Below are 54983 nucleotides of genomic sequence, written 5' to 3' on the forward strand. Positions count from 1 at the left end.
ACGTGCCGATGACCCAATCCGGTTCGATGCCGCCTTCGACAAGCGCCTGATAGACGCCGGCCTGATAGGCGCCGAGCGCGCCACCGCCTTGAAGGACAAGGACGGTCTGGCGTTTGGACTCACCCTGAGCACCGACCTGAAGTGCCGGCTCGGAGACGGGCGGATTTCGCGTGATCTTGTTCATGGCTTTCGCTCCTCTGCCGGACCTAGTGAGCCGTCCAGCCGCCTTCGATCGGCATGACGGCGCCGGTGATCGAGGCCGCCTCGTCCGAGGCCAGGAACAGGCAGAGCGCGGCGACCTGCTCAACCGTCACGAACTGCTTGGTCGGCTGCGCAGCCAGCAGCACATCCTTGATCACCTGCTGCTCGGTGATGCCGCGGGCCTTGGCCGTATCCGGAATCTGCTTCTCGACCAGCGGAGTGAGCACATAGCCGGGGCAAACCGCATTGACGGTGATGCCCTGTTCGGCGACTTCCAGCGCAACGGTCTTGGTCAGACCGGCGACACCGTGCTTGGCGGCGACATAGGCGGACTTGTAGGGCGAGGCGACCAAGGCGTGCGCCGAGGCGACGTTGATGATGCGGCCCCATTTGCGCGCCTTCATCGCCTGGAGGGCACGCCGGATCGTGTAGAACGATGACATCAGATCGATCGCCACGACCGCTTCCCATTTCTCGATCGGGAAGTCGTCGATCGGCGCGACGTGCTGGATGCCGGCATTGTTGACCAGGATGTCCACCGCGCCGAATTCAGCGATGGCCTTGTCCATCATGGCGGTGATCGCGCCGCCCTTGCTCATGTCGGCATTGTCGTAGCGGACGGCGACCCCATGGTCGGCGGCGAGCCTCGACCGCAGCAACTCGATCTCGCTGGCATCGCCGAAGCCGTTCAGAACGACGTTGCAGCCCTTGGCCGCGAAAGCCTCCGCAATGCCCTGGCCGATGCCGCTGGTGGAGCCTGTGATGAGTGCTGTCTTTCCTCTGAGCATCGCTATTTCCTTCGGTTTGACCCCTGCCGAATTGGCCGGTAAACGGTTGCGAACAACGGGCGTGGAAGCCCGGATCTGTATCTCCCGATCAGTATGGCGAGCCATCCGAAACTGCGGAAATGCCGTTGAGACATGGATTCGATAGCCGACAGTCTGACCGCCGCACCGGCGAGATAGATCTGCAGGCCGGGTTGTTTGACGCTGGGGCAGCTTGTAAGATCGCCCGTGCAACGCGGGTCGTGCGGCATGCACGCCAAGGGGAAGCGTGCAGTGGAGATCAGCCAGGTCAGATATTTCTTGGCCGTCGCCAAGGAGCTGAATTTCACCAGGGCGGCTGAGCAGTGCAATGTCACGCAGCCCGCGCTGTCGCGCGCCATCAAGCTCCTGGAAGACGAATTCGGCGGCGCGCTGTTCCATCGCGAGCGCCGCTTCACTCACCTTACCGAGCTCGGCCGCATGGTCGAGACCTATCTCGAGGGCGTTTTCGAGAACTCGCGCCAGGCAAAGCAGATCGCCGAGCGATATGTGAATTTGAAAAAGATGCCGCTCAGGGTCGGCATCATGAGCACGATTGCCCCGGACGAGATCATCGAGCTCATCGCGGCCGTGCGCGCGCATCACCCCGGTGTCGAGCTGCATCTTTGCGACGCCGATGCCATCAGCTTGAGGCGGAGGCTGCTTGAAGGCGACCTCGAGGCCGCCATCTATGCTTTGCCCTCTGACGTCCCCGACGAAGAGGTGCACTCCCTGCCGCTTTTTCAGGAGCAGATGGTGATGGCTGTCCACCTGGCCCATCGCCTCGCCAACCAGCGCGTGGTGCGGGTAAAGGACATGAGCAATGAAAGCTACATCCACCGCAACAATTGCGAGTTCGCAGGCTACGCGGACGCCATCCTCGCCGAGCAGGGCGTCACCGTCAGCCCCGTCTACTGGAGCGATCGCGACGACTGGACACTGGCGATGATCGCTGCAGGGCTCGGTTTCGGCTTCATGCCCGAGCATACCGCCAAGCACCCGGGCGTGGCGGCCTTGCCGATCACCGAGCCGGAATTCTGGCGCGAGGTCAATCTCGTCACCGTGCGCGGCCGCCGGCATTCTCCGGCGGTCGGCGCGCTGGTACGCGAGGCCACACAGAAGAAGTGGTTCGGCGAGCGGGCGAAGGCGCTGCCCGCCGCTGCCGCAGAGTAGTTTCGCCGCGCGAAGCACCCTGCCCCGCATGCCCAGGCCGGGATCTCCGGCAGACGTCCGCGCTCAGTTCTTCCTGACCGTCGAAGTCACGGACTGGATGACTTCGGTCGCCATCTTGAACTGCGCGGTGCGGTCGGTGATGCCATGCCGTTTGGCGATCCAGTCGAAATCGCTGTAGGCGGCGTAAACCGTGCCATCGGCAGTCTGGTAGACCAGAACGCGCACCGGCCAATCAAGCCCGGCTTCCGGATTGGACGTGATGAAGGTCGTTCCAAGTGCCGGATTGCCGAACATCACCAGCCGCGATGGCCTGACGTCGTTGCCGGCATTCTTGCCAAGCTGCGCCTGGTCGATGACGCCGAAGAACTTGATCCCCTTCTTGAGGACATCCCTCTTGATGCGGGCGACGGTCTCGGCGACGGAATAGTCGCTCTTTACGGTGACGACGCCGTCCGAGGCGGCGGCCGGGAGGGCAAGCGCCATCAGCACGGCGGCGCCGGCAATCATGGTTTTCACGTAGTTGGTCATGTCAGTCTCCTTGGTTTGGATGGCGAAGTTTTCCGGTATCGAAGTCTCAGGCTTTTGGCGTTTGCAGCACGCGCGCGATCGCGATCGCGCCGGCAAGAACCGCGGCGAGCAGGCCCACGCAGGCGGTCCACCCAATGCGGTCGTAGAGCTGTCCGACGACGAAGCTGCCGGCGAGCCCGCCCGCATAGTAGGACGCCAGGTAGATGCCGCTTGCGGCGGCGCGATCGCGCGAGGCGGTCCGGCTCACGTGCCCGGTGGCTATCGCCTGCGCCAGGAAGGTGCCGATGGCGACCAATGCCATCCCGGCAAGAACGATGGGAAGGCTAGCGGCGAGCAAGAAGAACAGTCCGCCGATCGCCAGCCCTAGCGTTGCTCCGATCCCTCCCCTCGGACCGAGACTTGCCGCGACGCGCCCGGCAAGCGGCGTGGTCAGCATCGAGGGCAGGAAGACGAAATAGACCGCGCCCAGAGCCATCGGCGACAGCGACAGCGGTGCTGCGACGAGTTGGAAATTCACGTAGGTGAAGGTGCCGATGAAGACGAAGAGGATCAGGAAGCCGATCGCGAAACAGGCGCGCAGCTCGACGTTTTGCAGCGGAGCCTTCCAGGCAGCACGGGCGGGCCCGCCCGCCGCGTCGGCGCGCATCATCGCCGAGGTTTTTTGCAGCGTGAACCAGACGAGAGCGGCGCCGAACAGGTTGAGGGCTGCGAAGGTCAGAAAATTGGTGGAAATGCCGAACGTGTCGGCGACGGCGGCCGACATCAGCCGGCCGAAGAAGTTGCTGGCGACGTTGCCAGTCACATAGGCCGCAAGCGCGCTTGTCGTCTGCCGCGCGGAAAAATGCTCGGCGAGATATGCCATCGTCAGCGTGAACGCGGTCGACATGCACAGGCCTTGCGCCACGCGCAACAGGGCGAAAACCACGATATTGTCGGTCTGCGAAAGCATCGTCGTGGGGATCGCCAAAATCGCCAGGCTGATCCAGATGCCGTTGCGGCGATCGATGCCGCGCCCGAAGAGCGCGACGGCGATACCGGCCACCGCCATGCCGAACGTGCTGGCATTGACGGCGAAGCCCATGGTCGCGCGGCTGACGCCGAATTTTTTAACCAGCGAGGGCAGGATGGCCTGGGTGGCGAACAGATCGACGAGCGTCAGAAACGCGATCAGCGCAATCAGGCCGAAGCGCCAGCTGTCCGCGGCGACCATGCGGAGCCGCGTCGGTTCGGTATGTTCACTGGTCGTCATCACAAGCTCCGTGGGGGGCGCGTCCTCAGGTGATCGCCCGAGGAGGCGCTTTTGGTTGCTGATGCTGGGATCCGCTCACCGCGAAAGGCGGCTCACATCATGTGATCGTCATGCATCGCCGGCGGCAGGACGTCGGCGGAATAGAGGACGGCGGGAACCTTGCCGTTGTTCTTCCACCAGTGGGCGAGCTGGCCGAACTCGGCCGTCGTGTCGCCGGCCGGATGCTCGATACCGACCTTGCAGGTGCTGGCATATTCAGTAATCGAGCCCTCGACGACGATGATGTTGGCCGGACGGACATTGTGCTCGTGCCACGGCACGACGCCGCCGGGCTGAACGACCAGCTTGCGCAGCCGCAGCATGTTGCCTTTCCAGGCTTCGCCCTTGCTGCTCAGATCGATCGCCGCAAGAACCGTGTCGGTGACGCCAACGGGCTTGCTGGGATGCTCCTGGATGTCGGTCGTGGCGGCCTGGCCGGCAGGACAGTCGCCGGCGAAAACCGGGGCCACGGAAAACGCAGCGGTCGCGGTAAGAAGTCCGAGCGTCAGCGCCAGCTTCAGCGGCACACGCAATGCAATAGTCTTGGAAGCCATGTCTATTTCTCCTTTGTCGGTGCCCAATCGCGGTGGCGGGGCATGAGAGGAGAGTGACGGGAGCCTCGAGGAAAGAGAAATGCTGACTGGCTCTTAAATCGATACCTGAAAACTATGGTGGACCGTCGTGCCTGCCGGATGCCCCTGCCGTGACAATTGCCACGGCATTAGGCTGTCGCTTCGATTTGCTATGCAGCGCTCTTCCTGGCCGACAGATCGATACCGCTTTCCGGCCAGCTGTGCGCCTTGACGCTGTTCACGAAGGTCGATGTCGCCGGCGAGAAGCGGCGCCCGGCCACCACGACGAGCGAGACTTCCCGCCAAACTTCAGGATCGACGACTGGCCTGATCTGCAATCCAGGGATGACGGCGCTGAATTCCGGGATGAAGCAGATTCCCAGCCCGCCGGAAACCATGTTCTGGATCCAGTCTTCGCGTTCGCTGGCGTAGGAGATCCTGAGCTTCACGCCACGTTCATTGCAGAGGCCGGCAAGATAATCCCGATACTCGCAATTCAGGCGTCTGAGATAATTCTCGCCGTCGAGTTCCGAGATGGCAACATTGTCGTTGCGGGCCAGTCGATGCCCATTGGGAAACGCGAGGACGAACCGTTCGCGATAAAGCGGGGTGACGTCGAAGCGCTCCGGGAAACTGTTGCTGGACGCCATGATAGCGACATCGATCTCGCCGGCTTCCAGCAGTTGTGAAAGGGAAGCTGGAACGCCCTCCACCAACTGCAATTGGATGCCCTGCTGGCGCCGGTTGAAATCGGTCAACAGCCCTGTGAACCGGCGCGGACCGATGGTGCACATCACCCCAACCTTCAGGTTGGCGTTCTCCAGGCATAGGAATTTGGATGCTTCCTGTCGAACGCCGCTCACTTCGTCGAGGATCTGCTGAAACCGCGGGCGGAGCAGTGCTCCCAAATCGGTGAGGTGTGTCAGATTCCGCTCGCGGCGAAACAAGAGGCCGCCGACCTCATCCTCCAGCTGCTGGATCGCGCGCGACAGCGCCGGCTGAGTGACGTTGCACTTTTCGCCGGCGCGCGTGAAGTTGCGGGTCTCGCAGACGGCCAGGAAGTAGCGGATGTGATGGATGTCCATGCGGGGCGTTCCTCATCTAGCATAGATGCACCCTGGAACCCTGCCGCATGGCATTCCATCACGCCAATGCACGAGCGCTATAAAGTCGATAGCGTTTCGTCATGCGACGATGGCGGGCCAAGGCCCGCCATCAAAACGTCCTGCGGTGCCAGGTGCCAAGAGCGTCAGCTGTGATGGCCCAAGGCGAAGAGCTGGGCGCAGAACTGAGCATGCGGCTTGCTCATGGCGGCGTCGTTGCATTCCTTCATCATCGCATCCTGGGTCGTCTTCGGGGTGGCTTTCCACGCGGTCTCGAAATCGGCGCTCGACTTCATCGCCTTCATGCCGGAATCGGTGAAGAATGGCTGCATGTTGGACGGTTCGTCGAGCGCGCCGGCGAATGCAACGCCGCCGAGCATGGAAAGCGCAAAAGCGCCGAGGCAGATAGCTTTGATATTCATAGTGATATCCTTCTGGAATTCGCGACCGCCCAATCGACGACCGCTCTGATGATCGGCAGCATTCTGGAACTCTGTTGTTCATCCCCGCCGCGATGGACTTTGCTTTACTTTCTAGACAACTTGCCAATGCCCTCTGCGAACGGAGTCTATGCCTGTTCTGCATCCTCGGAATGCATCGGCGGTGGCTGTTAGTTGGCTCCGCCCAAGGCCAGGACGTTGGCGCAGAAAGCGGCATGAGGCTTGCTCATCGCCGGGTCGTTGCACGCCTTGGTCATCTTGATGCGATCGTGCTTCGGCATGGCAAACCAGGCCTTCTTGAAGTCGGCCATCGGCTTCATCGTCTTCATGCTGGCGTCCGTATAGAATGTCGGCAATGCGGCGAGGTCGCTGAATGGGTCGGCGGCAGCCACCCCGGCCAGAAGACCAATGGCAATCGCTCCCAGGCAGACAGTTCGCGTTCTCACGAGATACTCCTCTCCAGGCTGAGCCAGACGCCGTCATGGCGCCGGAGGCGTAGCAACACCGCGTCGCTCCGCCTGACTGCGCCAAGCTTGCTGCGCGCGAGGAACTGCCGCCAATGCCATCTGCCTATGGACTTCATGCCACCTTGGCATTTCGCCCGTTGAGAAAGGTGCGGCAGTCTCTCTCCAGTCGCCTTGTCGACGATCTTGGGATGGAGACCAAACCATGCTTGCCCAGTCCCCAATAAGAACAGACCAAGCCACCATTTCAGTGGCGGATCTTGGTGCGGAAAACCGCAGGATCGACATCGTGCTGGCAAACGACGCACATGGCGCTTTCGTCTGGGGCGTGCTCGATCGCCTGCTAGACGAGCCGAGCTGCTGCGTCAGCGGCGTTACCGCATCGGGCTTCGCAGCGATGGAGGCAGCAGTCTTTGCCTATGGGCTGAGCGTCGGCGGCAGGCGCGGTGCGCGGATGGCACTCGCCAATTTCTGGCGGCGCGTCAGCCACGCTTCGGTTTTTGCGGATGACAGGACGAGCCTGCTTCGATCCATCCTGGAACAGTCAATCGACCTCGAGCAAATTCGTGACGAAGGCTGCCCGGTGAAACTGGGCGTCCTGGCCGTCAACGCGCGCACGGATGCGGCCAAGGTATTCACAGGGGACCAGTTGTCGATCAACGCGATCGTCGCGGCGGCCACGGTCCCTTTCCTGTCGCTGCCTGTCGAGATCAACGGCGATACCTATTGGGGTGACGGCGACGTCTTCCAGTCGCCGCCTGTTCTATCAACCGGAGCTCGTCATCGCCTGATTGTCGCCGGCCGACCTTCCGTCTTCACCACACCGTGTCCGGATCGCAGCCTCGCAGCCAGTCATTGCTCGACAAAATGCGCGCCGGTTCACACTATATTTGACGGTCGATACCGTGCAGGAGCTTCGCTGCTCCTGCGGCCCTGGATCGACTGGGGCGAACTGACCGACATGCGTGACAGGGGGCGGCAGCGGGCAGCAGACTGGCTTGCCGCTGATCCTTTCCGCACCGATGAAAGCTCGGCCACAAACTGCGAAAGACGATACATCTAGGCGCCTCCCTCCCGCCTAGCCGCACCTGCATCGCATACTCCCGAATGCAGGCGCCAAGCCCTCCGGTCTCCCCGCCGGAGGGCTTTTTCACGCCGAGCTCCAGAACATAGTGACCACGTATCAATTCCATGCCGAGACAGCATTTCAGCTCGGCGCCACGATCGGAGAGACTGATTTGCAGACGGGCCTCAAGGCCGGTCTTTCTCTCGAAACGCCAACCAGGAGACAAGTCTGTGATCAACACCAAGACCCTCATCGGATCGGCCCTCGCCGCCGCCACTACACTGGCCGCAACGGCCGCCTATAGCGGCCCCGCCGCCAAGCCCAGCTTCGCCTTCGAGAAGTGCTACGGCGTCGTCAAGGCGGGGCAGAACGACTGCCAGACCGCGACCCATTCCTGCGCCGGCACCGCCACCGCCGACAACCAGCCGGATTCCTGGCTCTACGTGCCGGCCGGCAGCTGCGCCAAGATCGCGGGCGGCAGCGCCATGCCCAAGGCCTGAGCAACCACCCCCCGACGCAACCCTCCAAAACGGAGCTAACCGATGTCCGCTGTATTTTTGCCCCTCGCGATCCCTGCGTCGGCGGGCATCGGTCTTCGCTCGCCTCACATCGCGGAGATGCTGACGAGGCGGCCGTCCGCCGGCTGGCTCGAGGTCCACGCCGAAAACTACATGGGCGACGGCGCCGGCGTCGAGGCGCTGGAGAAGCTGCGGGAAATCTACCCGCTGTCGGTCCATGGCGTCGGCCTTTCGCTGGGCAGCGCACGTGGCTTGGACCGCGATCATCTGGAAAGGCTGCGCAAGGTCTGCGACCGCTTCCAGCCCGATCTGGTCTCCGAGCATCTCGCCTGGAGCGTGGCGGACGGCGCCTATCTCAACGACCTGCTGCCGCTGCGCTATGACGAAGAGGCGCTCGCGATCGTTGCTCGCAATGTCGAGACCGTCCAGGACACGCTGAAGCGGCGCGTGCTCATCGAGAACCTGTCGGCCTATCTGGCCTTCGCCGACTCCTCGATGAATGAGGCCGAATTCCTGGCCGAACTCGTCGTGAAGACTGGCTGCGGCCTGTTGCTGGACATAAACAACGTCCAGGTCTCGGCTCACAATTTGCAATATGACGCCAAGGCATTCATCGACGCCCTGCCGGAACAGGCGATCGGCGAGATCCATCTTGCCGGCCACGCGACCAATCAGGTCGGGGCCGACACTGTGCTCATCGACGACCATGGCTCGCGCGTGCCGCCAGTCGTCTGGGCGCTCTACCAGCATGCCATAAACCGGCTCGGACCACGCCCAACCCTGATCGAATGGGACACTGACGTTCCCGTCCTCGACGTGCTGCTCGGTGAGGCGATGTGGGCCGACATGCTGACCGCCTCGATCATGTTCAACCGCAAGCAGGCTGCGAGACGCAACGAAACGACCGGAGTCCGATCGACGGCCATCTGCCTTTCCGTCGAAGGCGAGACGACGACCAGCATGCCAGTGCTTGCAGCGTTTGCCGCCGCCAGGGCCGCCCGACCGTCCATGTCCGCGGCGCTGCCTTCAATCGAGGAGGAATATCATGTTGCCGCTTGAACACCTGCAGACCACCATGGCGCGCTCGGTGCTTGCCATCGAACCAATGGTCTCCGCGAAAATGCTGACCGCCGGCAAGGCCGATCCACTGGCCCGCCTGCGCATCTACCAGAACAATACACGCAGTTCCCTTAGCGCAGTGCTGATGGCGGTCTTTCCGGTCACGGTTCGACTGGTGGATGAACGGTTCTTCCGTTACGTGGCGAGCGAGTTCATTCGACGCCACCCGCCGGTTGAATCGCGCCTTGCGCGCTATGGCGCCGGGTTCCCCCGCTTCCTCAAGACGATCGAGACGCTATCCGACATGCCGATCGTTGCCGAGACCGCGCGGCTCGAATGGGCCATCGCCGAAGCGCTCGATACGGCTTCGCTTCCACCTCGCGCCCTTGCGGACTATGACAAAACCGACCTGGGGCCTTCACCCGAAATACTGCTACAGCCATCGCTCAGGCTGATCGTTTCACACTGGTCGATCCTGTCGGTGTGGACGGCGCACCAGCAGGGCACAGCAGTCGAACAGCATTGCACTTGGACGAGACGCCCCGAACGCGTGGCGTTGTGGCGGGCCGGGAACAGCGTTCGCCTGGCCCTTCTCGACCGCGCAGACTTCGCCTTCCGCCATTCTCTCAAGCACGGCCTCGGCCTTGGACATGCTGCAAGCCGCGCGCATGCGCTCGAACCGAACTTCGACCTCGTGTCCGCGCTCGTGCGCCTGTTCGCCGACGGGCTCGTCACAAACGTGCGCATCACCGTGCCTCCCCTCTCAAACTGATGGAGACAGTCATGACCGCAATTTCAGAACATCCCTCGACGAGCCAAGCGGGTTTGGTCGGGTTCTATAGGCGTGTTATCAAACTGCCCGAACACATCCCATTCTCACTGGTTCAGCTCGCTACTCGTGTGGCGGTGGCCCATGTCTTCTGGCAATCGGCGCAGAGCAAGCTGGCGTCCTGGCCGGTGACGCTGCAGCTCTTCGCCAACGAATACAATTTGCCGTTCATCGATCCATCGATCGCAGCGCCACTGGCGACGACGGCCGAAATCACCGGCTCGGTTCTAATCTTCCTCGGACTATTCTCGCGCTTTGCAGCGTTGATGCTGCTCGGCGTCGTGTCCGTCATTCAGATTTTCGTTTATCCGGAAAACTGGGCAGAGCACCTTTTGTGGGCATCTTTGCTGCTGCTCGTGCTGACGCGTAGCGCTGGCTCGCTCTCGCTCGACCGCATCGCTGAACGGACCTTTTCGGCATCCAGAAAATGAACATTTCGAGTAGGCAAGCACGGTGCGCATCTTCATCGTTCATGCTCACCCCGAGCCCAACAGCTTCAATGGCGCCTTGACCCGCGCGGCGCAAGGGGCTCTGTCTGCTGCGGGGCACGAGGTCGTCATTTCCGATCTCTACGCCATGGGCTTCAATCCAGTATCGGATCGCCGCAACTTCTCGACCATCGGCGACGCGAATTACTACCGCCAGCAGGCTGAAGAGGCGAATGCGGTTGCGCATGATGGATTCGCTCCAGACATTCAGGCGGAGATGGACAAGCTCTTCTGGTGCGACGCCTTGATCCTGCAGTTTCCGCTCTGGTGGTTCGGGCTGCCGGCGATCCTGAAGGGCTGGGTTGACCGAGTGTTCGCGTCGGGTGGCCGCATCTATGGCGGCGGCAAATGGTATGATCGCGGCGTCTTCGCGGGAAAGCGCGCCATGTGTTCCGTCACAATCGGCGGACCGCCGCCGATCTATTCCGGCCACGGACTGAACGGCCCAATCGCTTCAATCCTGTTCCCGATCAATCACGGGATGCTCTACTTTGTCGGCTTCACGGTCATCGAGCCGTTCCTCGTTCACGCGCCAGCGCGCATCAGCGACGGCGAGCGCCAGATGTGCCTCGATCGTTATCGTGAACGCGTCCTCAGCCTCATGCATGCCCCCACCATCGCCTATCCGAAGCTCGCGGACTTCGACGACAACCATGTTTTGAAATCGGCGTGATATCTCCCAAATCTGCTCCTTGTTCTCCCGGCAGATAATCACGGTGAAGTGACTATCTCCTCGATAAATCCCATTCAGGTCGTTCAGCAGACCAACCTCCACTTCCGCACGTGGGAGATCGTCGCTGTGGCGTAGCGGCGACGGCTGAAAGCGTTCAAGCTTCTGGCTTCGCGCCGTTGGGGGCAACCGCAGGGAGAGATCGCAGTCGCTTCAGGCGATCCTTTGCTCGAGCTGTGCCACGTCCACGCTCTTCCGTAGGCCGGTGGCGACGACCGACACCCGGAACTTCCCGGCCAACGTTTGGTCGAAGATGGCGCCAACGATGATGTTGGCATCGGCGTCGACCTCTTCGCGTATCCGTGTCGCGGCCTCATCGACTTCGAACAGTGTCATGTCCATGCCGCCGCTGATCGATACAAGCACGCCCCTGGCGCCCGCCATGGAGGCCTCATCCAGCAGCGGATTGGCGATTGCGGCCTCGGCCGCCGTCTTTGCACGGCCCTCTCCGAAGGCCTCACCGGTTCCCATCATCGCTCGACCCATGTCCCGCATCACTGCCTTGACGTCAGCGAAGTCGAGATTGATCAGGCCTTCTTTCACAATGAGGTCGGTGATGCAGCCGACACCCGCGTAGAGAACACGGTCCGCCATCGCGAACGCGTCGGCAAACGTTGTCCTGGCGTCGGCAACCCTGAACAGGTTCTGGTTCGGAATGACGATCACGGTATCGGCGCTCTCGCGAAGGCGTTCTATGCCTTCCTCGGCGGCCTGGGTCCGGCGCTTGCCTTCGAACACGAAGGGCTTGGTGACGACGGCCACGGTCAAAATGCCAGCATCGCGTGCGGCACGCGCAATAACGGGTGCGGCGCCCGTTCCGGTGCCGCCTCCCATGCCCGCGGTGACGAAACACATATGCGTTCCCGCCAGGTGATCCATGATCTCGTCGATGGACTCTTCCGCGGCAGCGCGGCCGACGTCGGGCAACGACCCGGCGCCAAGGCCTTCGGTGACATGCGCACCCAACTGGATCAGTCGCGAAGACTTCGACATGGCGAGCGCCTGCGCGTCGGTATTGGCCACGACGAACTCCGCGCCCTGCAAGCCCTCGGTGATCATGTTGTTGATGGCGTTTCCGCCACCGCCGCCAACGCCGACCACGGTGATTTTAGGCCTCATCTCGAGGATTTCCGGCTTGTCGGTCATTGCGATCTCTCCACGGAAGCACCCGCCGCGCGAGCACGCGAATCAGGCGACCCCCACCAAGCCTACGGAATCAGACGGGATACCTCCCTGCAAGGGCTGCACGAGAGTTGACCGCAGCCGATGTTCGCCTGCGCGTTCATCAGGAACATGGGTGACCCGCCGGGAACTGGGCGACGGGGGGCGTAATCTGAAGCACGGCATGGGACCGATCGGCTGCTTTGCGCCCATGTCGGCCGTTGCGGTGAGCATTGCCGCCGCTTGAAAGCAGACATTGCCGGGGACCACGCGGCGCTCATGATCCAACCGGGCGCTATCGAGTTAACCCGGGCCCCGCTCGGAGCTCACAGCTAGCTCACCCGCCATGAGCCTTGTCGCCGGTTTCACCGCAATTCGAGATGCCGTAAGCCGAGAAAACAACGGGCGCGACCAGCCCTACGACAGACGAAATGGTGACGATGGCGAAGCCGGATCGCGGCATTGCCGTGATTGTCAGCCAGATCATCAAATCAGCGTGGCGAGGTTGTCCAGACGATGAAGGCAAGCTCGTCGTCCCGCACCACGTTCCGGGCTGAAGATCGGCGCCGCCGCGAAACCGACCTCATCCGCATTATTGCAGCTGTTCAACAAGAGCCCTTGCAACGACAAGGTCGCGTGTGCCGTGTCCTTCCGTGAACCACTCATAGACCGGCAAGAGCACGTCGCGCGCCTCCTGGCGCCGATCCTGCGCGCCATACAGCTGGGCGAGACTCGTTGCCGCGCGCAGTTCCGGTGATCGTGTCCGCTCCGACCGAGCCAGGTCTAGGGCCTTGCGAAAGCAGTCTTCCGCCAAGGGGTCGCGTGGATCGAGCTTCGACAGCAACTCGCCTCGTATGCGATGCAGTTCAGGGACATCACGTTTCGAGCCTGAGGCGGTCACGATCCGGAACCCCTCGTCGAGCAGCGACAGACCCTCCGGAATCCTGCCGCATTCGCCATGCGCTTCAGCGAGCGTGCACAGGTAGTGCTGCAGGTCGGCCACGGCTCCCGACGAGGCGAGAGCCTCCGTGCCCTCTCGCATGGCCTCGATTCCTTCCTGTGGGTGCCGGCCTTCGGCGAGCGCCCAACCAGTCTGGAATCGTGCCTCCGCCTGCAGATACGTCACCACCATTTCGTTTGCCGTTTCTCCCCACTCGCTGATGCACCGGCGTGCCTCGTCGACCTCGCCCCTCAGCAGATGTATCTCGCTCAACGTGCCGTGAACCAGCAGCAAGCTGTAGGTATGGGAGACTGTCTTTCCGAGAGCGACTCCCTCGCGGGCACATTGAAGGGCCTGATCCGGATAACCCCGAATCCAGAGCACTCTAGCCAGATGACTCCGACAACAGGTGCCGGGATCATGGCCGGTGAAGATATAGGTCAATCTGTGATGCCTGGCCGGGTCGTAGGCGCGGTATCCAAGGTCCAGATGCCGCTGGGCCGCGTCGAAATCCCCCATCCGAAACCTCGTTGCCCACTGGCGATGATGAGCCTCCAGCAGCAGCGATTCGTCGCCGTCGGCTTCGGCCAGTTCGAAACAACGGCGGCCAACTTCGTCCGCGGCGCGCAGATTGTTGGCAAACATATGGCAGAAGGCCTCGCCGTTGAGCGCGACGAATTGCTGCTGCTTGTCCCCCAAAAGTTCGCTGAGTACACGGGCCCTGCTGTACGCAGCAAGAACCTCCGGCGAACCGAAACCTTTGGTCGATGTCATGCTCGACCCGATCGCGCTCTGGAATTGAAGTTCCAGGCGCTGGCATTCCACGCTCTCGGGGAGTGATGCGATCAACTGGATCCCCCTGGTGAGGTGAGCAACGGCCTCGAGGTTCGCCGAACGCCGCATGGCTGCCTGCCCAGCCTTGAGCCAGTAGGGAATGGCCGGCGCCGCCATGCCCGCGGCGCTGTAGTGATGCGCAAGCGTTTCCGGTTCCGTGAGCACGATGTCCGGAAAATTGGCTTCGAGCTTCTCGGCGATCGCCGCGTGCAGCTTCTGCCGGCGGCTCTTGAGCAGGCTTTGATAAGCAGTGTCCTGAATCAGGGCATGCTTGAACGTGTAGATCGCCTCCGGCGCAGCTCCGCTGCGAAACGCTAGTTGCGACGAAAGAAGCTCCTGCAGCGCGTCTTCCAGGCTTTCGCCCTGGAGGTCGATAATCTCGGCCAGCAGCCGGTGGTGGAAGACGCGACCGATGCAGGCTCCGGCCTGCGCCACTTCCTTGGCGCGGCCGAGCCTGTCGAGGCGCGCCATCAATGAATCCTGCAGTGTCGACGGGACGGCAATAGAAGCCGCGTTGGCCGCGAGCATATGGCGATCTCCGGTGGCGTGCAGGGAGCCGGATTCGATGACGGCCCTGGTCAGCTCCTCGACGAACAGCGGCACGCCTTCGGCCCTGGAGAGCAGCCGCTGCTTGACCTCGGCGGGCAAGGCCTTGCCGCCGGCGATGTGATCGACGATCGCCGCGCTCGCATCGCGGCTGACAGGGCGCAGCGGCAGTTCGGTGACGTGCGGACGCCCAACCCAGCGCGGGTGGAACTCCGGCCGGAAGCTGACGATCAGTAGCACGGGCAGGGCCGGTATCCGGCCGACAAGGGCATCCAGCCAATCGCCGGTCGTCGGGTCGATCCAATGTGCGTCTTCGACAACGACAATTGCCGGTCGTAGCGACGCAGCCGCAGCGAACAGATCGACCAGCGCTTCTTCCGTCCGAATCTTATACCCTTGGGCGGTCAGCTTGAGCGGCGGGTAGCGGCCACCCGCATCGATCGACATGAGTTGCGCCAGCAACGGCGCGATATCCGCCGGATCGGCGCCTGCGTTTCCCAGCCAGAGTTCGAGCTTCCCAAGCTTGTCATCGTTACTGTCCTCGCGATGCATGCCGGTCGCGTGCTCGAGTTGCCTGATCACGGGATAGAAGGCGCTGTTCTGGTGATAGGCCGAGCAGAAATAGCGCAGGTCGGTGTGCGGCTCCGCGCCGAGCCGCTCGGCCAGCGCCGCGATCAGGCGCGACTTGCCGATGCCGGGTTCTCCAGACAGCAGCACCGCCTGCCCTCGACCGGTGCGAGCGCTCCGCCAGCGCTTGAGCAAAAGGTCGCTTTCCTCATTCCGGCCGACAAGCGCGGTCGAGCCGCCGCGCCGCGCGTCGAAGCGATCGAGCACCTCGGCATCGCCGACAATGCGGTGCGCGTGCACCGGGGAGGCGAATCCTTTGAGCTCGACATAGCCGAGGTCGGCAGCCTCGAACAATCCAGCCACCAGCTTCTGTGCGCTGTTCGAGACAACAACCGTATTCGGCTCGGCCAAGGCCTGCAGGCGAGCGGCCAGATTGGGGGCTTCGCCCACGACCGACTCCTCCTGCGCCGCCCCTTGGCCGATCAAGTCGCCGACGACCACCAGTCCGGTGGCGATGCCCACGCGGGCTGCGAGCGGCTCGCCGTGCTGGGTCTTCAGGCCGACGACCGCCGAGATCGCCGCCAGCCCCGCGCGAATGGCCCTCTCGGCATCGTCCTCATGCGCGAGCGGCCAGCCGAAATAGGCGAGCACGCCGTCGCCCATAAGCTTTGCGACGTGGCCATTGAAGCGTGCAATTTCGCGCGAAACCGCCGCCTGATAGGCGGCGATCAGGTCACGCATTTCCTCTGGATCGAGCTGCTGCGACAGCGCCGCGGAGCCGACCAGGTCGACAAACATCACGGTGAGCTGGCGCCGCTCGGCCTCGCCTCGCAGGGGTGTGTGGGTCGACCGCGCCGTCTCGGCTTGCGAACCTGCGTCGTCGAGCGCCATCGCGGCGGCCAGCACTTTCCGGCGCGGACCGAGCGGCAGACCAAGTTCCTTCAGGTCGTCGTCGCTCAGGTGCCGAACTGCGTCCAGGTCGATTTCGTTCTGTGCGAACACGTCCGCGTACTTGGCAAGCCCAAGGCGCGCCAACCAGGAGCCGACATCTAGCATGACCGTCCACCTTGCGAACGAGAGAGCCTAGCATCGTTCCACCGTGTGCAACACTCGTTTCGGCCACCCACGTGCCAATGGAAGCGGAGAACGAACATTTCACGCTTGCCGCCGCAGCAGTGACGTGTCCCGGCCAGAGGTCACGTCAGGACGATGCCCAGACCCAACCTGAACGTCCGCTTTTGAAGATTCGCAGACCGAAGCTGCCGGTCTGCTATCGGCCCCATTTCGGTCGTTGGAAAATCGGCCGAGAGTGATGGGTCTCGGCACTTATCGGGCTTTTCCGGCCACGATCGTTGCCCGCCGTTTAATCAGCCACAATATCAACCGTATGTGGCCACCGGCTTGCCGAACATGCCGGGTTCCGGTTTCACGCCGAGACCCGGCCGCTGCGGCACGGCGATGTGGCCCTTTTCGATAACGACCGGGTTCTTGGCGTCGAAATGCCCGTCGATATATTCCTGGGCGATCCAGGCGCCCTCCATGCGGCGCGGCTCGACCGTGGCAGCCAGATGGACACACGCCGCCGCGATGATGTCGCCGCCCCAGGCGTCGTCGCAGCTGTGCGGCAAGGAGCGGATGGCGCAAAGGTCGCGCACCGTCGTCATCTTGGTGAGACCACCGAGGCGCGTCACCTTGAAGCCGAAGCCGTCCGCAATCCCCAGCGAAATCGCCCTCAGCACCGCGTTCTGGTCCTCGGTGTTCTCGTCCAGATACACCGGATGCGTCACCCTGCCCTTCAGCGTGGCGACTTCATCCATGGTGTTGCAGGGCTGCTCGAAAACGAAGGGGATTGCCTGGCAAAGCCGGTCGAGATGGATGGCGGCGGCGACCGTCAGGCCCCTGTTGCCGTCCACCGCGATGCGCGCCTTGTGGCCGACCGCTTCCCAAACCTTGTGGACGGTCGCCACATCCTCTTGGAGGTTGCGGCCGCCGATCTTCACCTGAAGGCGTGGATAGCCCGCCTTGACCTTGTCGGCGGCGATGCGGGCGGTTTCCTCCGGCGAACCGACGATCAGCGAATAATAGGCAGGCACACGGTCGGTCAAAGCCCCGCCCAACAGCGTCGAGACCGGCACGCCCAGTCTCTGGCCGAGAAGGTCGAGAAATGCCATGTCGAATGCGGCTTTGGCGTAGCCATGTCCGTTCAGACGCTCGTCCATGCGTTTTGCCAAGAGCCTGATCGAGGCGATCTCGGACCCGATGAGCCCGGGCGAGATCTCGGCGATTGCGGCGCGAGCGCCCAATGCGTGATGAGGCTGGTAGACAGGCCCGACCGGACAGGTCTCGCCCCAGCCGGTCAGCCCGTCATCGGTCACGATCTCGACGAGGGTGCTGTCGAGCGACTCCACATTGTCGCTCGCCATACGGTAGACGCCGCCTTTGACGGGCAGCTCAGTCGTGTAGATGTTGATCTTTTCAATACGCATGACGTTGCTCAGTAGCCGATCGCGCTATTGCTTCACCGAGGTCGACGTGCCCCAGGTGTCCGACAGCACATAGCCTTGCGGATAAGGATCCGTCGGATCGAGGTAGTAGTTGTGTTCGCCCGTGATCCAGGCTCGGCCGGTAATCTGCGGGACGATCGCCTTGCGGCCGGCGATTTCAGTCAGTTCGAGAATTCTGCCGGTGAAGCGCGAGCCGATGATCGATTCATGGATCAGAATGTCGCCGACGCCCATCAGGCCGCGCGCCTGCAGCACGGCCATGCGGGCCGACGTGCCGGTTCCCGTCGGGCTGCGGTCGGAGCGTCCGGGCGAGACGATACAGGTGTTGCGCGTGACGTTGCCCGGCCCCTGGAACGGCATGGCGAACTGCACGATCGACACACCGCGCACGTGCTCGAATTCCGGATGCACGACATCGAGCTGTTCGCGCGCTGCGTGGCGAACCTTCTCACCGATGACGGCCAGCTCGCGCGCCTCGTCGGGAACGACCGAGAAGCCAAGCGCCTTGGCATCGACCATGGCGTAGAACATGCCGCCATAGGCGATGTCGACCTTCAGAGTGCCTACCCCTTCCACCTCGATATCGGCATCGAGGCGTTCAGCAAAGGCCGGCGCGTTGCGGAAAGTTATCGACAGGCATTTGCCGTCGCGGCATTCGGCGCGCACCTCGATGACGCCACCGGGCATGTCGAGCTTGAAGCGGGTCTCAGGCTCGTTCATCGGCACCATGCCGGTCTCAAGCAGCACAGTGGCGACGCAGATCGTGTTGGAGCCGGACATCGGCGGGTATTCCGTCGGCTCCATGATGATGGCGCCGGCGACACAATCCTCGCGCGTCGAGGGAACCAGGAGATTGACGTGCCGGGCAACGCTGCCGCGCGGCTCGCAGATCAGCATGCGCCGGATATGGTCGTGATCGCGTTCCATGGTGATCATCTTTTCCATCATCGTGCGGCCCGCCGGCGGCAGCACGCCGCCCACGATGACATCGCCGACCTCACCCTCTGCATGGCAGCCGACGACGCGAATGCTGGATCTGGTACGCATTGTTTCTCCCTGTCGAGCAAGACTATCCGCTTGGCAAGCGGTATCACTCCGGGACAAACTGACCAATCTGCGTGCCAGCCTCAAGGAGAATCCGAATGAACGCCAATGTCTTTTCCGGCTGCATGCCGGCGCTGATGACGCCTTGCACCAATGATCGCCTTCCCGACTTCGACGCGCTCGTGCGCAAGGGGCGCGAGCTGATCGCCGCCGGAATGTCGGCGGTCGTCTATTGCGGCTCCATGGGCGACTGGCCGCTACTGAGCGACGAGCAGCGCATGGAAGGCGTCGAGCGCCTGGTCAAAGCCGGCGTGCCGGTGATCGTCGGCACCGGCGCGGTCAACACTGCCAGCGCCGTGGCGCACGCCGCCCATGCGCAAAAGGTCGGCGCTCGAGGCCTGATGGTGATCCCACGCGTGCTGTCGCGCGGGCCTTCGGTGACGGCGCAGCGCCACCACTTCAAGGCGATCCTCGCCGCCGCGCCCGATCTGCCGGCCGTCATCTACAACAGCCCTTATTACGGCTTCGCCACGCGCGCCGATCTGTTCTTCGCGCTGCGCGCCGAGCATCCGAACCTGGTCGGCTTCAAGGAGTTCGGCGGGCCGTCGGATTTGCGCTATGCGGCGGAAAACATCACCAGCCGCGACGACGAGGTTGCGCTGATGATCGGCGTCGACACCGCCGTCTTCCACGGTTTCGTCAATTGCGGCGCCTCGGGCGCCATCACCGGCATCGGCAACGTGCTGCCCAAGGAAGTGCTGCATCTCGTGGGCCTCAGCCAGGCGGCGGCGAAGGGCGATGCCGAAGCGCGCCGGCTGGCGCTGGAGCTCGACGCCGCGCTCGCTGTGCTCTCCTCCTTCGACGAGGGTCCCGACCTGGTGCTCTATTTCAAGCACATGATGGTGCTCAAGGGTAACGCCGAATACAGGCTGCACTTCAACGAGACGGATGCGCTGAGCGACAGTCAGCGCGGCTATGCCGAGGCACAGCTCAGGCTTTTCGACGCCTGGTACGCCCAGTGGTCGAGGCAGCCCGCAATGGCGAGATACGCCGCCTGACCGGCCGGCATGGCGGGGGGCGTCCGGAATCATTAGCGCTCCTCCGCCATCATTTCGAGGCTGGCCAAACCTACCGGCTTTCGAGCAAACCCTCGAAAGCGCTCTCGAACACCTTGGCCATCTCGGCATAGCCATCGTCGGACGGATGCAGGCTGTCGCCGCAATCGAAAGCGCGGAGCAGCCTGGACGGGTTGGCGGGGTCGGCCAGCGCGCGCTCGAAATCGACGACAGCGTCAGCCTCGCCGGATGTCCTGATCCAGGCGTTTACCGCCTGCCGGTCACGCTCCTTGGACTGAGAGTAGAAGGTCTTTAGCGGCAGGCCTTCGAAGGCGCCGCCGAAGGGCGGCAGCGTGCCGAGCAGCACCTTGATGCCGTTGAGGCGGGCGCGTGCGATCAACTGCCGGTAGGCCGCGATCAGGTCTTCGACGGCGACCGCCTCTTCGCCCCCGGCAAGCATGGTCTCCGGCCAGCCGATGTCGTTGATGCCTTCCAGCACCGAGATCCATTTGACGTTGGGAAAGCTCAGCACATCGCGATCGAAGCGGGCGAGCGCGTTGGCGCCGCGGGCGCGGCTGGCGAGCATGCGGTTGCCGCCGATCCCCTGGTTGAGGACACCGATGCCTGACAGCCGGCCGCTTTTTGCAAGCCGATCCGCCAGCCGGTCCGGCCAGCGCGCATTGCCGTCGATGGTCGAGCCGAAACCGTCGGTGATGGAATCGCCGAGACAAACCAGCGAGCCGCTGCCCGGCCCGCTCTCGACCAGAACGGCGCCCAAGAAATAGCGGCTGGTCGAGGTCTGCTGTACCGGCAGTTCGGCTGCGCCGGCGAAATCCCCGAACTCCGAAATGTAGGCGGTCTGCTGCGCCTCGTAGTGGTAGGTCTCGATCGGCGCGAAGTCGGGGAAATAGAGGCTGATCGCGATCAGCCCGAGATCGGGAACCTCGAGCTCGATCGGGTCGCTGAGCAGTGGCGCGCCGGGTGCCAGAACCGTTTCCCGCATCCCCCCGAACGTGACCGACCGGATGCTGGCGGCGTCGATCGCGCCATCTTTCGCGGCAAGGGCCACGGTGGCGGCGCCGATCCGCACCGGCGAGGCGCCATATTCGTTGGACAGCCTCAATCGGAACCTCTCGCCGCCCGTGCTGACGCGCAGCACCTGGCGCACCGTCTGCTGGTGGAAGCCGTAGAGCACCGCGTCTCCCGGCCAGACATTCATCGGGCTGGCGCTCCAGGTTCCGATCCAGTGTTCCATTCTCTCCATCCCTTCGATTCCTGGCGCGCAGCCCCTCGCGAACACAGATAGCGGCAGCGTGCGCCGCGGGCTACCGGTTGCGCCTTCCACGACACATACATTTTTGACTTGGCCCAACCGCGAGCCGGCAGGCTGGCCGGAGTGGCCGGCTTCCTCTACACATCCTATCTCGGCGGCGTCAGCGTCACCGTCGGCAGCACGACGCTGCCCTATGCGGTGGCCGCACCGGTCATCGGCGGCGTTTCGCTGTTTGGTGGGCGCGGCCGCGTCATCGGCATGCTCGGCGGCACGCTGCTGATCACCGTCATCCAGACCGGCCTGCAGCTCATCAACGTCTCGGCCTACTACATCCAGATGATCGGCGGGGCGATGATCCTGCTCGCGATCGCCGTCGACGCCTTCCGCGTCCGAAGCGAGGAGCGCGGCGCCGTTTGAGACGCGGTCTGTGGAGGCTCAGAATAGTCAAAAAAGTACCAATGATCCGACAGGAACATAGTGGCGCCGGTTTTGTCGGCTCAGTAGTCTGGCTGGCATGAGGCCGATGGAGGAGGCGCGTCGACGAGGCGATCGCGCTGGCGGCCTTGTACGGGAGGAACTGCGATGAAACCTGATCTCGAGGTTGTGCAGATCAGGCCGGGCGAGTCGTTCACCGCCTGGTCGCACGGCTATCCGTTCCGCACGGTCCGCTGGCATTTCCATCCGGAATACGAGCTGCACCTCATCGTCGCCACCCGCGGACGCTATTTCGTCGGCGATTTCATCGGCGAGTTCGAGCCCGGCAATCTGGTGCTGACCGGCCCCAACCTGCCGCACAACTGGGTGAGCGATGTGCCGAAGGACGCGACGGTGCCGCTGCGCTGCCGCATCATCCAGTTCAACGAAGGCTTCATCGACGGCGCCATCAACACCTTCCCCGAGCTTGGCGCTCTGACGCCGGTGCTGGAAGCCTCGCGCCGTGGCGTGCTGTTCAGCCGGCAGACCAGCCGGCAGCTTGGCCCCCTGATGGAAGAGATCATGAATTCGCAAGGCGTGCGCCGCATCGAGTTGTTCATGATGATGATGGGCCTGCTCAGCCGCGCCGAGGGCGCGCGTATGCTGGCCAGCGCAAGCTATCTGCCCGACCCGTCGGGCTATATGTCGGCCGGCATCAACAAGGCGCTCGCCTATCTGCGCGAGAACCTGACCCAGCCCTTCAGCGAGACGGATCTGGCCGAGATCGCCGGTCAGTCGCCCAGCGTCTTTTCGCGCTCCTTCCGCCAGCACACCGGCATGACCTTGGTGCAGTATGTGAAGCGGCTGCGCATCAACCTGGCCTGCCAGATGCTGATGAGCGACGAGCAGGCTTCGATCACCAACATCTGCTTCGAGGTCGGCTACAACACCCTTTCCAACTTCAACCGGCAGTTCCTCGTCGAAAAGGGCATGACGCCTTCGCATTTCCGGCGGCTGACACTGCACAACATCAATCTGGCGAGAGCGGCCTAGCCGCCAAACCGCGCAGCTCACCCAGCAATGACCTCTAAGCAGATCGGCGCAACCAGCCGCGGAGTTGAACGATGAGCAGCCACTTCATCGGCATCGACATCGGCACCGGCAGCGCCCGCGCCGGTGTCTTCGACGAAACGGGCGCCATGCTGGCATCCGCCAAGGCCGACATCGCCATCTGGCATGCCGAAGGCCATATCGTCGAGCAATCGAGCAACGACATCTGGCGCGCCGTTGTGGCCACGATCCGCGAGGCCGTGGCGCTGGCCGGCGTTTCGGCCCAGTCGGTACGCGGCATCGGCTTCGACGCGACCTGCTCGCTTGTCGTTCTCGGGCCGGGCGGCGCGCCGCTGACGGTCAGCCCGTCGGGCGATCCGGAGCGCAACATCATCGTCTGGATGGATCATCGCGCCACCGAGCAAGCGCGCAGGATCAACGAAACCGGCGAGGACGTGCTCAACTATGTCGGCGGCACCATCTCGCCGGAGATGGAAACGCCGAAGCTCTTGTGGCTCGCCGAGAACATGCCGCGGGCTTTCGCCGCCGCGTGGCAGTTCATGGACCTCGCCGATTTCCTGACCTGGCGGGCGACCGGCAGCCTGGCGCGCTCGACCTGCACGGTGACCTGCAAGTGGACGTATCTCGCCCGCGAGGCGCGCTGGGACGAGGCTTATTTCCGCAAAGCCGGGCTCGGCCCGCTTGCGGATGAGAAATTCGCGCGGATCGGTACCGAGATCGTGGCGCCCGGAAGCGCGCTCGCCAACGGCTTGACGAACGAAGCGGCGGCCGAGCTCGGCCTCCTGCCTGGAACGCCCGTCGCGGCCGGCATGATCGACGCCCATGCCGGCGGCATCGGCTCGGTCGGCGCGCGCGGCGGCGCCGGCGGCGTGACGACCCGCATGGCTTATGTCTTCGGCACCTCCGCCTGCACCATGACGACAACCGAACAACCGGCCTTCGTGCCGGGCGTATGGGGTCCCTACTTCTCCGCCATGGTGCCGGGCCTGTGGCTGAACGAAGGCGGCCAGTCGGCCGCCGGCGCCGCCATCGATCGCCTGGTCGGCATGCATCCCGCCGCCGTCGAGCTTGCCGGGATCGCGGCGCGCAGCGGCCGGAGCCTCAGCCAGTGGCTGGCGCAGGAGGCTGAGCGGCACGGCGGCGCGGCCAGCGCGGACAAGCTCATCGGCGGACTGCACGTCGTTCCCGAATTTCTCGGCAATCGCGCCCCCTTGGCCAATCCCGACGCGCGCGGACTGATTGCCGGGCTGGACATGGCGACCGGCGCCGACAGCCTCGTCGCGCTCTATCTCGCCGGCATCTGCGGCCTCGGCTATGGCGCCCGGCAGATTCTCGAGGCCATGCGCGCCTGCGGCATCAATATCGACACGATCGCCATCAGCGGCGGCGCGGGGCAAAGTCCGCTGGTGCGGCAGCTCATTGCCGACACCGCCGGCAAGCTGGTCTACGCGCCGACATCTCCCGAGCCCGTGCTGCTCGGCTCGGCGATGCTCGGCGCCGTGGCCGGCGGCCACCATCCCGACCTTCCGGCGGCCATGGCGGCCATGTCGGAGGTGGGCGAGGTCTATTCGCCCAACCCCTCGCTCGCCGCCTGGCACGACAGGCGCTTTGCGGCGTTCGAACGCCTGCAGGCGGCGGCGCTGTCGGTGCTGGCTGTTTGAAATTTCCATTTGGCGGCGGATGACGGCCATGCCAGCTCCGCCGAGCTTCGCCATCAACTTGCCACCCCTTCACCGGGAACCATCGCCCGGTGGAGGGGTTGTGTCGTCAGTCTTCGAGACATGGAGGAAAGACGATGCGGACATTGACGATGGTCCTCACGCTTTCAGCGCTGGCCCTGGCGCAGCCGGCCTCAGCCCAACGCGCCGATCCGCAGCCACCGAAGGCCTTGCCGCCGGCACAGCAACCTGCGCCTGACCAGCCCCAGGCACAACCCGATCAGGACAATTCCGGTCAGAAATTCACCAATGTCGTGGTGGTGGCGATCGAGGACCTGCCCGCTGAAGTGAAGGCGCAGGCGGAGGCCGTGGTCACCAGGACGACTGCCAAGAACCTGGCCAAGCTGCAGAAATCGATCGATGCCTCCCCCGAGGCGGTATCGGTCCTGCATGCGAACGGGTTGAATTCCTCGCAGGTCGTGGCAGCCAACATCGATGGCGACGGCACGCTGACGCTGATCATCCAGACGACGACATGATCGGCGCCGTAACGCAGGACTGACCGCGGACCGGGCGGCACCCGCTAAGCAACCAGATTCCGCGGAGGGTCGCCATGGCCAAAACCGCAGTCCGTAACTTCACTCTCAACTTCGGACCGCAACACCCATCGGCGCACGGTGTGCTCAGGCTGGTGCTGGAACTGGATGGAGAGATCGTCGACCGCGCCGATCCGCATATCGGTCTGCTCCATCGCGGCACCGAGAAACTGATCGAATACAAGAACTATCTGCAGGCCCTGCCCTATTTCGACCGGCTAGACTACGTCGCGCCGATGAATCAGGAGCATGCCTTCTGCCTCGCCGCCGAGAAGCTGCTCGAACTACCGGTTCCCCGGCGCGGGCAGCTCATCCGTGTCCTGTTCTGCGAGATCGGCCGGCTGTTGTCGCATCTGCTCAACGTCACCACGCAGGCCATGGATATCGGCGCGCTGACGCCGCCGCTCTGGGGCTTCGTCGAGCGTGAGAAGCTGATGGTCTTCTATGAACGCGCGTCCGGTGCCCGCATGCATGCCAACTATTTCCGGGTCGGCGGCGTCCATCAGGATCTGCCTGGGCGGTTGCTCGACGACATCTGGGATTTCTGTGACCCGTTCCTGAAAGTCTGCGACAATCTCGAGGAGTTGCTGACCGACAACCGCATCTTCAAGCAGCGCAATGTCGATATCGGCGCAATCTCGCTCGACGATGCCTGGGCATGGGGCTTCTCCGGCCCCATGGTGCGCGGCTCGGGCGCGGCGTGGGATCTGCGCAAGGCGCAGCCTTACGAGTGCTATCCCGAGATGGATTTCGACATACCCGTCGGCAAGCACGGCGACTGCTACGACCGCTACCTCGTGCGCATGGAGGAGATGCGGCAGTCGGTGCGGATCATGCGGCAGTGTCTTGAGAAACTGCGTTCGGCCGACGGCGCGGGGCCGGTCGCCGCGCCCAACCAGAAGATCACGCCGCCGCCGCGCGCCACCATGAAGCGCTCGATGGAAGCGACGATCCAGCATTTCAAGCTCTACACCGAAGGGCACCGCGTGCCGCCTGGCGAGGTTTACGCCGCGGTGGAAGCGCCGAAAGGCGAGTTCGGCGTCTATCTGGTGTCGAACGGCAGCAATGTTCCCTATCGCTGCAAGATACGCGCGCCGTCCTTCGCCCATCTCCAGGCGATGGACTATCTGTCGCGCGGGCACATGATCGCCGACGTCGCGGCCATCATAGGCTCGCTCGACATCGTGTTCGGCGAGATCGATCGCTGACTGAAGCCTTCCGGAAAACAGGGCCGAACCCTGCCGGCGACGGGAGAGAGCAGGCAACTCCCCTCCGCCTCCGGCAAAGTCCGGTATTGAACTTCCGCGCGGTTCCAGGAACCGCGGCTATCGCCTCAGTGCATGAACACCGATCTCAGCCAGGCGAGAATGCCTGAGCCCGGAGAGATCGCCGCGCGAACGCGGGACGCCGCCCAGCGTGCCGGCAGATTGGCGCCGACATGGCAATGGCAGACGACCTCATGCAGCTGCCAGTCGCTGAGCTCGAAGAAGCGCTTCGCTTCGCCGTAACTGTCGTCCCGCAAACCTTGCGTACGAAAGAACGGGTCTTCGAAAGCGACAGTGATCGGCGATCCGGCCGCACGCATTCTTTCGCGCACGTCGGGGGTCGCGTATTCAGTGCCCGCAAGCGCCGTGAGGCGCCGGCCGGGATCTTGCTCGAGAAGTTGCGCCCAGCGTTCGAGGCGCTGGCCTCGACTGGCGAAGAGTACCGCTGCTTCAGCATGAACGTCGGCAACGGCATTGAGTTGGTCAACGGTTTGGTACTTCAAGGCCGCCTCCTATGTCGGCAGTTTGACCACCCACCCCGCAATGGAATTAAGGCGCTGCATGGCGCCGGCAAGAGCCGAAATGGGTTACGGGAATCATTTGATCGGCATTCGCGTCGGGCGCCGCCCGAATGTGGCAGGCTCGCATTGGAACCATCCGCGGGCATGACCGTTCTGCCAGCGTCAGCCGCCAGTCGGGCGCTCGATGAGCGCCAGGGGAATGCGGCGATCAATCCGTCATGTTCTGGTCGGGCAGATATCCGGTTGCCGGAAACCGCATCACGCCGACGGCTTGCCAGCGCAACGAGGGAAATAACTGAATGGCCATTATCCCCAATCCCGATCCCGCACCTACGCCAGTCCCCACGCCGCCGCCTTTTCCCGACCCGAAGCCGATGCGCGAGCCGGATCCGGAAAGGCTGCCGGACGAGGAACCCGTCCCCAATCCGGATGAGAACGATGTGCCGCCCAAGCACTCGGGAGCGGGCACGATTCAGCGCTAGAGCCGGATGATTTCAGGTCGAATCGACCTGAAATCTGAATCCGGCTCTAAATCAAAGAGATAGAGCATGATGTCCCCCGAAAACCGCTTCACACTTTTCGGCATCATGCTCTAGGGTGTGTTGATATTCAGGTGATGCCGGCCTGCAAACGGCGGCTTCCTGCGCTTCCGGTGCTCACGTACTTTTAGTACGCTCCGCTCCGGTTCTCGGAACCCACCATTTTCGACTCGGCCTGACCTGAATCTCAACACACCCTAGCCGCAACGGCCGGCAGGAGGCGCGGCCGGCGCCTCCTGCATCCTCCGTTCATTCCCCGCGCATCGTCGCCTGGAAGGTCGGCAGATGCTTCTTCTGTGCCTCGATCATGCGCTCGCGGTAGACGCCGTAGATGACGTCGGTGTCGTGCAGCGTCACACCGGCGACGGTCGGCGAAGCGAAGACCGGCAATTCGATGCCGCGCTTCGACAGCTGCTCGGCGGTGCGGGCGAGCAACTCATGCGCCATGATCATCGCCAGCACCGTCGACGAACCCGACACCGGACGGCTCCAGCCTTCGATCGGCACCACCGCGTCCTCGATCGGCGAGCAGGTGTCGATGATAAGATCGGCGGCGTCCGCCAGCCGCTTGCCGGATGAATGCGTGGCCGGCTTGTCGAGATTGTTCTTGCTGGTGACGGCGACGACGAAGATGCCGCGCTTCTTGGCGTAAAGCGCGGTATCGATACCTGAGGAATTGCGGCCGCTATGGCCGAAGATGATGATGGAATCGCCCTTGTTGAGCGGCTGATGGTCGAGGAACTTCTCGGCATATTTCTCGGTCCGCTCCAACCATAGCAGCTCGCGCACGCCGCCGGCGCCGAGCACGTTGTGCCACATCACGCGCGGGTCGGTGAGCGGATTGAAGCCGACAAAGCTGCCATAGCGCGGGAACATCTCCTGCGCCGGCAGCACCGAATGGCCCGAGCCGTAGAGATGGACCAGCCCGCCATTTTGCAGCGTGTCGGCGAAGCGGCTTGCCGCCTGGCCGAAAGCCTCTTCATTGGCCTTCGATGCCTGTTCGATGAGAGCGACGAGACGGGGAACGTAGAGATCGGACACTTCGGTACTCCTGTTATCGTGTCAGCTTCTGGTGTTTGGGCGGCCGGCGCGCAGCGTCGAGCGAATCTCGTAGCGGTCGCCGCGCATGACCGAGACGGTGAATTCGAACGGGCCGCGCTCGTCGATGGTGATGCGCTCGACGACGAAAGCGGGACTGCCAGCCGGCAAATCGAGCAGTTCGGCATCGGCAGCGCTGACGGCGCCGACGCGGTAGTTCTCGCGCGCCTCGACCGGCACAATGCCGTACTGGCGCTCCAGCGCCTCATAGAGCGAACCCTTGAGCAGGCCGGCATCGAGGAAGCCTGGCACGCGCGCCGCGGCCAATTGCGCCGTCTGGATGCCGATAGGCTCGTTGTTGCCGAGCCTGAGCCGCCGGATGCGTACGATCGGGTCGCCCTCCTCGATCTCGAGCGCGCCAGCGGCAGCCGCATTGGCCGTGGTCAGGCTGCAATCGAGCAGGCGCGAGCCGGCGACGACGCCGATATTGCCCATCTCCTGGGTGAAGCTGGTGAGCTCGCGCGTGCCGGCGACCAGCGTGGTCGAGCGCACGAAGGTGCCCCTTCCATGCTCGCGCCTCAGCAGCCCGCTTTCCTCCAGATTGCGCAGCGCGTGGCGCAGCGTGATGCGGCTGACTCCGAACAGCGCGCAGAGCCGGTCCTCGGCCGGGATCTGGTCGCCGGTCGCCCACTCGCCGCTCTTGACGATGGCGCGGATCGCCTCCTCGACCTGATACCAGAGCGGTTCGGGCCGCCTGCGGTCCGGCTGCTGAAAGCTCGCTTCGCTCATCGGATCTGCCTCCACCCACTCCCCGCCTGCCCGGCAAGTGCCGCGCCAACCAGCCCCGCGCGCGGACCGAAAGCGCCAGGCCTCAATTCGATGTCGCGCAGATGCGGTGGCAATTGCAGCCGCAAAGCCTCAAGCAGCGGCGGTGCAATCACGTCCAGCGCATCGGCCAGGCCGCCCGACACCAGGATCACACCCGGGTCGAGCAGGCCGACGGCGCCGGCGAGCGCGGTACCCAGCCGGCGTGCCGGTTCTTCCAGCAAGGCAAGTGCCGCGCGGTTCCCTGCCCGGCCGGCCGCGATCAATTCGCCGCCGTTGGCGAGCCCGATCTGCGCGGACAGCGCATCGAGCGCGCGGCCCGAGGCGACGCGTTCCAGCCAGCCGCTGCGCTCCTCGCCTTGGTCGTCGATGTCGGCGCAGGCCCAGCCGAAGGAGCAGGCGCCGCCATGCGCGCCGGCGACGATGCGGCCGTTGGCCAGCACCGCCGAGCCGATGCCGGTGCCGATCGCAAGCAGGATCGCATCGGACACGCCCTTGGCCGCGCCTTCGGCCGCTTCCGCCAGCAGCGCTATCTGCGCGTCATTGCCGACCGCGACACCGATGTCGGGAAAAAGGGCTGCGACATCGATGCCGTCGAGCCAGGGTAGGTTCGGGATCCAGCGGCAGACGGAGCCTTCGACCAGTCCCGGCACCGCGAGCCCGAGCGCTTCGACGTTGCCGGCCTCACCAAGGGCCCGGACACGCGCGACGAAAGCGTCGAGGTTTCCCGGCGCCGGCTCGTGGCTTTGCTGCGCTAGCGCGGCGATATCACCTGTGGAGACGGCGGTCCGCAGATTGGTGCCGCCGAGATCGATGGCCAGCACCCGCGTCATGTGTCGCGCCCCCGGTCGGCAGGCGGCGCGAACAGGCCGCTGCCGGCATTCCAGGAATGCGAGGCGGCGGCAAAAGCCTGCGCATGGCGCGTGCCGCGCAGGCAGCCGCGCAGCCGGTAGAGCGCGCTGTAGTAGTCGACATAGGGGAAGCTGCTCAGCCCGCGCGCCAGCTCATACTCCATAACCGCCTCGTGCCAGGCCTCGAAACCGTCGCTGACATCGACCAGATGCTCGGGGCGGAAGCCTTCGTCGTCCTCCCAATTTTCGCCGAACAGCAAGAGCTGCGGCGTATGCGCGGGGTGAGCGCGCTTCAGCGTTGGCAGCGCCGAAAAGAAGATGCCATTCTGGGTGAGGTGCGCCGCGGCGCGATGGTCCTTGTGCCAGCTGCCGTGCCAGTGGGTGATGACGACCTCCGGCTTCACCTCGCGGATGACGTCGCAGACCTGCAGGGCGGTCGCGCTGTCGTTGGGCAGGAAGGCGTCGCGCAGCTTCATGCTCAGCATTGACACGCCGAGCCGCGCCGCAGCCTTCGCCGCCTCGTCCTCCTTCTGTGCCGAATACTGCTCCGGGATCAGGCAGGGATGGCCCTGCTCGCCCATCGAGAGATGCAGGAAGGTGACCGCCGCACCGCCCTTGGCCGCTGCCGCCGCAAGAGGTCCGGCGATGACCTCGGCATCGAAGGCATGCGCCCCCACGACCAGGATCGAGCGCGCGGCATAGACCTTGTCCTCGATCATTTCATGCCTCCCCCGGCGCCGACGCCCTCGCGAATCTGGCGCGCCAGCAAACAATACATGATCAGGATCGGCGCCATGGAGATCGCCAGCGAAGCAAACACCAGACCCCAATCGGTGCGGAACTGTCCGACGAAGACACTGATCGCCAGCGGTACCGTCTTGTAGCGGTCGTCGAAGATGAAGATCAGCGGGAAGAAGAAGTCGTTCCACACCGCGATCGCCGTGAAGATGGCGACGATCGACACCGCCGGCTTCACCGTCGGCAGCACGATCTGGAACAGGATGCGCGTCTCGCTGGCGCCGTCCATGCGCGCCGCCTCGTCGAGCTCGGACGGCAGCACGCGCATGAAATTGGCGAAGATGAAGACGGCGAAGGGAATGCGGATCGCCGCGTAGACCAGGATCAGCCCGGTGAGCGAATCGAGCAGGCCGAGGCTGCGCATCAGCGTGAACAGCTCCACCGATGCAAGCCTGATCGGCAGCATGATGCCGGAGAGGAACAGGCCAAGCATAATGGCGTTCCAGCCGAGCCTGTAGCGGCTGAGCGGATAGGCGGCCATCGCCGAGACGACGATGGTTAGCACCACCGCGCCGCCGGTGACGATCAGACTGTTGATGAAGTTGTGGCCGAGATCGGCGCGCGTCCAGGCGCGGACGAAATTGTCGAGCGCCCAGCTCTGCGGCAGGCCGAGACGGTTGTCGTAGATTTCGGCCGTCGTCTTGAAGCAGGAGACGACCAGGATGTAGAGCGGCAAAAGCACCGCCGCCGTCCAGACCAGAAGGATGGTCCAGCCGGGCAGCCGCGCCAGCCTCTGCGGGATAGCGCGCGCGCTCATAGCTCAACCGTCCGCTTGTCGAAGAAGCGCAACATCAGAAGCGTGCCGATGCTGAGCACGAGGAACAGCATGGTGCCGAGCGCCAGCGCCAGCCCGATGTCGGTGATACCGACCGCGCCCTCGGCGCCGAAGGCCAGCCGGTAGAAATAGGTGACCAGCGTGTCGGTCGAATAGCTCGGATTGCCCTGCACGCCCTGCATCACATAGACGATGTCGAACTGGTTGAAGGTGTTGATGAAGGAAAGCGTCGTCAGCGTGCCGAGCGCCGGCATCAACAGCGGCAGCGCAATGGAAAACAGCATGCGCGCATTGCCGGCGCCGTCGAGCTTAGCCGCCTCGAAGATCTGGCCGGAGATCTGTCTCAAGCCAGCCGTGTAAATCAGCACCGGCAGGCCCATCCAGTTCCACGCATCGACAGCGATCAGAATGCCAAGCGCCGTGCGGCTGTTGCCGAGCACCGTCAAGCTGCCCTGGTGCAGGCCGAGGCCGTTGAGCGCCCATTCGACGATGCCACCCGGCGCCAGAAGCAGACGCCACAGCGCGCCGACGATGACAGGGCTGAGCACCGCCGGGAAGAAGAACACCGACTGGAAGAAGGCCGCGCCCCTGTTGCGCAGGAAGAGCAGCCAGGCGAACAGAAGGCCGAGGCCGTTCTGCAGCAGCATGATGCCGAAGAACCACGCCGCGTTGTGCCCGAGCGCGCCATAGAGCCGCGCGCCGCTCGGGAAGACGAACAGGCGCGAGAAGTTCGCGAGCCCTGCGAACTCCTGTATGCGCAGCCCCTTCCAGGCGAAGAAGCTGCCCCACAGCGACATCAGCAGCGGATAGAGCACGAACAGCCCGTAGACGGCCAAAGCCGGCAGGATGAACAGCACGGCCATGCGCTGCTGCGTGCGCTGGAGGCTGGTCATGCGGCGGAACTTGATCATCGGCTGTTTCTGTCTGGATGGAACGCCGGCCGCATCGCGGCCGGCTGAATGCCTTACTGCTTTGGCTTGAACCAGGTGGCGACGGCGGCCTGCATGTCGGCCGCCAGCTTCTCCGGCGCGACATTGCCCTCGACCATGTCGATGATCTCCGACTGCATCACCGAGGAAGCGGTCGGCGTCTGCCAGCGGAAGCCGACAAGCGTGAGATAGGGCGTCGAGTTCTTCGACATCTCCATCATCTTGCTGAGCACCGGATCCTTGACGGTGACGTCGGTGCGGGCCGGCGGCCAGCCGAGCTCGTCGGCGAAGAGTTGCGCGAACTCGGCCGAAGCCATGAAGTTCAGCACCTTGGTCGCCGCCTCCTTGTTCTGGCTTTCCGAGACCAGGCCGTAGGAGCCGTCCGAGAAGGCCGACGTGTAGAGCTTGGTCGAGGCGTCGTCGGCGGGGAACGGGAAGATCGAGAATTTCAGCTTCGGGTTCTGCGACTTGAAGCTGCCGTTCTCGAACGAGCCACCGAGGAACATCGCCGCCTTGCCGCCGATGAACTGCTGTGTGGCGGTGGTGTAGTCGATGCCGGCGAAGCCATCGGAATAATAAGGCTTCAGCTCGGCGAAGCGCTTCAGCGCCGCAACGTAGCGAGGATCCTCGAACGTCGCCTTGCCGCCCATCATCTCGTCATAGAAGCCAGGCCCGTAGATCGTCGGGCCGATGACGCCGACGCCGATCTCCAGCTCCCAGGCCGAGCCGTTGGCGCCGCCATTGGCGATCGGCGTGATGCCCGCCGCCTTGAGTTTTTCGCAGGCGGCGACGAAGTCCTTGTAGGTCTTGGGGATCTGGATGCCTTGCGCGGCGAAAATGTCCTCGTTGTAGAAGACGCCCATCATCGGCACCGAATAGGGCACGCCATAGAGCTTGCCGTCGGCGCGGCCGCGCGCGCCGCCAAGGGCTGCATCCGGCATGTTCTTCAATTCCGCCACGCTGTCGTCGAGCGCTTCGAGATAGCCGCCTTCGATGAAGGGCTGCAATTCGCCATAGGCCTTGAGCTGCGCGATGTCGGGGCCGCGGCCGCCGCGCAGCGCCGTGCTCAAACGGTTCTGGTAGTCGGCGTCGGGCGTGAACTGGATATCGACCTTAACGCCCGGATTGTTCTTCTCGAAGACATCGAAGATGCGGCGCATCGCGGCCTCGTCCTCGGTGCGCCAGCTCCACAGCGTCACCGTTGAGTCAGCGCGGGCGGGCAGTGTCGTGAAAACGCCGGCGAAAGCGGCGACGAAGCCGCCGATCAGGCCGAGCGCGGCGCGACGGTGGATTGAAAGCATGCTCATTGCCAGTTCTCCCATTTTTGGTTTTGAGGCTCGCGCGGCAGCGAGACCGCCAGAGAGTCATCTGCTTTTCCATCAAGTCATTATAACGACATGATGCCCCTCGCAAGAGCCTGGAAGCCGTGGCTGATTATCCGACCGACCAAGAAAGAGACGCGAATGAAGGCATAACAGGATGATATATATAGATAATTTTATAAATCTGCCGTTGCTGTGGATTTTTTGATCCGCAAGCCCACCCGAAACGTTGCATAGAAGGGCTTGCGCCAAAGATCAAACTTGTCATAACGTCATTGCTCTTGTCACGGCTTATGTGGAGGGATGCCGATGTCGCTTGCCTGGATCTCGAAACTGGCTCTTGCCGCGGGTCTCGTCGCCTTGCCTGCGACCGGCTGGGCGCAATCGGTCAACATCTCCTATCTCACCCACTGGTCGCCCGAGACGGTGGCGCTGCTTGAAGCAGCCGCGAAGGATTTTTCGAAGGAGAATCCCGACGTCGGCATCACCGTGCGCGCGGTTCCGTTCGGCGACCTGCTCACCACGCTGCGCTCACAGGGCGGCTCCTCCGACGGCCCGACGATCGGCGGCATCTATGATCTCTGGCTGCCGGAACTGGCAAAAGACAAGCTCGTCGCCCCTGCCCCCGAAGCGGTAGCCAATGAAGTGAAGAGCGCATGGCCGGCGGGCGTCGTCAGCGCCGCCTCGGTCGGCGGCACGCTCTACGGCATTCCGAACGAGATCGACGTCTACGCGCTGAACTACAACAAGGAACTGTTCAAGGAGGCCGGCATTGCCGCGCCGCCCAAGACCTGGGCCGAATTCAAGGATGCCGCGACAAAACTGACCAACAAGGATAAGGGCCAGCAGGGTTTTGGCATGATCAACTCATGGGCGGCAGGCGTGGTCCATCCTTTCGCCTCGCTGCTCGTCTCCAATGGTGGCAACCTGGTCAAGGATGGCAAGCCGGCGCTGGACAGCGCCCAGGCCGGCCAGACCTTCGCGCTCTATGAAGACTTGATAAAGTCCGGCGCGAGCAATCCGGCGATGGCGACGGCCGACGCCAACACCACCGGTCCGTTCCTCGACAATTTCGTCTCCGGCAAGACCGGCATGATCATCATGGCCAACTGGTGGGAAAGCGCGCTGAAGACCGGCATGGGCGACAAGTTCGCTAACGTCGCCACAGCGCCGATCCCGGTCGGCCCGAGCGGCGACAAGCAGCATTCGATCTCCTATTCCTGGATGACGGTCGTCAACGCCAAGGCCGGCGAGGCGGAACAGAAGGCGGCCTGGGAATTCCTCGCCTGGCTGAACAGCCCGAAATCCGGCAAGAACGGCGCCTCGGCCATGTCCGACATCCTGATGTCGATGGGCATCCTGCCCTCGCGCAGCTCCGACATCGAGGCTCACAAGGACAAGCTCGGCTCCGAATTCCTCTCCGGCTATGTTTCCGTGCTTGCCGATGCGCGGCCTTTCCCGGTCGTGCTCGGCGGCCAGGAGTTCAGCGAGTCGCTGCAGCAGACGCTCGAGGCGTTGCAGTATGGCCAGGTCTCGGCCAAGGATGCCCAGGCGAACGCTGAGGCCGACGCCACGTCTATCCTGGAGCGCGCGGCGAAATAGGCTCGGGTCTTTGACCCGTAGCCATCGGAAGCAGTTGAATGGCCAAAGCTTTTCGTGCCTCGGCGGGCATCATGCTTGCGCCCGCCGTGACATTGATCGGCGTGTTCGTGCTCGTGCCGATGCTGCTCACCATCTGGCTGTCGTTCCAGGATTGGTCGACGCAGACGCCTTTTTCCGAGGCGAGCTTCGTCGGGTTTGGCAATTTCCGCGAAATCTTCGGCCCGACTTCCGTCGGGCGCGACTTCAAGACCGCGCTGTTCAACACCGTGGTCTACACCGCGCTCTCGGTCGTCCTCATCCTGCCGCTGTCGGTCGTCTTCGGCCTGATGGTCCATCAGCGCGAGGTGGCCGGCGGCACCGCGCTCAGGACGGTGCTGTTCTCCACCTACATGGTGCCGATGATCGCCGTGGCGCTGGTGTGGTCGAAACTCTATTCACCGAGCGAAGGCCCGCTCAACCAGATGCTCGGGCTGATCGGCATCGGCCCGCAGCCCTGGCTCTCCTCGCCGCGCTCGGCGCTGGTCTCGATCGTCTTCCTCAATGTCTGGCAGCAGGTCGGCTATTTCACCGTGCTCGCCATCGCCGGGCTGACACAGATCCCGGGCAGCCTTTATGAGGCGGCGACGCTCGACGGCGCCAACGGCCAAGAGCAGTTCCGCTTCATCACCCTTCCCCTGCTTCGCCGCACGCTTCTGTTCAGCGCCGTCATCGCCATCATCAACGCGGTGCAGATTTTCGAGCCGGTGGCGTTGATCACGCAAGGCGGGCCGGTCGGCTCGACCAACGTGCTCACCTACCATATTCGCCGCGTCGGCATCGAACGCGCGCAAGGCGGGCTGGGCTCTGCCATGGCGGTGATGCTGATGCTGTCGCTGATCGTCTGCGTTTCGGCGCTGTTTGCCTTCGTCAACCGGAGGGACAGCGAGTGAGCGCGGCAACGCGTTCGCTGTCCCGCAAGCGCCCTTCAGGGCGCAAGGCGCTGCTTGCAACGCTGATGCTTCTAGTCGCCGTCGCCTCCGCCTTTCCGCTCGCCTGGATGGTGCTCTCCAGCCTGAAGACGCCGGCTGAAACCATGCAGGTGCCGCCGGTGTGGATCCCGCATACGCCGACGCTCGAGGCTTACGAAAAGGTCGCCGGCGTCATCAATGTCGGCCGCTCGATGTGGAATTCCTTGGTCATTGCCTCGGTCACCACCGCCGGCATCCTGGTGACCAGCATGATGGCCGGCTACGCCTTCGCCAAATATTCCTTCCCAGGCCGCTCGCTGCTGTTCTCGCTGCTGATCGCCACCATGTTCCTGCCGCCGATCGTCACGTTGATCCCGCTCTACCGCATGGTCGGCTCGCTCGGGCTCAACGCCAGCCTCGCCGGCATCATCGTGCCCAACCTCGCCAATGCCTTCGGCATCTTCCTGATGCGCCAGTTCATCGCCGGCGTGCCCGACGAGCTGATCGACGCCGCTCGCATGGACGGCGCCTCCGAGCTGCTCATCCTGTTCAAGATCGTGGCGCCGAGCGTGGCGCCTGCGATCGCGGCGCTGGCGCTGTTCGCCTTCGTCTATCACTGGAACAGCTATCTCTGGCCGCTCACCGTGCTGCAGGGCAATGCCGACGCCTATCCGATCGTCATTAGCCTGAGCCGGCTGCTCAGCTACAACCGCGGCGCCGTCAACACCGGCCTGGTTATGGCCGGCGCCACGCTCGCCGTGCTACCGCCGCTCGTTCTCTTCGTCTTCCTGCAGCGCTTTTTCGTCGATTCGATCGTGGGCTCGGCGATCAAAGGCTAGCTCATCGTGCCATGGATCACGCGGGAATGCCCGACCGGAATCGTCACACCTTGATACCGCGCAGGTAATGCAGGCCGAGCCAGTTGAGCGGACCGCCTTCGATGCGCTCGAAGCCGGCTGCCGCCAGCGTTTCGCGGAGGCGGTGCAGGTCGAATTGGCCATGCAGGCCGTGCTTTGCCGACATGTGTCCGCGCTCGCTAACGGGGCCGGCATAGTCGATCAGCAACAGCCGTCCGCCGGGCGGCAGAACGCGCGCCGCCTCGCGCAGGCAAAGGCTGCGTCGCGACTCCGGCACCATGTGCAGCACCGTCGTGAAGGTGACGACATCGAAACGTCCATCTTCGAACGGCAATTCGGCGGCGTCGGCATGATGAAACGCGATATCGAGGCCCACCCGGTTGGCCTTGCGGCGAGCCGCGGCAAGCATCTTTTCGGACACGTCGACGCCAACCACCGATCCGCCTGGCTGCACGCGGCGCCAGGTCGCAATCGCCTGCGTGCCGGTGCCGCATCCAACGTCCAGCAACTGGAAGCCCGGCGCCAGACCGGCCAGATCGAGCAGAGCCTCGCGGTAGGCCCGGTCCCGCCCACGCGTCAACATGAGGACGATCAGATCGTAAAGACGCGGGAAGCCAATGCCCTTGTTCGCTTCCAGACCGACAGCGGCCCCGGCGGTACGCACTTCGCTTCGCATTCGCATATGATGCATGTTCGTCACGTCCTTCTTCAGCAAGGTGGGAGCCGGCGAACGCCGGCATAGCGACTGCCAACTGGTGAAGCTTCGAAACAGCCAGTATGATAATGGACACTCTGTTCGGAAAATTCGACGGACGATGCTGGCAGAACGTCCGTTAGCGGACAATCCGGGTCTGCCGTCTTGGAAAAGGTGCCGGGAGGCGTTCCAGTGGGCGGCAAAGGAAGAGTGATCATGCAGCGCGGAGTCGATCGGCGGGCCGCCCGTACGCGCCAGGCCCTTCACCAGGCGCTGCTGACGCTCATGCTGCGCAAGGGTTACGAGGCCCTCTCCGTGCAGGACATTATCGATGAAGCCGATGTCGGCCGCTCGACATTCTATGCCCATTATACCGGCAAGGAGGATCTCCTGCGCAGCGGTTTCCAGATGCTTCGGCACGAACTCAGGGAGGCCCAAGCGACGGGACGTGCGGGAGCCGAAGCATCGCACGACGACCCGCTTGGTTTCAGCACGGCCATGTTCGAGCACGCGGCCCGGTATGCCGACCACTACCGCACGATGATCGGCGGGCGAGGCGGCGCCGTGACGGAGAAAGAGATCCGCCTGATCCTGTCGGAGGTGGTGCGACAGGAACTGTCTTCGACACTCCGAGACGATACCATCCCGCGCGACTTCGTCGTGCAATTCATCGTCGGAGCCTTCCTAACGGCTCTGAACTGGTGGTTCGAGCGGAAGCCTGGACTGCTGCCGTCCGAGGTCGACGCCATGTTCCGGAGCCTGGTGCTTGACGGGCTTTCATCCTTGATCGGCGACGAGCGCCGGTCGTCGGCGGATCAGCCTGCCACACATCGCGATGCAGATTGACTGGCCTGAAGGATCCGGCCGCGCTTACCCGAACCGCGCCGCCGTCCACGCTCCGCCTGCCGCGTTCGACTCCACCGCCGCCGCCACGAATTTCACCCCGCGCGCGCCGTCGACCACGTCGGGCACCTGCGCTGCTCGCGCCGTATCGACCACCTCGCCCGAGCGATGCGCGCGGATGATGTCGGCGGCGTCGCGGTAGAAATTGGCGAAGGCCTCGATATAGCCCTCGGGGTGCGCGGCCGGCATGCGTGAGACGCGCCGGGCTTCCGCTGTCGAGCCGTGGCCGCCGCGCACCAGCGTGCGCGCTTCCTCGCCATAGGGCGAGAAGCGCAGTTCCTCCGGCCGCGTGCCCGACCATTCGAGCCCGGCCTTGTCGCCATAGATGCGCACCGAGAGGTCGTTGTAGTGGCCGGGCGAGGTCTGGCTGGCGAGGATCGTGCCGCGCGCGCCGCCCGTCCAGCGCACCAGCACATGCGCATTGTCGTCGAGCCGCCGTCCGGGCACGGCCGTGAAGAGGTCGGCCGAAACCGCCTCGGCCTCGAAGCCCGAAATGTAACTCGCCAGGTTGAAGGCGTGCACGCCGATGTCGGCCAGCACCGCCGATTGTCCGGCGCGCGCCGGGTCGGTGCGCCATTCGGCCTGCTTCTGGCCTTGCGCGTCGATCGGCTGCGTCAGCCAGTCCTGGATATAGGCGCCATGCACCGACACGATGCGGCCGAGCGCGCCCGCCGCCACCATCTCGCGTGCCTGGCGCACCATGGCGTAGCCGGTGTTGTTCAGCGTCACGACGAAGCGGCGCTTCTTGGCGTTTGTCAGCGCCACCAGCGCCTCGGCTTCGGCAAGTGTCGTCGACAGCGGCTTGTCGCAGATGACGTCGATGCCGGCCTCGAGGAACGCGGTCGCGATCGGCGCATGCAGATGGTTTGGTGTGACGATGACCACCGCCTCGATGCCGTCCGGCCGCGCCGCTTCGGCTTTCGCCATGACGCGGTAGTCGGCATAGCTGCGCTCCGGTACGATGCCGATCTCGGCGGCCGAGGCAGCGGCATTCTCAGGATCCGAGGAGAGCGCGCCGGCAACAAGCGAAATCTGGTCGTCGAGCCGCATGGCCAGCCGGTGCACGGCGCCGATGAAGGCGTTGCGGCCGCCTCCGACCATGCCGACCGCCAGGCGTTTGCGCGAAGTTCCGTCAGCGGTTGCATAGACCATGGTTGCGATTCCTCCCGGGTGGCTGTCATTGGCAGCGCGGGACTATAGGGTGTGCTCCGCCAATTTCGAACAGCTTTTCCAAATTTTGTTTTGTGAAACAACCACACCGCGCTAGCCTTGAGCGGCATTGTCGAAGGAGCGTTCGATGAGTTTGCGCGATTTTCCGAACGCTGGCGCTGCCCCTCACCTGCCTGCCGGCATCCTCTCCCCGTATAGTGACGGGGAGAGGGACGCTGTCATCGATGGTTTCGCCAATCGCCAGCGTTGCAGGAAACGAGCCGGCGCCGCGGCCAGCCCCCTTCTCCCCGTCACTATACGGGGAGAAGGTGCCGGCAGGCGGATGAGGGGCGGCGCCGACTTCGACAATTGGCGGTCTCCACCACAGGTTCCTTCACACGCGACAGTTCAAACCCGACCCGTCCCATGAGCAACGCGCGAACTTCACCCAGCCGTGCCGACGCCGGCGAGAATTCACCCCGCAAACGGAGCCGTTCGCTGGCAGCTTTTGGCTACACCAAACCGCAAACCTATGAAGAGCTGCGCGCCGTTCTCTCTTCCGGCACGGTGCATTTTCCGAAGCGGCTGCGCCAGGTCGCGATCTACCTTTGGCAACATCCGAGCGACGTGGCGCTGGGCACAATCGCCCAGGTGGCGGACCAGGCCGGCGTGCAGCCCTCGACGCTGGTGCGTTTCGCGCAGATTTTCGGCTATGCCGGCTTTTCCGATTTCCAGGGCCTGTTCAAAGACCACATGAAGGGCTCCTGGCCGGAGGGGCGCCAGTTGGGCAACCAAGAGCCGGCGACGGAGCCGAACGCCAATCTGCATTTCCTCAACGGCATGGTCGGCGCTTCGCAGGCCTCGCTCGGCCGCATCGGCACCGGCTTCGACATCGAAAGCTTCGAGAAGATGGTCGACCATCTGGCGGCGGCCGAGTTGATCTACGTCATCGGCAGCAAGCGCGCCTTCCCGGTCACCACCTATCTGTCGCTTACCCTCTCCCAGCAGGGCGTGCGCAACGTGCTGGTCGACAATGTCGGCTCGACCGCGCTTGACCAGGTCGGCTGCATCAGTCCCCGCGACGCGGTGCTCGCCGTGTCCTTCAGCCCTTACAATTCGATCACGCCCGACCTGGTCGCCGTCGCGCATGAGCGCAAGGCGCGCATAGTCACCATCACCGACAGCACCTTCTCGCCGCTGGTGAAACTCTCCGACACCTGGCTGGAAGTGGTGGAACAGGATTTCGCCGGCTTCCGCTCGCTCGCCGCCTCGCTGGCCGTCGGCATGGCTTTGGTCCACGGCGTCGTCGCCCGCCGACAGGCTGACGGGCGCGGTTGACTACAGGGAACTATCGTTCCATTTTTGAAAAAATAGAAACTTTGTTCCGGGAGGAGGAATGGAGGTTCGGCTCGACAACAAGGTGGTTCTGGTCACCGGCGCGACACAAGGTATAGGCCGTGCCACCGCGGAGCTTGCCGCGCGTTCGGGCGCCGCCGGTCTGTTGATCACTGGCCGGAACCAGCAACGCGGCGACGCTGTCGCGGCGGAACTGTCGGCCATGGGCGCGCCCGCCGCCTTCGTCGCCGCCGAGCTAAGCGACCCGGAGGCTCCGGCGCTGCTCGCAGCAGCATGCATCGAGCGCTTCGGCCGCATCGACGCACTTGTGAATGCCGCCGGCCTCACTGACCGCGCCTCTTTCGTCGATGCCAAGCTCGACGACTGGGAGGCGCTGTTCGCCGTCAACGCTCGCGCGCCCTTCTTCCTGATGCAGGCGGCCATCGCCGACATGAGGAAGCGCGGTGAAGGCGGCGCCATCGTCAACATCCTGTCGATCAACGCGCATTGCGGCTCGCCCGAGCTTGCCGTCTACTCCGCCACCAAGGGCGCGCTGGCAACGCTGACCAAGAACGCCGCCAACGCGCATCGCTTCGACCGCATCCGCGTCAACGGCATCAATGTCGGCTGGACCGACACGCCGGCCGAGCGCGTCATGCAGGCCGAGACCCTGGGCCATGGCCCCGGCTGGCTCGACGCGGCCAACGCTGCTCAGCCCTTCGGCCGGCTGCTCTCGGTGGACGACATCGCCAACCTCGCCGTCTTCCTGCTGTCGGACGCGGCCGGCCCGATGACCGGCGCGCTGATCGACCAGGAGCAATGGGTGATCGGAGCGAACCGGTGACCCCCCGGAGCCTCGGCCCTGCCCTGCTCGGCAACCTGCCGTCCGAGGTGCGCAAGCCGGCTTACGATCGCTCTGCGCTGAAGCCGGGCATCGCCCATATCGGTGTCGGTACCTTCCATCGCTGCCACCAGGCCGAATACACAGACGATCTGCTTTCCAGCCATTTCGACCGCTGGGGCGTGATCGGCATCAACATCCGCGCGCCTTTGCTTGGACAGACACTGGGCCGGCAAGGCGGTCTCTACACGCGGCTGGTCTGCCAGAACGACGAGGTCGAGGCGCGTGTCATCGGCAGCATCGTCCGCGTCGTCGACAGCCAGGACAGCGCGGCGCCGGCGCTCGAGGTGCTTTCTTCGCCCGACATCGAGATGGTCACCATGACGGTGACCGAGAAAGGCTATTGCCACATCCCGTCGAGCGGCGCGCTCGACCTCGACCATCCGGACATCTTGCACGATCTTGCCAACCCTGAGGCGCCGCGAAGTGTGCCCGGCATCCTGGCAAGGGCGCTGGAGCTGCGCATGGCTTCGCACGGCCGGCCGGTGACGCTGCTCTCCTGCGACAACATCCCGACCAACGGCACCATTCTCGGCAATGTCGTGCGGGCGATCGCCGAGCGGCGCGGTGGCAGGTTGGCGGACTGGATCGAAGCCAATGTCGCCTTCCCCTCGGCCATGGTCGACCGCATCGCGCCGGCAACGACCAAGGTCGATGGCGACACGGTAGAAAAGCGCTTCGGCTATCGCGACGGCGCCGTGGTTGTCGGCGAGCGCTTTCGCCAATGGGTGATCGAGGACCGCTTCGCCGGCCGCGTGCCGCGCTGGGACCGTGTCGGCGCCACCTTTGTCGACAACGTCACCCCGTTCGAGCACCTCAAGATGCGGGTGCTGAACGGCGCGCAGACCACGCTCTGCTATCTCGGCGTGCTCGGTGGCTTCGAGCACACTTTTGAAGTGATCGCCGACCCGCTTCTGGCCGCCTTCGTCCGCCGAATGCTGACGGAGGAGACGGTGCCGACGCTGATGCCGGTGCCCGGCATCTCGCCATCCGCCTATGTCGAGCAAAGTCTTGCGCGCCTCACCAACACGGCGATTCGCCACCGCAACCACCAGATCGCCACCGACGGCTCGCAGAAGATCGTGCAGCGTCTGCTCAACCCGATCCGCGACCGCCTAGCCATGGGCCAGAGCATCGCGCTGCTGTCGGTGCCCGTCGCCGGCTGGATGGCTTATCTGGTCAAGGCTTCCGCACGCTTCGGTCGCACCTGGAAGGTGTCCGATCCTTTTGCCGAAAAGATCGCTGCAATCGCCGATCGCGCCGGTTCGGACAGCAAAGCCCTCGCCGATGAAATCCTGGCAATCGAGGCCATCTTCGATCCACCGCTCGCCGCCAACGACACGTTCCGCGCAAATATCATCGCCGGCCTCGATGGACTGCTCTCAGACGATCCGATGGCCTTTGTCAGACGAGTCTGCGCTGAACCAACAGATGCGCGGTTGAAGCGACCAGCACGATCTGCATAGTACGAGACGGGAGGCATCATGAAACTTGGACTGCTCACGGCACCATTTCCGGATACTCCGCTCGGCGAGGTCGCCGACTGGGCGCGCTCGGCCGGCTTCGAGGCGCTGGAGATCGCCTGCTGGCCAAAGGCGTCCGGCGCCAGCCGCCGCTATGCCGGCACCAACCATATCGACGCCGCCGGCACCTCGGCCGCGCAAGCCAAGGACATCGCCGCCGAGCTTGCCGGCAAGGGCCTGACGATCTCCGGCCTCGGCTTCTATCCCAATCCGCTCCATCCCGATCAAGCGCACCGCGAGGCGGTGATCGATCACCTCAAGAAGGTGATCGTGCTGGCAAGCCGCATGGGTGTCTCGCTCGTCAACACTTTTTGCGGCGGCGATGCGTCGAAGACCATCGATGCCAACTGGGAAGCCGCGCAAAAGGTCTGGCCGGCGATCATCGCCCATGCGCGCGAGCATGGCGTCAGGCTCGCCTTCGAGAACTGCCCGATGATCTTCAGCTATGACGAATGGCCGGGCGGGCACAACATCGCCTATTCGCCTTACATATGGCGCCGCATCCTGGAGACCTGGGGCAGCGACGTCGGCATGAATTTCGACCCGTCGCACCTCGTCTGGCAGATGATCGACAAGGAGCGCTTCATCCGCGAGTTCGGCCCGCACATGCTGCATGTGCATGCCAAGGACCTGATGATTGATCATGATGGTTTGTACGAGCGCGGAATCCTTTCGGCCGGCATAGGCTGGCAAGTGCCGCGCATGCCGGGGCTGGGCGACATCAACTGGAGCAGCATCTTTTCGGGCCTTTACCGGGCCGGATATGACGGGCCGGTCATCATCGAGCATGAGGACCGCCGTTTCGAGGGGAGCGACGAAAAGGTGAAGCGCGGTTTCCTGCTGGCCCGCGACGTGCTGCAACCTTTCGTCAAATGAAGGAACAACGGCTTGGCTCCGGCGCGATCGGGGCTCCCGGAACTGCAAACTGAACTGCAACTGACAGTCAATGTGGAGGAGTACTGAAATGAAGAGATACCTGACCATGGCCCCGCTTCTTGCCGGCGCCGCCCTGCTTGCCTCGGTGAGCGTTTCGTCCGCCGAGGGCAAGTACACGATCGGCATTTCCAACACCGTGCAGGGCAACGGCTGGCGTGAGGAGATGATCTGCGCGATGAAGGCGCAGGCGCTGGCTTCCGGCGAGGTGGCCAAGCTCAATATCGCGCACCGCAACACCGACGCCGCCGGCCAGCTCGAGGACATCCGCAACCTGATCAGCGCCAAGGTCAACGCCATCGTCGTCAACCCGGCCGACCCGGCTGGCATCAAGGCCGGCCTCGAGGAAGCCACCAAGGCCGGTATCGTCGTCGTCGCCGTCGACCAGGCGGTGACCGAGCCGTCCGCCTACATCATCTCCAACAACCAGGAGCAGTACGCCTATCTCGGCGCCAAGTGGCTGTTCCAGCAGATGGGCGGCAAGGGAGAGGTGCTCTACATGCGCGGCGCCGCCGGCGCCTCGGCCGACAGCGATCGCGACAAGGGCTTCAAGAAGGCGCTGGCCGAATTCCCCGACGTGAAGGTCGCGCAGGAGGTGTTCACCGGCTGGCAGCAGGATCAGGGCAAGCAGCAGATCCTGTCCTTCCTCGCCACAGGAGCGCCGATCAACGGCATCTGGACGTCGGGCATCGACAACGTCATCGTCGACGCGCTGGTCGAGCAGCAGGCCCCGATGGTGCCCGTGGTCGGCGCCGATAATGCCGGCTTCGTCGGCCAGCTGAACACGGTCAAGGGCCTGGTCGGTGCCGCCGTCACCAACCCCGGCTCGATCGGCGGCGCCGGCGTCACGCTGGCGCTGCAGATCCTCGACGGCAAGAAGCCGGCGCAGCAGACCGTGCTGGTCGAGCCGCAGCTCTGGGAAAACGCCACCGATGAGGGCAAGGCCAAGCTGAAGTCGGCCGCCGACCCGTCGCTTAGCCCGGAATGGCCGGTCTCGATCTCGATCCCGGACTGGACCACCTACACCAAGGACCAGATCGTCGCCTGCAAGGGCCCGGGCGAATAAGCTGGGGCTTCTTCCTTCCCCCCTTGTGGGGGAAGGTGGATCGGCGCGCAGCGCCGAGACGGATGAGGGGTGCTGGAAGGAATGAGGCGTTGGTGTTTTCTGGAACACCCCTCATCCGACCTCGCTTCGCGAGGCCACCTTCTCCCACAAGGGGAGAAGGGAAAGTCGCCGCTCCGCAGTACGCCGCGCGCAAGCGTGGCGTGCTGTTGTATTAAAACAGGCCGCACATGATCGAGAACCGCACGCTTTGACCACCAACCCACTCCTCGACGCCACCGGCGTCGTCAAGAATTACGGCGCCGTCGCCGCGCTGCGCAACGCATCGTTGTCGGTGCTGCCGGGCGAGGTTCATGCGCTGATGGGCGCCAACGGCGCCGGCAAGTCGACCCTGGTGAAGATCCTGACCGGCGCCATCCGGGCGGACGCCGGCCACATCCTGATCCGGGGCGAAACCCGCGACGTGCGCTCGCCCGCCGCCGCGCGCCGCGCCGGCCTGCTGCCGGTCTACCAGGAACCGGCACTGATCCCCGATCTCGATGTCCTTTCCAATCTCAGGCTCACCAGCACGCCGGTCGAGCCGTTCCGCGCCTGGGTGCGCGAGCTCGGCATTCCGAACCTCGATATACGCGAGACCGCGCGCGACATTCCGCTGGCTATTTTGCGTGTGCTCGACCTGGCGCGTGCTTTAGCCGTCGAGCCCGATGTGCTGCTGCTCGACGAGATGACGGCAGCGCTTCCGGCCAACCTCGCCGAAAAAGTGCTCGAAGTCGTGCGTCGCCAGGGCGACAGCGGCCGCTCGGTCATCTTCATCTCGCACCGTTTCGTCGAGATTTCCGCGCTCTGCGACCGCGCCACGGTGCTGCGCGACGGCGCCACTGTCGGCGTCGTCGACATCGAGCCCGGTGTCGAGGAAAAGATCGTCGAAATGATGCTTGGCGCCCGCATCGAAAAGACCAGCGTCGCCGCCGCGCGGATGGCGAATGAGACGCCAACCGCCAAAGATAGCCACCCTCGGCTGTCGGTGCGCAACCTGCAGCTCGGCACCAAGCTGCACGACGTCTCTTTCGACCTTGCCAATGGCGAGGTGGCCGGCGTCGTCGCGCTCGAGGGTCAGGGCCAGGACGAGCTCTTTGCCGCTCTTGCCGGTTCGATCCATCCAGCCGGCGGCACGATCGAAGTCGACGGCGCGCCGGTGAAGTTTTCGCATCCGAGCGACGCGATTCAAGCTGGCATCGCGTACGTGCCTGGCGATCGCACCGAGGCGCTCGCCATGCAGCGCTCGGTGCGCGAGAACATCGCGTTGCCCTTCAGCGCCGCGCTGCGCAAATGGGGGCCGATCCGGGTCCAGCGGGAACGCATGGTGGTTTCCAGCGCCATTGCCAGGTTGCAGATCGACACCCGCGCGCAGGGCGAGGTGCAGCGCCTTTCCGGCGGCAACCAGCAGAAGGTGACCATCGCCCGCTGGATCGCGGCGGATGCCCGCACCATCCTCTGCTTCGACCCGACGCGCGGCATCGATGTCGGCACCAAGCAGGAGATCTACAAATTGCTGCGCGAACTCGCCGGCCTCGGCAAGTCGGTGCTGTTCTACACATCCGAGCTGGAGGAGGTGCAGCGTGTCTGCGACCGCGTCATCGTCATCTTCGGCGGCCGTGTCGTCGACACTTTCCCGGTCGAGCTTGCCGATGAGCCGGCGCTGATGCGGGCCGCCTACGGCCTGCCGCGCGGCGCCAGGGAGGATGTCGGCATCCTTGCCGATGTCAGGCCCGCCCCCGATGCGGAGGCCGCGTCATGACCCGCTTCCTGCGCCGCCAGGGCTGGGTCGCCGGCCTGCTCGCCCTGCTCATCTTCCTGTTCGTTATCACCAAGCTGATCCAGCCGGGCTATGGTAGCGGCGACTTCGGCTCGCTCGCCCGGGCAGTTTTGCCCTACGCTTTTGCAGTGGCTGCCCAGACCGTCGTCGTCACCGCCGGCGGCATCGATCTCTCGGTCGCCGCCATGATGGCGCTGACCAGCGTCACCGCCGCCTCGATGATGAACGGCGCCAGCGAGGAATATGCGCTGTTCGTCGTGCCCTTCGTGCTCGCCATGGGGCTGGTGCTCGGCGCGCTGAACGGCCTTCTCATCGTCGTCACCCGCGTGCCGGATATCGTCGTCACCTTGGCCACGCTGTTCGTGCTGCAGGGGGCAGCACTTCTGGTGCTCGACGCGCCCGGCGGCGCCGCTGCCGAGTGGCTGAAGGCAAGTGTCGTCGGCACCATGCCGATTCCCGGCCTGCCGGATTGGGCCGATGCCTGGGTGCCGAAGGCGCTGGTGCTGCTTATTGTCTGCCTCTTCATCATCTGGATTCCGCTGAGAAGCTCGCGTCTCGGCCTTTCCATCTACGCCATCGGCAGCGACGAGCTCGCCGCCTTCCGCAGCGGCGTGCCGGTGGCGCGCACCAGGATCGTCGCCTACGCCCTCTCCGGCCTGTTCGGTGCGCTCGGCGGGCTGTCGCTCACCATCGGCACCGGCATCGGTGCGCCGATCCCCGGCCCCTATCTGCTCGCCAGCGTCGCGGCGGTGGTTCTGGGCGGCGTGGCGCTCGGCGGCGGCAAGGGCGGGCTGCTTGGGCCGATCATCGCCGTCTTCGTGCTCAGGCTGGTGCGCACCGACCTGACGCTTCTCGCCATCGACCCCAACGTTACGGCCATCATCGAGGGCGCAATCATGGTCGCCGTGGTGATGTTCGGCGCCTTCATCACCATCCGGGGCCGCCCGGCAGGAGCAACGCCATGACGAGCAGCGCGACCATGCCCCAGCCGGTCTCCTTCGGCCGCCGCCTGAAGCGCTTCATGGCGGACCGGCCGCTCATTCCGCTGGTCATACTGCTGGTCATCCTTGTGGTGATCCTGCAGATCCTGCGCCCCGGCATCGTCAACGAGCGCTGGATCGCCAACACGGCGAAGTTCGCCATTCCGCTGGCGATCCTCGCCGGCTGCCAGACCATGACCATGCTTACCGGCGGCATCGACCTGTCGGTCGGAACGGTGGCGACGATGAGCGCCTTCATCATGGCGACGCAGATCGTCAACCAAGACCCGGCAGTGGCCTTTATCCTAGCCATGCTGCCGGCGGTGCTGATCGGCCTCGTCAACGGCATCGGCGTCGGCGTCTTCCGCGTCCATCCACTGATCATGACGCTCGGCACCAGCCTGATCGGCACCGGCTTCCTGCAGGTCTACCAGCGCACCGTCATCGCCTCCGGCGCCAGGATCCCGGACTTCCTCAACTGGCTCGGCACCGGCCTCACCTACGGCTTCCCCAATGCGCTCTTCCTGTTCGTTCCGGTGGCGGTGCTGATCGTCTTCACGCTCAACCGCACCGGTTTCGGCCGCCTGCTCTATGCCGTCGGCGACAATGAGCGCGCTGCGCGCCTGTCCGGCGTCCGCTACTGGCAGGTGATCACCGCGCTCTATGTCATCTCCAGCCTGCTCGCCGGCATCACCGGCCTGCTCTATATCGGCTTGATCAAGGCGCCCTCGCTGTCGCTCGCCGAGCCGCTGGTGCTGCCTTCGGTGGCCGCCGCCGTCATCGGCGGCACCTCGATCTTCGGCGGCCGCGGTGGCTACACCGGCACCATCGTCGGCGCGCTGATCCTCACCGTGCTGACGACGCTGCTCACCATCCTGCACATGCCCGAAGGCGGCCGCCGCATCCTCTTCGGTTTCATCGTGCTGTTCGTGACGGCGGCGTATCTGAGGATCATCGAGGATCGGTAAGAAGGCAGCGCTTCCTGAAGGCGCGGGCTGCGACGCTATCGCGCCGTCCCATGCGTTGCTGCTGAGGACCGGGAACACTATAGGTGTTCCATCGTGCGCGAAGACATTCACACGAAGGGCATCCCGGTTCTCTGCGTTTCATGCGAAGCGCGGCATCGCGGCATATGCGGCGCGCTCAATCCCGATCAGCTTCTCGCTCTCTCCAAGTCGACGAAGCGGCATAAGGCCGAGACCGGCAAGGAACTGGTAAGCGACGCAGGCAGCGTCGACCGGTTCTCCAACGTGCTTTCCGGCGTCGTGAAGCTCACCAAGACCCTTTCCGACGGCCGCCGGCAGATCGTCGGACTCCAGTTCGCTCCAGATTTCCTCGGCAGGCCGTTCCAGGCCGAGAGCACGCTGACCGCAGAGGCAGCGACCGAGGTCGAGCTGTGCTCGTTCCCGCGCCAGGCGCTCGAGCGCTTGATGAAGGAGCAGCCGGATCTCGAGCATCGCCTGCTTGAGCAGAAGCTGCGCGAGCTCGACCAGGCGCGCGACTGGATGGTGGCGCTCGGCCGCAAGACCGCCGCCGAGAAGATCGCGAGCTTCCTTCTGATGATCGCGCGCAACATCGATCCCGCCGCCGGACCGGAGCGCCGCGGCGCTTCTTTCGACTTGCCGCTGTCGCGTGCCGAGATCGCGGATTTTCTAGGGCTTACAGTGGAGACGGTGAGCCGGCAGATCACCCGCCTGCGCGGCGAGAACGTGATCCGCGTCGAGAACAATCGCCACGTCGACATCGACGACATCAAACGTCTCGCGGCACGCGCCGGGGATTGATCCCCGGCATTGCCCTATCGGTGGCCCAGAACCTCGGGCAGCACATGGTCGCGCTCGAAGGCGATGTGGCGGCGCATCGATTCGAACAGTGCCCGCAGCATGTAGCCGAAGGCCTCCGGGTTCTCGATCGGCCGCCCGTGGCCATGGGCAAGCAGCGCTTCGCTAAGGTCTGCGGCAGCGCTTTGGTCCTCCAGATGCTCGAGCCTGAGCCGCGCGACGATCTCTTCGCCGCCGGTTTGCCGCGCGAAGGCGGGAAAGACGACGTCTTCCTCGAAGCGGTGGCACTCGCGCAGCAGCGGCAAGAGGTCCGCCGCCACGGCGAGGCACTGCAGACGGTCGACGCGCGACGGCAGGTCGTCGGCGATGCCTTCCAGCATATGGCAGAGCGCAAGCATTTGCGTGTGCGCCCGCTTCATGTCCGCAAGGGTGCGGAACGGCTCCCGGTTAGCGCCCGTCATGACAATACCTCCGCGTTGGCCAGGCTCAAGGCGTCGGCAGGGCGACGGTGTCCTCGGCCGGCTCTTCGCGCACGGTGCGCAGCTCGTACCAGAGCGCGTTGAGGATGCCGACGGAAGCGGCCAGTCCGAGGCCGAGGATCCAGGCGAAATACCACATGGTCAGAACTCCGGTTTGAATCAGTAGGCGGACGAGCCGGCCTTCTCGATGCTGTTCTCGCCGACCTTGCCCCACAGCACGCGGTAGACCCAACCGGTATAGGCAAGGATCACCGGCATGAAGATCACCGTGGCGATCAACATGTTGCGTAGCGTGGCGCGGCTCGACGAGGCGTCGAAGACCGCCAGCGAATGGCTGGGGTTGCTGCTCGACGGCAAAAGGATCGGGAACATGGCAAGCCCCACCGTGGCGACGATCATCGCCACGCCGAGCTTCGAGGCGAGGAACGTCCAGCCTTCGAGCCGGGCCTGGAAACCGGCGGCGGCTAGCAGTGGCGCAGCGATACCGAGGATCGGCACGATCCAGAGCAAAGGATGAGCGTGGAAGTTCGCCAGCCAGGCGGTTCCGTCGACCGCAACCGTCTTGATGAGCGGATTGGACGGCCCGTCCCAGGCGATCGGCGAGGTCACGCGGTAACCGCCGAGCAGGCCAAGCCACACCAGCAACCCGCCGCCGGCGAAGAGCGCCGCCGTGATGACCGCGGAGCGTCCGCCGATCTGGCGAGCGCGGTCGGCGACGGTACCCTCCGCCTTGAAGGTCAGCCAGGCCGCGCCATGCGTCACCAGCATGGCGAGCGAGACCAGGCCGCAATAGAGCGCCAACGGGTTAAGCAGGCCGAAGAGCGAGCCTTCATAAATCGGGCGCAGGTCGGGCGTGAAGTGGAACGGCACGCCCTGCAGTGTGTTGCCGACAGCAACACCGAAGATCAGCGCCGGCACCGCGCCGCCGACGAAGAGCGCCCAGTCCCAGCGCGTGCGCCAGGCCGGATCCGGCCGCTTCGAGCGGTATTTGAAGGCCACCGGTCGCATGATCAGCGCCAAAAGCACCAGGAACATGGCGAGATAGAAGCCCGAGAAGCTCAGCGCATAGAGCGCCGGCCATGCCGCGAAGATGGCGCCGCCGCCGAGGATGAACCACACCTGGTTGCCTTCCCAGACGGGGCCGATGGTGTTGATCGCCACGCGGCGTTCGGCATCCGTCTTGGCGACGAAAGGCAACAGCGCGCCGACGCCCATGTCGAAACCGTCGGTCGCGGCGAAACCGATCAGGAGCACACCGAGCAGGATCCACCAGACCACGCGCAGCGTTTCATAGTCGAAGAGAAAATCGATCATCGTCTTGATCCTTTGCGCATCACTCTGCGGGTTGCATTGTAGGGCTGGCAGTCGGGCGCAGGTCGTCGATGACGCTGGCGATCTCCGGTCCCTTGCGGATGGCGGCCAACATCAGCCTGACCTCGATGACAGCTAGAACGCCATAGACGAGCGTGAAGCCCACGATGGTGAGCAGAAGGTCGGTGACGCCGAGCTCCGACGTGGCGAGGAAGGTCGGCAACACACCATCGATAATCCAGGGTTGGCGGCCGAATTCCGCCACGAACCAGCCGACCTCGATGGCGATCCAGGGCAGCGGCATGGCGAGCAGCGCGGCGCGGAACAGCCAGCGCGGCGCTTCGGTCTCGCGCGTCGTATGCCACAGCGACAGCGCGAACAGTGCCGCGAGCGCGAAGCCGCAGGCCACCATCAGGCGGAAGCTGAAGAAGAGCAGCGGCACATAAGGCACGGTCGACCAGGCGGCGTCCTTGATCTGCTGCTCGCTCGCTTGCCGCGGGTCGGGCAGGTACTGCTTAAGCAGCAGCGCGTAGCCGAGATCCTTGGAGTTGGCATCAAAGGCCGCGCGGGCCGCCGTGTCGCCGCGGTCCGCCTTGATCCTCTCCAGCGCGTCATAGGCGACGATGCCGTTGTGGATGCGGGCTTCGGCGTGGGCGACGAGCTCATCGATGCCGGCGATCTGCCTGTCGACCGAGCGCGTGCCGATGAGGCCCATCACCCAAGGGATGCGAATGGCGAAATGCGTCTCGCGATCCCTCTGGCTGGGAATGCCGAATGCCGTGAACGACGCCGGCGCCGGCTCCGTCTCCCACATGGCCTCGATCGCCGCGAGCTTCATTTTCTGGTTATCGGTCAGCGCATAGCCGCTTTCGTCACCGAGCACGATGACCGAGAGCGCCGAGGCCAGGCCGAAGGCCGAGGCGATCACGAAGGAGCGCTTGGCGAGTTGGACGTGGCGTCCCCTGAGCAGATACCAGGCCGAGACGCCGAGCACGAAGGTGGCGGCGCAGACATAGCCGGCCGAAACCGTGTGCACGAACTTCGCCTGCGCGACCGGGTTGAAGATCACAGCCATGAAGTCGGTGACCTCCATGCGCATCGTGTCCGGGTTGAAGGCTGAGCCGACCGGGTTCTGCATCCAGCCATTGGCGATCAGGATCCAGAGCGCCGAGAAGTTGGTGCCGAGCGCCATCAGCCAGGTCACGGTCATATGCGCGCGCGGCGACAGCCTCTCCCAGCCGAAGAAGAACAGCCCGACGAAGGTGGCTTCGAGGAAGAAGGCCATCAGGCCTTCGATGGCTAAAGGCGCTCCGAAGACGTCGCCGACATAGTGCGAGTAATAGGCCCAGTTCATGCCGAACTGGAATTCCATGGTGATGCCGGTGGCGACGCCGAGGGCGAAGTTGATGCCGAACAGCACGCCCCAGAACTTCGTCATGTCGCGCCAGATCGTTCGGCGGGTCATCACGTAAACGGTCTCCATCATGGCAATCAGGATGGAGAGGCCGAGCGTCAGGGGAACGAACAGGAAATGGTAGAGGGCCGTCAGCGCGAACTGCAGCCGGGATAGGTCGACGAGAAGAGGGTCGGACATGGGAGCATCCTTTCTGGACACCGCTCCATAGCGCCGGACGAACGCGCGCGACTTGATCTGGATCAAATCCTTTCATCCCGGCGCGTGCGAGAACCGGCGCATGGAAACGCCACCCACTCCCGCGCCAGCACCCGATCGCGCCGTCCCGGCGACAGGCGCCTTTGAGGCGCTCGCCGCCGCTCGGCGGCGGGCAAGGCCGGGATTGCGCCGCCTGCTCGCGATGCAAATTGCGCGCACCGCGCTGCGGCTCGGCTTCGCCGCCACGGCGGCCATGGCGGCGGGCCGGCTGGTGGTGGGCGAGCCCCTCGACCCATCGCTTGTTGCGACAGCGGTCGGACTTCTCCTTGCTTCCTGCATCGCCGGCCTTGCCGCCGACCGAGTGCAGGCCTCGGCCGAGACGGACGTGTCGATTGGGTTGCGCGAACTGGCGGGCGAACGGCTGAACGAAATGCCGGCCAGGCAGCTGCAATCGCTGTCGGTCGGCAGCCTCATCGTCTCGATGCAGCGTCATCCCGAAGCGGTTGCCGCGCTTGTCGTCGGTCACCGCGCGGCCAGCGCCATGATGGCGGCAGGGCCGTTGCTCGCGGCGGCAACGCTGTTCCTTGTCTCTTGGCAGGCCGCGTTGCTGGTCATCTGCCTGACGCCGGTGATGATCCTGTTCTTCGCGCTGGTCGGCGATGCCATCCGCCGGCGCGCCGACGCCCAGGAACGCGCCTTCGGCCGACTGGCAGCCCAGTTCGCCGACCGCATCCGCACTCTGCCGACGATCCTGGCCAATCATGCAATGGCCGCAGAGGAAGCAAAGCTCGCCATGCGCCTCGAAGCCTATGCCGGCAACACGATGGGCGTGCTGCGCATCGCCTTCGTCAACGCCGGCATCATCGACTTCTTCGCCTCGCTCTCGATCGCCATCCTCGCTGTCTTCCTCGGACTCGGCCACCTGAAGCTTGCGATGATCCCCGGCTTCTCCAATCTTGAGCTGTGGCAAAGCCTGTTCATCCTGATGATCGCTCCGGAATATTTCGCGCCCTTCCGGCGCTTTTCGGAGCAGTACCATGCCAGGGCGGAAGGGCTGGCGGCAGCCGCGGCGCTGGACAGGCTGCTCGACGCCGAGCCGGTCGCGGCGAAGGCCTTGCCGATGCCCGACCGCCTGCGCCTGACGCTGCCGGCGAAAGGCCTCGTTGCCATCGTCGGCCCGAGCGGATCGGGCAAGTCGACATTGCTGCGCCGCCTGGCCAGGCTCGAACCGGGTGGAACGCCGGACACGCATCCGCTCGCCGATCAGCGGATCGCTTGGGTTGCGACCGACAGCTACGTGCCGGAGGGA

General features: G+C 64.4%; 56 protein-coding genes (1 of these 56 running past the window's edge). 28 read left to right on the plus strand and 28 right to left on the minus strand.

The window, feature by feature from the left end:
* The coding region (locus AC4FWB_RS25905) for a patatin-like phospholipase family protein (protein WP_491029079.1) at positions 1 to 184 on the minus strand (184 nt) is incomplete at its 3' end.
* A 22-nt stretch (positions 185 to 206) separates the two neighbouring features.
* On the minus strand, positions 207 to 989 hold the full coding sequence (locus AC4FWB_RS25910) for a 3-hydroxybutyrate dehydrogenase (RefSeq protein ID WP_491029080.1): 783 nt from the start codon (positions 987 to 989) through the stop codon (positions 207 to 209).
* A gap of 270 nt (positions 990 to 1259) precedes the next feature.
* On the opposite strand from AC4FWB_RS25910, the gene AC4FWB_RS25915 reads away from it, so the two are divergent.
* A complete protein-coding gene (locus AC4FWB_RS25915; protein WP_491029081.1) occupies positions 1260 to 2177 on the plus strand; it encodes a LysR family transcriptional regulator in 918 nt (305 codons plus the stop codon).
* A gap of 63 nt (positions 2178 to 2240) precedes the next feature.
* Here the strand turns inward: AC4FWB_RS25915 and AC4FWB_RS25920 are convergent, their stop codons facing one another.
* The 6 genes from AC4FWB_RS25920 to AC4FWB_RS25945 form a co-directional block, all read right to left on the minus strand.
* Entirely contained in the window at positions 2241 to 2705 is a 465-nt protein-coding gene (locus tag AC4FWB_RS25920; RefSeq protein ID WP_491029082.1) for a DUF302 domain-containing protein, read from the minus strand.
* A gap of 46 nt (positions 2706 to 2751) precedes the next feature.
* Complete coding sequence (locus AC4FWB_RS25925) at positions 2752 to 3954, minus strand: MFS transporter (protein WP_491029083.1); 1203 nt, start codon at positions 3952 to 3954, stop codon at positions 2752 to 2754.
* Positions 3955 to 4046: 92 nt separating this feature from the next.
* Positions 4047 to 4547 (minus strand): cupin domain-containing protein, encoded by a 501-nt coding sequence (locus AC4FWB_RS25930; protein WP_491029084.1) that lies wholly within the window; start codon positions 4545 to 4547, stop codon positions 4047 to 4049.
* Positions 4548 to 4735: 188 nt separating this feature from the next.
* Entirely contained in the window at positions 4736 to 5650 is a 915-nt protein-coding gene (locus tag AC4FWB_RS25935) for a LysR family transcriptional regulator (RefSeq protein ID WP_491029085.1), read from the minus strand.
* A 164-nt stretch (positions 5651 to 5814) separates the two neighbouring features.
* On the minus strand, positions 5815 to 6090 hold the full coding sequence (locus AC4FWB_RS25940; protein WP_491029086.1) for a hypothetical protein: 276 nt from the start codon (positions 6088 to 6090) through the stop codon (positions 5815 to 5817).
* 188 nt (positions 6091 to 6278) lie between these two features.
* Positions 6279 to 6554 carry a hypothetical protein gene (locus AC4FWB_RS25945; protein ID WP_491029087.1) on the minus strand — a complete coding sequence of 92 codons (276 nt, stop codon included), beginning with the start codon at positions 6552 to 6554 and terminating at the stop codon, positions 6279 to 6281.
* A gap of 223 nt (positions 6555 to 6777) precedes the next feature.
* Between AC4FWB_RS25945 and AC4FWB_RS25950 the strand changes: the two genes are divergently transcribed.
* The 6 genes from AC4FWB_RS25950 (at position 6778) to AC4FWB_RS25975 (ending at position 11205) form a co-directional block, all read left to right on the plus strand.
* The gene (locus AC4FWB_RS25950; RefSeq protein ID WP_491029088.1) at positions 6778 to 7635 is read left to right on the plus strand and encodes a patatin-like phospholipase family protein; all 858 of its coding nucleotides are present in this window, start codon (positions 6778 to 6780) and stop codon (positions 7633 to 7635) included.
* Positions 7636 to 7868: 233 nt separating this feature from the next.
* Positions 7869 to 8138, plus strand: a complete 270-nt coding sequence (locus AC4FWB_RS25955) for a BufA1 family periplasmic bufferin-type metallophore (protein ID WP_491029089.1) — start codon at positions 7869 to 7871, stop codon at positions 8136 to 8138.
* A gap of 42 nt (positions 8139 to 8180) precedes the next feature.
* On the plus strand, positions 8181 to 9215 hold the full coding sequence (gene bufB, locus AC4FWB_RS25960; RefSeq protein ID WP_491029090.1) for an MNIO family bufferin maturase: 1035 nt from the start codon (positions 8181 to 8183) through the stop codon (positions 9213 to 9215).
* Positions 9202 to 9987 carry an HvfC/BufC family peptide modification chaperone gene (locus AC4FWB_RS25965; RefSeq protein WP_491029091.1) on the plus strand — a complete coding sequence of 262 codons (786 nt, stop codon included), beginning with the start codon at positions 9202 to 9204 and terminating at the stop codon, positions 9985 to 9987. Before bufB ends, AC4FWB_RS25965 begins: the two co-directional genes overlap by 14 nt.
* Positions 9988 to 9998: 11 nt before the next feature.
* Positions 9999 to 10475 (plus strand): DoxX family protein, encoded by a 477-nt coding sequence (locus AC4FWB_RS25970; protein ID WP_491029092.1) that lies wholly within the window; start codon positions 9999 to 10001, stop codon positions 10473 to 10475.
* A 22-nt stretch (positions 10476 to 10497) separates the two neighbouring features.
* Positions 10498 to 11205 carry an NAD(P)H-dependent oxidoreductase gene (locus AC4FWB_RS25975; RefSeq protein ID WP_491029093.1) on the plus strand — a complete coding sequence of 236 codons (708 nt, stop codon included), beginning with the start codon at positions 10498 to 10500 and terminating at the stop codon, positions 11203 to 11205.
* 210 nt (positions 11206 to 11415) lie between these two features.
* On the opposite strand, the gene ftsZ is transcribed toward AC4FWB_RS25975, so the two are convergent.
* The 5 genes from ftsZ to AC4FWB_RS26000 all read right to left on the minus strand — a co-directional run bounded on the left by ftsZ (position 11416) and on the right by AC4FWB_RS26000 (position 18861).
* Positions 11416 to 12408: a cell division protein FtsZ gene (gene ftsZ, locus AC4FWB_RS25980; RefSeq protein ID WP_491029094.1), complete on the minus strand. Its 993-nt coding sequence runs from the start codon at positions 12406 to 12408 to the stop codon at positions 11416 to 11418.
* 352 nt (positions 12409 to 12760) lie between these two features.
* Positions 12761 to 12910, minus strand: a complete 150-nt coding sequence (locus tag AC4FWB_RS25985; RefSeq protein WP_491029095.1) for a hypothetical protein — start codon at positions 12908 to 12910, stop codon at positions 12761 to 12763.
* Between the two features lie 105 nt (positions 12911 to 13015).
* Positions 13016 to 16366 carry an adenylate/guanylate cyclase domain-containing protein gene (locus AC4FWB_RS25990; RefSeq protein ID WP_491029096.1) on the minus strand — a complete coding sequence of 1117 codons (3351 nt, stop codon included), beginning with the start codon at positions 16364 to 16366 and terminating at the stop codon, positions 13016 to 13018.
* Positions 16367 to 16689: 323 nt separating this feature from the next.
* Positions 16690 to 17796 carry a mandelate racemase/muconate lactonizing enzyme family protein gene (locus AC4FWB_RS25995; protein WP_491029097.1) on the minus strand — a complete coding sequence of 369 codons (1107 nt, stop codon included), beginning with the start codon at positions 17794 to 17796 and terminating at the stop codon, positions 16690 to 16692.
* Between the two features lie 24 nt (positions 17797 to 17820).
* On the minus strand, positions 17821 to 18861 hold the full coding sequence (locus AC4FWB_RS26000; RefSeq protein WP_491029098.1) for a proline racemase family protein: 1041 nt from the start codon (positions 18859 to 18861) through the stop codon (positions 17821 to 17823).
* 95 nt (positions 18862 to 18956) lie between these two features.
* On the opposite strand from AC4FWB_RS26000, the gene AC4FWB_RS26005 reads away from it, so the two are divergent.
* Positions 18957 to 19916 carry a dihydrodipicolinate synthase family protein gene (locus tag AC4FWB_RS26005; protein ID WP_491029099.1) on the plus strand — a complete coding sequence of 320 codons (960 nt, stop codon included), beginning with the start codon at positions 18957 to 18959 and terminating at the stop codon, positions 19914 to 19916.
* A 70-nt stretch (positions 19917 to 19986) separates the two neighbouring features.
* Here the strand turns inward: AC4FWB_RS26005 and AC4FWB_RS26010 are convergent, their stop codons facing one another.
* Positions 19987 to 21168 (minus strand): SGNH/GDSL hydrolase family protein, encoded by a 1182-nt coding sequence (locus AC4FWB_RS26010; protein ID WP_491029100.1) that lies wholly within the window; start codon positions 21166 to 21168, stop codon positions 19987 to 19989.
* Positions 21169 to 21276: 108 nt separating this feature from the next.
* Here AC4FWB_RS26010 and AC4FWB_RS26015 point away from each other — a divergent pair, with 108 nt between their 5' ends.
* From AC4FWB_RS26015 to AC4FWB_RS26035, 5 genes are all read left to right on the plus strand, one after another.
* Positions 21277 to 21603, plus strand: coding sequence for an ABC transporter permease (locus tag AC4FWB_RS26015; RefSeq protein WP_491029101.1), 327 nt, complete (start codon positions 21277 to 21279; stop codon positions 21601 to 21603).
* 165 nt (positions 21604 to 21768) lie between these two features.
* Positions 21769 to 22653, plus strand: a complete 885-nt coding sequence (locus AC4FWB_RS26020; RefSeq protein WP_491029102.1) for a cupin domain-containing protein — start codon at positions 21769 to 21771, stop codon at positions 22651 to 22653.
* A 71-nt stretch (positions 22654 to 22724) separates the two neighbouring features.
* A complete protein-coding gene (locus AC4FWB_RS26025; RefSeq protein ID WP_491029103.1) occupies positions 22725 to 24332 on the plus strand; it encodes an FGGY-family carbohydrate kinase in 1608 nt (535 codons plus the stop codon).
* Positions 24333 to 24466: 134 nt separating this feature from the next.
* Complete coding sequence (locus tag AC4FWB_RS26030) at positions 24467 to 24868, plus strand: hypothetical protein (RefSeq protein ID WP_491029104.1); 402 nt, start codon at positions 24467 to 24469, stop codon at positions 24866 to 24868.
* Between the two features lie 74 nt (positions 24869 to 24942).
* Positions 24943 to 26133 (plus strand): NADH-quinone oxidoreductase subunit D, encoded by a 1191-nt coding sequence (locus AC4FWB_RS26035; RefSeq protein WP_491029105.1) that lies wholly within the window; start codon positions 24943 to 24945, stop codon positions 26131 to 26133.
* A gap of 125 nt (positions 26134 to 26258) precedes the next feature.
* Here the strand turns inward: AC4FWB_RS26035 and AC4FWB_RS26040 are convergent, their stop codons facing one another.
* Positions 26259 to 26693 (minus strand): hypothetical protein, encoded by a 435-nt coding sequence (locus tag AC4FWB_RS26040; protein ID WP_491029106.1) that lies wholly within the window; start codon positions 26691 to 26693, stop codon positions 26259 to 26261.
* A 317-nt stretch (positions 26694 to 27010) separates the two neighbouring features.
* Here AC4FWB_RS26040 and AC4FWB_RS26045 point away from each other — a divergent pair, with 317 nt between their 5' ends.
* Positions 27011 to 27193, plus strand: a complete 183-nt coding sequence (locus tag AC4FWB_RS26045) for a hypothetical protein (protein WP_491029107.1) — start codon at positions 27011 to 27013, stop codon at positions 27191 to 27193.
* 306 nt (positions 27194 to 27499) lie between these two features.
* Here the strand turns inward: AC4FWB_RS26045 and AC4FWB_RS26050 are convergent, their stop codons facing one another.
* The 7 genes from AC4FWB_RS26050 to AC4FWB_RS26080 are packed head-to-tail and all read right to left on the minus strand — an operon-like array spanning position 27500 to position 33773.
* Positions 27500 to 28291 (minus strand): sugar isomerase domain-containing protein, encoded by a 792-nt coding sequence (locus AC4FWB_RS26050; RefSeq protein ID WP_491029108.1) that lies wholly within the window; start codon positions 28289 to 28291, stop codon positions 27500 to 27502.
* 21 nt (positions 28292 to 28312) lie between these two features.
* The gene (locus AC4FWB_RS26055) at positions 28313 to 29077 is read right to left on the minus strand and encodes a GntR family transcriptional regulator (RefSeq protein WP_491029109.1); all 765 of its coding nucleotides are present in this window, start codon (positions 29075 to 29077) and stop codon (positions 28313 to 28315) included.
* Positions 29074 to 29946 (minus strand): ROK family protein, encoded by an 873-nt coding sequence (locus tag AC4FWB_RS26060; RefSeq protein WP_491029110.1) that lies wholly within the window; start codon positions 29944 to 29946, stop codon positions 29074 to 29076. Before AC4FWB_RS26060 ends, AC4FWB_RS26055 begins: the two co-directional genes overlap by 4 nt.
* Positions 29943 to 30683: a PIG-L deacetylase family protein gene (locus AC4FWB_RS26065; protein ID WP_491029111.1), complete on the minus strand. Its 741-nt coding sequence runs from the start codon at positions 30681 to 30683 to the stop codon at positions 29943 to 29945. Before AC4FWB_RS26065 ends, AC4FWB_RS26060 begins: the two co-directional genes overlap by 4 nt.
* Complete coding sequence (locus tag AC4FWB_RS26070; protein ID WP_491029112.1) at positions 30680 to 31519, minus strand: carbohydrate ABC transporter permease; 840 nt, start codon at positions 31517 to 31519, stop codon at positions 30680 to 30682. Before AC4FWB_RS26070 ends, AC4FWB_RS26065 begins: the two co-directional genes overlap by 4 nt.
* Entirely contained in the window at positions 31516 to 32448 is a 933-nt protein-coding gene (locus tag AC4FWB_RS26075; protein WP_491029113.1) for a carbohydrate ABC transporter permease, read from the minus strand. The genes AC4FWB_RS26070 and AC4FWB_RS26075 overlap by 4 nt, the downstream gene beginning before the upstream one ends.
* Positions 32449 to 32501: 53 nt before the next feature.
* The gene (locus AC4FWB_RS26080) at positions 32502 to 33773 is read right to left on the minus strand and encodes an extracellular solute-binding protein (RefSeq protein ID WP_491029114.1); all 1272 of its coding nucleotides are present in this window, start codon (positions 33771 to 33773) and stop codon (positions 32502 to 32504) included.
* Between the two features lie 324 nt (positions 33774 to 34097).
* On the opposite strand from AC4FWB_RS26080, the gene AC4FWB_RS26085 reads away from it, so the two are divergent.
* The 3 genes from AC4FWB_RS26085 (at position 34098) to AC4FWB_RS26095 (ending at position 37176) form a co-directional block, all read left to right on the plus strand.
* On the plus strand, positions 34098 to 35390 hold the full coding sequence (locus AC4FWB_RS26085; RefSeq protein ID WP_491029115.1) for an ABC transporter substrate-binding protein: 1293 nt from the start codon (positions 34098 to 34100) through the stop codon (positions 35388 to 35390).
* 38 nt (positions 35391 to 35428) lie between these two features.
* Positions 35429 to 36319 (plus strand): carbohydrate ABC transporter permease, encoded by an 891-nt coding sequence (locus AC4FWB_RS26090; protein WP_491029116.1) that lies wholly within the window; start codon positions 35429 to 35431, stop codon positions 36317 to 36319.
* Positions 36320 to 36384: 65 nt separating this feature from the next.
* Positions 36385 to 37176, plus strand: a complete 792-nt coding sequence (locus AC4FWB_RS26095; protein ID WP_491029171.1) for a carbohydrate ABC transporter permease — start codon at positions 36385 to 36387, stop codon at positions 37174 to 37176.
* Between the two features lie 43 nt (positions 37177 to 37219).
* On the opposite strand, the gene AC4FWB_RS26100 is transcribed toward AC4FWB_RS26095, so the two are convergent.
* Complete coding sequence (locus tag AC4FWB_RS26100; RefSeq protein ID WP_491029117.1) at positions 37220 to 37909, minus strand: class I SAM-dependent methyltransferase; 690 nt, start codon at positions 37907 to 37909, stop codon at positions 37220 to 37222.
* Between the two features lie 195 nt (positions 37910 to 38104).
* Between AC4FWB_RS26100 and AC4FWB_RS26105 the strand changes: the two genes are divergently transcribed.
* A complete protein-coding gene (locus AC4FWB_RS26105) occupies positions 38105 to 38734 on the plus strand; it encodes a TetR/AcrR family transcriptional regulator (protein ID WP_491029118.1) in 630 nt (209 codons plus the stop codon).
* A gap of 24 nt (positions 38735 to 38758) precedes the next feature.
* Here AC4FWB_RS26105 and AC4FWB_RS26110 read toward each other — a convergent pair whose 3' ends face one another.
* On the minus strand, positions 38759 to 39943 hold the full coding sequence (locus AC4FWB_RS26110) for a Gfo/Idh/MocA family protein (protein WP_491029119.1): 1185 nt from the start codon (positions 39941 to 39943) through the stop codon (positions 38759 to 38761).
* A gap of 423 nt (positions 39944 to 40366) precedes the next feature.
* Between AC4FWB_RS26110 and AC4FWB_RS26115 the strand changes: the two genes are divergently transcribed.
* From AC4FWB_RS26115 to AC4FWB_RS26155, 9 genes are all read left to right on the plus strand, one after another.
* Entirely contained in the window at positions 40367 to 41278 is a 912-nt protein-coding gene (locus tag AC4FWB_RS26115) for a MurR/RpiR family transcriptional regulator (RefSeq protein ID WP_491029120.1), read from the plus strand.
* 58 nt (positions 41279 to 41336) lie between these two features.
* On the plus strand, positions 41337 to 42119 hold the full coding sequence (locus tag AC4FWB_RS26120; protein ID WP_491029121.1) for an SDR family oxidoreductase: 783 nt from the start codon (positions 41337 to 41339) through the stop codon (positions 42117 to 42119).
* The gene (locus AC4FWB_RS26125; RefSeq protein ID WP_491029122.1) at positions 42116 to 43642 is read left to right on the plus strand and encodes a mannitol dehydrogenase family protein; all 1527 of its coding nucleotides are present in this window, start codon (positions 42116 to 42118) and stop codon (positions 43640 to 43642) included. Before AC4FWB_RS26120 ends, AC4FWB_RS26125 begins: the two co-directional genes overlap by 4 nt.
* Positions 43643 to 43660: 18 nt before the next feature.
* Positions 43661 to 44575 carry a sugar phosphate isomerase/epimerase family protein gene (locus tag AC4FWB_RS26130; protein WP_491029123.1) on the plus strand — a complete coding sequence of 305 codons (915 nt, stop codon included), beginning with the start codon at positions 43661 to 43663 and terminating at the stop codon, positions 44573 to 44575.
* A gap of 88 nt (positions 44576 to 44663) precedes the next feature.
* Positions 44664 to 45698: an ABC transporter substrate-binding protein gene (locus AC4FWB_RS26135; protein WP_491029124.1), complete on the plus strand. Its 1035-nt coding sequence runs from the start codon at positions 44664 to 44666 to the stop codon at positions 45696 to 45698.
* A gap of 247 nt (positions 45699 to 45945) precedes the next feature.
* Positions 45946 to 47493 carry a sugar ABC transporter ATP-binding protein gene (locus tag AC4FWB_RS26140; RefSeq protein ID WP_491029125.1) on the plus strand — a complete coding sequence of 516 codons (1548 nt, stop codon included), beginning with the start codon at positions 45946 to 45948 and terminating at the stop codon, positions 47491 to 47493.
* The gene (locus AC4FWB_RS26145; RefSeq protein WP_491029126.1) at positions 47490 to 48476 is read left to right on the plus strand and encodes an ABC transporter permease; all 987 of its coding nucleotides are present in this window, start codon (positions 47490 to 47492) and stop codon (positions 48474 to 48476) included. Before AC4FWB_RS26140 ends, AC4FWB_RS26145 begins: the two co-directional genes overlap by 4 nt.
* A complete protein-coding gene (locus tag AC4FWB_RS26150) occupies positions 48473 to 49459 on the plus strand; it encodes an ABC transporter permease (RefSeq protein WP_491029127.1) in 987 nt (328 codons plus the stop codon). Before AC4FWB_RS26145 ends, AC4FWB_RS26150 begins: the two co-directional genes overlap by 4 nt.
* Before the next feature lie 93 nt (positions 49460 to 49552).
* Entirely contained in the window at positions 49553 to 50275 is a 723-nt protein-coding gene (locus AC4FWB_RS26155; protein WP_491029128.1) for a Crp/Fnr family transcriptional regulator, read from the plus strand.
* A gap of 14 nt (positions 50276 to 50289) precedes the next feature.
* Here AC4FWB_RS26155 and AC4FWB_RS26160 read toward each other — a convergent pair whose 3' ends face one another.
* From AC4FWB_RS26160 to AC4FWB_RS26175, 4 genes are read right to left on the minus strand one after another with little or no spacing between them, the layout of a single operon-like run.
* Positions 50290 to 50733 carry a hemerythrin domain-containing protein gene (locus tag AC4FWB_RS26160; RefSeq protein WP_491029129.1) on the minus strand — a complete coding sequence of 148 codons (444 nt, stop codon included), beginning with the start codon at positions 50731 to 50733 and terminating at the stop codon, positions 50290 to 50292.
* Positions 50734 to 50758: 25 nt separating this feature from the next.
* Positions 50759 to 50890, minus strand: a complete 132-nt coding sequence (gene cydX, locus AC4FWB_RS26165; protein WP_065005662.1) for a cytochrome bd-I oxidase subunit CydX — start codon at positions 50888 to 50890, stop codon at positions 50759 to 50761.
* A 20-nt stretch (positions 50891 to 50910) separates the two neighbouring features.
* The gene (gene cydB, locus AC4FWB_RS26170; protein ID WP_491029130.1) at positions 50911 to 52065 is read right to left on the minus strand and encodes a cytochrome d ubiquinol oxidase subunit II; all 1155 of its coding nucleotides are present in this window, start codon (positions 52063 to 52065) and stop codon (positions 50911 to 50913) included.
* A 19-nt stretch (positions 52066 to 52084) separates the two neighbouring features.
* Positions 52085 to 53656, minus strand: coding sequence for a cytochrome ubiquinol oxidase subunit I (locus AC4FWB_RS26175; RefSeq protein ID WP_491029131.1), 1572 nt, complete (start codon positions 53654 to 53656; stop codon positions 52085 to 52087).
* A 100-nt stretch (positions 53657 to 53756) separates the two neighbouring features.
* Between AC4FWB_RS26175 and AC4FWB_RS26180 the strand changes: the two genes are divergently transcribed.
* Positions 53757 to 54983, plus strand: the 5' portion of a protein-coding gene (locus AC4FWB_RS26180) for an ATP-binding cassette domain-containing protein (RefSeq protein ID WP_491029132.1). 384 nt of this gene lie beyond the right edge of the window; 1227 of the gene's 1611 nt are visible here — the first part of the coding sequence; its start codon is at positions 53757 to 53759; the stop codon falls past the right edge of the window.

The organism is Mesorhizobium sp. LEGMi-168a (assembly GCF_058312955.1).

What these genes read in the sequence shown, in the direction of transcription:
- AC4FWB_RS26075 (WP_491029113.1), bottom strand. Translation starts at nt 32,448, where the DNA reads ATGATCAAGTTCCGCCGCATGACCAGCCTCCAGCGCACGCAGCAGCGC.
- cydX (WP_065005662.1), bottom strand. Translation starts at nt 50,890, where the DNA reads ATGTGGTATTTCGCCTGGATCCTCGGCCTCGGACTGGCCGCTTCCGTC.
- AC4FWB_RS25950 (WP_491029088.1), top strand. Translation starts at nt 6,778, where the DNA reads ATGCTTGCCCAGTCCCCAATAAGAACAGACCAAGCCACCATTTCAGTG.
- AC4FWB_RS25995 (WP_491029097.1), bottom strand. Translation starts at nt 17,796, where the DNA reads ATGCGTATTGAAAAGATCAACATCTACACGACTGAGCTGCCCGTCAAA.
- AC4FWB_RS26130 (WP_491029123.1), top strand. Translation starts at nt 43,661, where the DNA reads ATGAAACTTGGACTGCTCACGGCACCATTTCCGGATACTCCGCTCGGC.
- AC4FWB_RS25930 (WP_491029084.1), bottom strand. Translation starts at nt 4,547, where the DNA reads ATGGCTTCCAAGACTATTGCATTGCGTGTGCCGCTGAAGCTGGCGCTG.
- AC4FWB_RS26145 (WP_491029126.1), top strand. Translation starts at nt 47,490, where the DNA reads ATGACCCGCTTCCTGCGCCGCCAGGGCTGGGTCGCCGGCCTGCTCGCC.
- AC4FWB_RS26065 (WP_491029111.1), bottom strand. Translation starts at nt 30,683, where the DNA reads ATGATCGAGGACAAGGTCTATGCCGCGCGCTCGATCCTGGTCGTGGGG.
- AC4FWB_RS26035 (WP_491029105.1), top strand. Translation starts at nt 24,943, where the DNA reads ATGGCCAAAACCGCAGTCCGTAACTTCACTCTCAACTTCGGACCGCAA.
- AC4FWB_RS25970 (WP_491029092.1), top strand. Translation starts at nt 9,999, where the DNA reads ATGACCGCAATTTCAGAACATCCCTCGACGAGCCAAGCGGGTTTGGTC.
- AC4FWB_RS26160 (WP_491029129.1), bottom strand. Translation starts at nt 50,733, where the DNA reads ATGACGGGCGCTAACCGGGAGCCGTTCCGCACCCTTGCGGACATGAAG.
- AC4FWB_RS26090 (WP_491029116.1), top strand. Translation starts at nt 35,429, where the DNA reads ATGGCCAAAGCTTTTCGTGCCTCGGCGGGCATCATGCTTGCGCCCGCC.
- AC4FWB_RS26070 (WP_491029112.1), bottom strand. Translation starts at nt 31,519, where the DNA reads ATGAGCGCGCGCGCTATCCCGCAGAGGCTGGCGCGGCTGCCCGGCTGG.
- AC4FWB_RS26055 (WP_491029109.1), bottom strand. Translation starts at nt 29,077, where the DNA reads ATGAGCGAAGCGAGCTTTCAGCAGCCGGACCGCAGGCGGCCCGAACCG.
- AC4FWB_RS26150 (WP_491029127.1), top strand. Translation starts at nt 48,473, where the DNA reads ATGACGAGCAGCGCGACCATGCCCCAGCCGGTCTCCTTCGGCCGCCGC.
- AC4FWB_RS25935 (WP_491029085.1), bottom strand. Translation starts at nt 5,650, where the DNA reads ATGGACATCCATCACATCCGCTACTTCCTGGCCGTCTGCGAGACCCGC.
- AC4FWB_RS25925 (WP_491029083.1), bottom strand. Translation starts at nt 3,954, where the DNA reads ATGACGACCAGTGAACATACCGAACCGACGCGGCTCCGCATGGTCGCC.
- AC4FWB_RS26115 (WP_491029120.1), top strand. Translation starts at nt 40,367, where the DNA reads ATGAGCAACGCGCGAACTTCACCCAGCCGTGCCGACGCCGGCGAGAAT.
- AC4FWB_RS25985 (WP_491029095.1), bottom strand. Translation starts at nt 12,910, where the DNA reads ATGATCTGGCTGACAATCACGGCAATGCCGCGATCCGGCTTCGCCATC.
- AC4FWB_RS26110 (WP_491029119.1), bottom strand. Translation starts at nt 39,943, where the DNA reads ATGGTCTATGCAACCGCTGACGGAACTTCGCGCAAACGCCTGGCGGTC.
- AC4FWB_RS25910 (WP_491029080.1), bottom strand. Translation starts at nt 989, where the DNA reads ATGCTCAGAGGAAAGACAGCACTCATCACAGGCTCCACCAGCGGCATC.
- AC4FWB_RS26005 (WP_491029099.1), top strand. Translation starts at nt 18,957, where the DNA reads ATGAACGCCAATGTCTTTTCCGGCTGCATGCCGGCGCTGATGACGCCT.
- bufB (WP_491029090.1), top strand. Translation starts at nt 8,181, where the DNA reads ATGTCCGCTGTATTTTTGCCCCTCGCGATCCCTGCGTCGGCGGGCATC.
- ftsZ (WP_491029094.1), bottom strand. Translation starts at nt 12,408, where the DNA reads ATGACCGACAAGCCGGAAATCCTCGAGATGAGGCCTAAAATCACCGTG.
- AC4FWB_RS26020 (WP_491029102.1), top strand. Translation starts at nt 21,769, where the DNA reads ATGAAACCTGATCTCGAGGTTGTGCAGATCAGGCCGGGCGAGTCGTTC.
- AC4FWB_RS25940 (WP_491029086.1), bottom strand. Translation starts at nt 6,090, where the DNA reads ATGAATATCAAAGCTATCTGCCTCGGCGCTTTTGCGCTTTCCATGCTC.
- AC4FWB_RS26000 (WP_491029098.1), bottom strand. Translation starts at nt 18,861, where the DNA reads ATGCGTACCAGATCCAGCATTCGCGTCGTCGGCTGCCATGCAGAGGGT.
- AC4FWB_RS26080 (WP_491029114.1), bottom strand. Translation starts at nt 33,773, where the DNA reads ATGAGCATGCTTTCAATCCACCGTCGCGCCGCGCTCGGCCTGATCGGC.
- AC4FWB_RS26175 (WP_491029131.1), bottom strand. Translation starts at nt 53,656, where the DNA reads ATGTCCGACCCTCTTCTCGTCGACCTATCCCGGCTGCAGTTCGCGCTG.
- AC4FWB_RS25920 (WP_491029082.1), bottom strand. Translation starts at nt 2,705, where the DNA reads ATGACCAACTACGTGAAAACCATGATTGCCGGCGCCGCCGTGCTGATG.
- AC4FWB_RS26085 (WP_491029115.1), top strand. Translation starts at nt 34,098, where the DNA reads ATGTCGCTTGCCTGGATCTCGAAACTGGCTCTTGCCGCGGGTCTCGTC.
- AC4FWB_RS26135 (WP_491029124.1), top strand. Translation starts at nt 44,664, where the DNA reads ATGAAGAGATACCTGACCATGGCCCCGCTTCTTGCCGGCGCCGCCCTG.
- AC4FWB_RS26095 (WP_491029171.1), top strand. Translation starts at nt 36,385, where the DNA reads ATGCTTCTAGTCGCCGTCGCCTCCGCCTTTCCGCTCGCCTGGATGGTG.
- AC4FWB_RS26120 (WP_491029121.1), top strand. Translation starts at nt 41,337, where the DNA reads ATGGAGGTTCGGCTCGACAACAAGGTGGTTCTGGTCACCGGCGCGACA.
- AC4FWB_RS25965 (WP_491029091.1), top strand. Translation starts at nt 9,202, where the DNA reads ATGTTGCCGCTTGAACACCTGCAGACCACCATGGCGCGCTCGGTGCTT.
- AC4FWB_RS26030 (WP_491029104.1), top strand. Translation starts at nt 24,467, where the DNA reads ATGCGGACATTGACGATGGTCCTCACGCTTTCAGCGCTGGCCCTGGCG.
- cydB (WP_491029130.1), bottom strand. Translation starts at nt 52,065, where the DNA reads ATGATCGATTTTCTCTTCGACTATGAAACGCTGCGCGTGGTCTGGTGG.
- AC4FWB_RS26105 (WP_491029118.1), top strand. Translation starts at nt 38,105, where the DNA reads ATGCAGCGCGGAGTCGATCGGCGGGCCGCCCGTACGCGCCAGGCCCTT.
- AC4FWB_RS25990 (WP_491029096.1), bottom strand. Translation starts at nt 16,366, where the DNA reads ATGCTAGATGTCGGCTCCTGGTTGGCGCGCCTTGGGCTTGCCAAGTAC.
- AC4FWB_RS26010 (WP_491029100.1), bottom strand. Translation starts at nt 21,168, where the DNA reads ATGGAACACTGGATCGGAACCTGGAGCGCCAGCCCGATGAATGTCTGG.
- AC4FWB_RS26045 (WP_491029107.1), top strand. Translation starts at nt 27,011, where the DNA reads ATGGCCATTATCCCCAATCCCGATCCCGCACCTACGCCAGTCCCCACG.
- AC4FWB_RS26025 (WP_491029103.1), top strand. Translation starts at nt 22,725, where the DNA reads ATGAGCAGCCACTTCATCGGCATCGACATCGGCACCGGCAGCGCCCGC.
- AC4FWB_RS26060 (WP_491029110.1), bottom strand. Translation starts at nt 29,946, where the DNA reads ATGACGCGGGTGCTGGCCATCGATCTCGGCGGCACCAATCTGCGGACC.